The sequence below is a fragment of the Streptomyces sp. NPDC038213 genome, from assembly GCF_055600495.1.
In genome coordinates, this window is sequence record NZ_JBVJYM010000006.1 from 1 (window position 1) to 53724 (window position 53724).

Genomic DNA, 53724 nt, shown 5'->3' on the forward strand with positions numbered 1-53724 from the left:
CGGTCCGACAACCGCTCACCCGCAGGCGACTTGACCTGCCCCACCCTCGCCACACCACAACCAACGAGCACAGAACATCTAAGTCACCAGCATTGCCCTTAGGCCGCCTGCGGCCCGTCCCCCCGGGTGCGGTCAAGCGATCAGTCAAGCCGATCCGTCAGGCGACCGGTCCGGCGTGCCCTCCGGCGTCCCGTCCCGTGCCTCGCGCCGGGCCGCGAGCTCCGCCTCCACGTCGAACGGCTTCAGGTTCAGCGGCGGGCCCGGCGGGGGGCGGCGCAGCGCGGCGGCGATCTTCTCGTTCACCTCGGCGAGGATCCGGCGCGCCATGGCGTCGCTCGGCGCTCCGGCCGCCGCCTCCCGCGCGTCCTCGGCCTCCTTGCGCAGCTGGAGCGCGGGCGGGAGGACGCCCAGGCCCTCCCGGTGCAGTGTGCCCTTGACCCACCACAGCTCGTCGTAGGGCGCGGTGTCGTCGGGGAGGGGTCTGCCGAGGCCCGGCAGCTTCGCGAACTCGCCGCGCTCGGACGCCTCGCGGATCTGCCGGTCGACGAAGGATTCGAAGCTGACGCCTGGGGGTTTCCGCTCGGTCATGCCTCCAGGCTACGAAACCGGGGCCGCTTGCGCGGGGCCCGCCAGGGTCACCGGGGCGGGGCCGTCCGGCCGGACCGTGATCCCCCACGCCGTGCACTGCGGGACGGAGCGGAAGACGGGGGTGCGGGCGGGCAGGAGCAGTTCGAGCAGGGCGGTGGACTCGCGCAGCGCGAACTGCACGCCGAGGCAGGCCCGCGGGCCGATCCCGAAGGGCAGGTACGCGCCCGCGCGGCCGGGCCGCCCGCCGGGGTCCGTGAACCGCTCCGGGCGGAAGTGCTCCGGGTCCGGCCACAGCGCGGGGTCGCGGTGGGTGAGGTACGGGCAGACGAGCACGTCCGTACCGGCCCCGACGGCGTACCCGGCCAGGGTGCCGGGCTCGGGCAGGTGGCGGGGCAGCAGCCAGGCGGAGGGGTAGAGCCGCAGGGTCTCGTGGACGAGCGCCTGGATTGCCTGGCGCCGGGCGTCCGAGCCCTCCGGGCCTGCGGCCAGGGTCCGGGTGCGGGCCCCGGGGTGGCGGTCGAGGAGGAGGTGGAGCCAGGTCAGGGTGGTGGCGGTGGTCTCGTGCCCGGCGACGAGGAGGGTGACCAGCTCGTCGCGGATCAGCCGGTCGGTGTACTCGGGGCGGGTGGCACCGGCCTCGACGAGTACGTGCAGGAGCCCCGGCCCGTCCGGTCCCGCGGAGCCGGCGCGCGCCGCTTCGACGGCGCGGTGGGCGACGGCGTCGATCCGCGCCAGTTCGGCGGCGACCTCCGGAGCAGGGGCGGTCCCGTCCGCGGGGAGGGTGGGCAGGGCGGTCACCACGCGTGCCACGGAGGCGAGTTCGGCGTCGGTGTCCGGGTCGAGGGGGTGGCCGGTGAGGGAGCGCCAGATGGTGTCGAGGGCGTAGCGGCGCATCTCCCCGGCGAGGTCGAAGACCTCCCCGGTGCGCTCGTACCCGGCCCAGCGGGCGGCGGCGGTCAGCGCGGCCGCGGCGATGCGGCCCTCGTAGCGGCGCAATCCACGACCGGTGAACTGGCCTTTGAGGAGATGCCGTTGGCGCTCCCAGGCCCCGCCGGTGGCGGACAGCAGTCCGTCGCCGACGAGGAGGCGGGCGCGGTGGGAGCGTTTGACGTAGGCGTCGGGCTGGAGGGCGAGGACGTCCTGCACGGCCTCGGGGGCGGTGACGAGGACGGTGCGCTGCGGGCCGAGGTGGAACGCCGCTACCCCGCCGTGCCGTTCGCGTACCCGGGTGAGCAGTGCGACCAGTCCGGCCCCCTCCGCCCGCCAGGCGGCGACGAGTTCGGGATCCGCCTCGGGAACGGGCTGCCCGGCGGGGGCGGTTGCGGAGGCGGCGGCCGGGGCGGGGGTGGTCACGGGCTGCTCCTCGTTCGGCTGCGTACGGACCCGGCGACCGGGGCCCCGGGACTCGGGAGTCGGGCGGAACGGACTGTACGGGAGCGCGTACGGAACGTGAAAGGGCGCGCGGCGGCCCCGGACGCCCCTCAGCCGGCCTCCCCCGGGCGCCACATGGCGGTGGTCCGCAGCCGCCCGAGGTCGACGGGGCGCAGGACGGTGAACCCGAAGTGCTCGTACAGGGGCACGTTGGCGGGGTCGGCGGTGGTGAGGAACACCCCGCCGGGTGCGGGCACCGAGCCCAGCAGGTGGTCGAGCAGGAGGCGGCCGGCGCCGCGGCCCACGGCGGCGGGTACGACGCCCACGAACTCCAGGGTCCAGGCGCCCTCGGGGGCGAGGGGTTCGGTGCGGTGCAGGTAGCGCAGGGTGCGGGTGAGGGCGCGGGGGCCGCAGCGGGTGGCGGTGCGGGCGGCCCAGCGGGCCTGCACGGCGGGCCCGGGCCGGGCCCCCGGGGCGGTGAGCACCGCGGCGGCGACGGGGCGGCCCTGCGTGTCGGCGAGGAGGTGGCGGCGGGTCCCGGGGAGGGCGGCCTGCGCGTCGAGCACGGCCTCGAACCAGGCGCGGCGGGCAGGGCTGGAGCCGGAGGTGATCCAGGCGGTGGCGGGCTCGTGCGCGAAGGCGTCGGCGAGGACGTGGGCGCAGGTGCGGGCGGGCGGGTCGTCGTGGAGGGCGGCGCCGGGGCCGCCGTCGCGGTTGCTGTCAGACACGGCGGCCAGCCTCCTCGACGGGGGCGGAGGGGGCGTCGGAGGGGGAGTCGGGACTTCCCGGGGCGGTGAAGGGGGCCTCCGGGAGCAGGTGGGCCACCAGCAGTTTGAGGAAGAACAGCGGGGCGAACCAGGCCAGGGCGGCGGGCAGCGGCAGCCAGAAGAGGTTCACCAGCACGGCGGCGGTGTACGCGGCCATGGCCACGGGCCGGGCGAGGTGGACGGGCGCGAACTCCACGAGCACGGCCCCGGTCAGCAGCAGGGCGCTGTTGGCGGCGGCCCAGCGCCAGTCGCCGTCGAGGACGACGAGGCCGAGGGCGGCGAGGTGCGCGACGTGGGCGGAGACGAAGAGGAGGCGGGCGCGGCGGGCGCCGGGGGCCGGGCGGTGGTACCAGCGCTTCGCGGCGTTGGTGGCGTTGGTGAGGATGCCGCCAATCAGGTCGAGACCGGCGAGGACGACGACGGCGAGCTGCCAGGCCGACCAGGTGCGGACGGTGTCCGCGTGCACGGACCAGACGCCGGCGGCGAGCAGCACCGCACAGACGACGGCGCCGGCGCCTTCCGTGGCGGACTCGGCGGTGGTCTTGCCCGGGCCCATGAAGCGTTCCAGGCGGCCGGCGGGGCCGGGGGGTGTCGGCGGTATCCGCCAGTCGATACGGGGCGGGGTGGTCATGTCGGTCCCTTCCTGAGTACGGATCTGTGCAACCGGTCTGGTGTCGCCGCGGCGGTGCCGGCCGGCCGGGGTCCGCGGGCGGAACGGGTCGCCCGGCCGGGCCGATGAGCCGGCCCGGGTGCCCCTACACCCCCGCTGCGCGGGGCCCTCTCCCCCACCCCGCCCCTCCCCGAAAGCAGGGGCTCCGCCCCCACACCCCCGCGCCTCAAACGCCGGCGGGGCTGGAGTTGGCCGGGGTGCCAGCCCGGGACAGCGCCCCGAAACCAACCCGACCCGGGCAACCCCAGCCCCGCCGGCGTTTGAGGCGCGGGGTCCGGGGCGGAGCCCCGGGGTCGGGGTGGGCGGGGTCAGGGGGTGGGGTGCCACAGGGAGCGGAGGAGGGTCCAGACCGGGGTCGGGTCGGGCGACTCGCCCGTTTCGCGCAGAGCCCGCAGCGCCCACGCGTCCCCGGCCCGCAGCACCGCCTCCGTCGCCCCCGCCAGCAGCGACCGGTCCACGTCCACCCGGATGACCCCGACCCGCTGCCCGTCCGCGACGACCGCCTCGAACCAGCCCTGCCAGGCCCGCCCCTCCCCCCTCCGCACCGCGGTCTCGGCGAGCGCGAGGTCGTCGGGGTGGGCGGCGAGGTGGCCGGCGAGGGCGGCGGTGCCGGATTCGAGGGCGGCCCAGAAGGCGGCGGGCCCGGACGCCGGGGCCCACGGCCCCAGCACGGCGAGCAGCCGCTCCAGTACGTCGTCCAGCACCGCGGACAGCAGGTCGTCCCGCCCGTCGAAGTACTGGTAGGCGGCCGTCTTCGAGATCCCGGCCGCCTCGATGATCTTGTTGTACGAGGCGGCTTCGGGGCCGTGCGCGGCGAAGTGGGTGCGCGCGACGGCCAGGATGGCCGCACGTCGCTCGTCCGGGAGCCGGTGGAACCGGGGAAGCGGGGTCATGGACTCAAGGTACACACCATCAGGGTGTACCGCTAGTACACCCCAGCGGTATGCGGACATCGCCGGGTCGTCCGATCGGTTGACCCCGGGGTCCACCGGGGGGTGCAGCAGCCCGACCCGGGCGGCGGACCGGGGCCGGGCGCGGCCCGCGGCAGGCTGGGGGTACGGCGTCCCGCACCGTACGGGCCACGGGCCGCCGGGCCGGTCCGACGCGCCCTGGAGGATTCATGAACACGCACGCGCACACCCACGGCAGCAGGAGCCGCCGGGGCCCGGGGCCGCTGGGCACCGTCACCCTCGCCGGGCTCGCCCTGGCCGCCCTCCTGGCCGGCTGCGCCCCCGCCGGGAACGCATCCGGCTCCCCCGCCGCCGCCCCCGCCTCCGGGAGCGCGGGGCTGCCGACGGGGACGCCGACCCCGCAGGGGGCGCTGCTCGTCGCCGACTTCGGCGCGGACACGGTGACCTTCGTCGACCCCGCGGGCCGCGGGCCGGCCGCGCACCTCGGTTCGGTGCGCGTGGGCAGGGCCCCGTACGGGATCGCGCTCGGCCCGGACGGCACCGCCTGGGTGTCCACCGCGGAGGGCGTGGCGGCCGTCGACACGGGGACCCGTACCCGGACCGCCCTGATCCCGTACGCCACCGCCACCGGCCCGGTCACCGGGGGCGAGTACCGCGGCGGCGGCATGGGCATCGCGGTCTCGCCGGACGGCGCCCGGGTGTACGTCGGGGTGAACGTGCCCGGCGGGAACGGCGTGCTGGAGGTGGTCGACACCGCCGCGCGCAAGGTGGTGCGGACCGTTCCGGTGGGCCGGCGCCCCTTCGACGTGGACGTCTCCGCCGACGGCCGCAGCGTGTACGCCACCGGGCACGACTCCTTCGACGTCACCGTCGTCGGCACGGACGACTGGCGCGGCCGCCGGATCGAGGTGGCCCCGTACGGGACGGAGGGCGGGCTCGGCTCCTGGCTCAAGCCGCACTACGCGGCGGTGCGGAAGGCGGACGGCGCGCTGCTGCTGCCCTTCGAGGGCGAGCGGCTGGCGGTGGTGGACCCCGTGAGCGGCCGGGTGCGGGTGGAGCGGATGACGGCGCGCACCCACCAGCACGGGGTGGCCGCGGGGCCGGACGGCACGCTGTACGTCGTCGGTACCGGCCCCGTGGCCGGCTCGGAGGAGGGCCCGTCGCTGACGGTGCGGACCGCCGACGGCCGCGAGCGGGTGATCCCGCTGGAGGGTCCGCACGAGGACGTGGCCGTCTCCGCCGACGGCCGCACGGCGTACGTGACCGGGGGCTTCACCCGGGACGGCTACTGGGACGGGATCAGCGTCGTGGACACCGCCTCGGGGCGGGTCACGCGGGTCCCGGTGGGCGAACGCCCGCTGGGGGTCGTGGTCCTGGACCGCTGACCGGGGACGCCCCTCAGGGGTCTTCCGGCCAGGTGCGCAGGAGGGCGTCGAGGGCGGTGAGGATGCCGGTCCAGCTCTCCTGGGGGCCGGGGGCGCTGTGGTCGAAGCCGCCCGCCTCCTCCAGGCCGATGTAGCCGTTGAAGACGCTGCCGAGGAGGCGGACGGCGATGGTCCGCTGCGGTTCGGCCAGTCCGTAGCCGCGCAGGACCGCGCGGGCGAGTTCGGCGTGCCGGGGGCTGGCGCTCGCGGCGGCGGTGGCGGCGTCGAGCCGGAAGCGGGTCGCGGCGAAGCGGCCGGGGTGGCGGCGGGCGTAGTCCCGGTAGCCGTCCGCGAAGGCGGTCAGGGCCTCCCGGCCCGCCCGGCCCGCGAGGGCGGCGGCCACCTCGTCGGCCAGTTCCTCCAGGGCGAAGAGGGCGATCCGGGTCTTGAGGTCCGCGGCTCCGCGCACGTGTGCGTACAGGCTCGCCGGGGAGACCCCGAGGCGCCGCGCCAGCTCCGAGGGGGTCACCGCGTCGAAGCCGATCTCGTCGGCCAGTTCCGCCCCCGCGAGGGTCAGGCGCTGCGCGGTCAGTCCTGCTCGTGCCATGGCCGGTCGTCCTCCCGTGTTCCGGCCGTGATTATGCCCGTACGGGGCGGGGGCGGGCACGCCCGCGGCCGGCGGCCCCCCTCGGGGGGGGCCGCCGGCCGCGGGTTCACCGCCGGACCGGAGAGGGCACCGGGACCGGCACCCGGATCGCGGGCTAGAAGACGCTCACGCCGTACACGCTGAGGGCCTCGGTGACCGGCTGGTAGAAGGTCGTGCCGCCGGAGGTGCAGTTGCCGCTGCCGCCGGAGGTGAGGCCGAGGGCGGTGGTGCCGGAGAACAGTGCGCCGCCGCTGTCGCCGGGCTCGGCGCACACGTTGGTCTGGATCATGCCGTAGACCACGTCGCCGCCGCCGTAGTTGACGGTGGCGTTGAGGCCGGTGACGGTTCCGCTGCGCAGGCCGGTGGTGCTGCCGCTGCGCTGGACGGACTGTCCGACGTACGCGTTGGCGGCGCCGGTGATGTCGCGGTACGAGCCGTTGTAGAGGTAGACCCGGCCGTCGGCGGCCGAGGCGGTGGCGTGGCGGATGATGCCGTAGTCGTTGACCGGGAAGCTGGTGCCCGTACGGGAGCCGAGCAGGGTGGTCCGGGACGAGTTGGTGTACCAGGTGCTGCCGATGTTGGTGCAGTGTCCGGCGGTGAGGGCGTAGTAGGTGCTGCCGCTGCGGACGTTGAAGCCGAGCGAGCAGCGGCTGCCGCCGGTGTAGATGGCCTGGCCGCCGGCGATGAGCTTGTTCAGGGTGCCGGTGGTGCGCTTGATCTGCAGGGCGGAGGCGCGGTCGCCCGCCGCCTTCTTGATCGTGGCGAGCTCGGCGGCGGAGACCGTGGAGTCCGCGGTCAGGACCACCTTCCCGGTGGCCGTGTCGGTGTACCAGGCGGTGCCCGCCACGTCGGCGCCGAGGACGGCGTCGCTGACGGCGGAGAGCCCGGCCGCGCTGACGCGGGCGGTCTGGGTCTCGGCCGCGGACGAGTGGGGGGCGGCGAGCGCCGAGGCGGCCAGGAGCGCGGAGGTGACGGCGATCAGCCGGGCACCGCGGGACAGGCTGCCGAGGGGGTTCGGGCGCTTGGGGTTCACTGCTTCCTCCGGTGGGGGGAGTCCGTGGCCCGCTGGGTGGGCGGGCCGGGGAACGCGGTGGTCCGGCAGGCCGTACGCAGCGATTGGCCGTGAACCTGACAACCGCGACGAGAGGAATCCTCAAATGGGGGCGGCGGCGCGACAAGGACGCCTTTCGGCCGATCTACGCGCGTTCCAGTGGGACCGCCGCGGGCGCCGTCCGGAACCGGGGCGCGGCGGCCACCGCGGGGCCGCCTCCGCGGGCGCCCACGACGGGCGGGGCGGGCGGCCCGGACGGCCCTGCACGCGCTTGCGGAAATTTGCTGAGACTCTTTCAGGGGGGCCGGGGGCAGGGGAGGTTACACCCTGCATCCGGACCGCTCCGGTTACGGGCGCACAGCGGCGGCGACCCTCGGACGCGACCGGCCGGGGGCGGGCGGGCGTGGGCGGCGGGCCCGCCGCGGCCCCCGGTGGACGGCCTCCGGGAGGGGCCGGCCGCCGGGGGCCGCGGCGTGATGCCGTGAACGTTCCCCTTTGGAGGCGGAACAGGATTGTCCGGTTCCCACCCTCGCGCGGAGGCGGCCGCTGTGCGTCGGGGGCGGGCCGCCCGGCCGGCACGGAACCGGGCGCGCCTACGGCGCGTCAGAAGCTGAGCGATTTCTCCGCGCTCACGGGCGGGAAGTCCCGTCCGTACCCCGAGGGCGCGGGCGTCCCGGGACGTTCGGGAGTCCCTGGCGTCCCGGGAGTCACGGGCCTTCAGAGGCTGAGGGCGTCCTCCGCGTTGCCCACCCAGGCGGTGACCGAGTTCTTCTCGGGGTGGACGTGGAACCCCGGGGTCGCGAACTCGAGGGGGGTCTGCTCCAGGTCCGATTCGGTGTTCATGGTCATGGCGATCCGGTTCACCGTCTTGCCGGTGCCGTCCTTGGTGCCGCCCATGAGCCCGGCGTACGCCGACTCGCCCGGCGCCAGCCGCAGCGCGTCCTCGATCCCGGGGGCCGGCCCCCGCTCGGTGGCCTGGCCGTCCAGGTCCCCGAAGGTCACGACCGGGTGGCCCAGCACCCGGCAGGGCTTGCCGCTCTTGTTGGTGATCTTCAGCAGGTAGCTGCTGGTGGTGGGCTCGGCGAGGCTGGCGGTGAACTTCACGTCGAAGGTGCTGCACGGGAAGACGTCGTGGTCGGGGTCGGCCGGGGAGGTGCTGGGCGAACCGCCGCCGGGGGCCGTCGGCGAGGCTCCGGAGGAGCTTCCGCCGGAGGAGCCCCCGCCCGCGGGGGCCGACGGGGTGGCCGCACCACCGGACGCGGTGGAGGCGGAGGGGCCCGTACCCGGACCGCCGGAGCCCGCCCCCTCGTCCCCGGACGGGCCGCAGGCGGTCAGGGCGAGGACGGAGGCGGCGGCGAGGGCGGCGGAGACGGCTGCGCTGCGTACGGTGCTCATGGTGGGGTACCCCCGGGGTGTGGAGCGCGAGGTGCGCTGGGCCGGCGCCGGGCCGGGCCGGAAGACCAGCGTCCCGCGGAAGGTTCACAGCTTGGTGACGGCCGCTTCCCGAATCCACCACGGCCGGCGCCGGGCGGACGGCACGGCGCACCCGACGCCGGGCCCTGCCTGCCCCGTCCCGGGCGGGCCGCCTACGCGCTGCGGGCCGGGGGTTCGGGCGTGAAGTGGCTGCCCTCCCGGCGGATGCGGACGGCGCCGGGGCCGCCGAAGTGCGCGGGCACGAGCAGTTCGCGCTGGTCGGCGGCCCGCTCCAGGATCCGGCGGCGGCTGGCGGCGGCGCGGGCCGGGTCCTGGCAGAAGCAGCTGTTGCAGCCCGGGCGCAGGAGTTGGACCGGGCTGTGCAGCAGGTCGCCCGCGAAGACGGCGCGCTCGCCCGCCGAGTGCACGCGCAGGACGGCGGAGCCGGGGGTGTGGCCGGGGGCGGACTCCAGGCTGAGGCTGCCGTCGATGCGGTGCACGCCGTCCCAGAGCAGGGCCTGCCCGGAGCGGTGGACCGGGGCGATGCTGTCCTCGTAGATCAGCCGGTCGTCCTCGCGGACGCCGCCGCCGTAGGAGTTGGCCGGGCCGAAGTGGAAGTCGTCGGCGGCCGGGACGAGGTAGCGGGCGTTGGGGAAGGTGGGTACCCACTCCCCCTGCTCGGCGGTGGTGTTCCAGCCGACGTGGTCGGCGTGGACGTGGGTGTTGACGACGAGGTCGACGTCCTGGGGGCGGACGCCCGCCCGGTCCAGGCAGCCGAGGAAGTCGCCCTGCCAGTGGTGGAACTGCGGGGAGCCGGGCCGTTCCCGCCCGTTGCCGATGCCGGTGTCCACGAGGACGGTCAGGCCGCCGCTGCGGAGCACCCAGCTCTGCAGGGCCATGACGGCCATGTCCCCGTCCGGCTGCCAGTGGTCGGGGGCCAGCCAGTCCCCGTTCTCGCGCCAGGTCTCGGCCCCGGCCTCGGGGACGAGTTGGGAGGCGGGCACGAACGGGCCGGCCGACTCGACGATCCGGATGACCTCGACGTCCCCGACCTGGATGCGCTGCACGCTGTCGTCGCTCATGTCCCGGAGCCTAGGGAGGCGGAGGTGAGCTCCTCAATGCCCGTTGTGCTCCTGTGAATACGCGTACGTCTCACCGGGCGGCGGGGCGCGGCTATCGTGGCGGGGTGGATGTGGTGAGCGATGCGATCGCGGCCGTGCGCGTGGGGCGGCCCTCCTCGAACCGGGTGCGGGTGGCGGGGAGCTGGTGCGCGCGGCTGGAGGCGTACGGGGGCGCGGGCTTCCACGCCGTGCGGGAGGGCGGCTGCCTGCTCCTTCCCGACGGCGGCGAACCGGTACGGCTCGGGCCGGGTGACGTGGTCCTGCTGCCGCACGGGACGGGGCACGTGCTCGCCGACGTGCAGGCCGACCCGGCGGCGGCCGCGGCGCGGGCCGTGCCCTTCGAACGCTGGGCGGCGGGCGGGCTGCCGCTGCCCGGGAGCGGGGGTACGGGCGCCGGAGCGGGTACGGGCCCGGGTGCGGATGCGGGCCCGGGTGTGCGCCGGGGCGGGGGCCGGGGTGCCGGTGCCGTGGAGCTGCTCTGCGGGAAGTACCGGCTGGACCGGCGGCACGCGCATCCGCTGATGGCGGAGCTGCCGGTGGTCGTGCACCTGCCGGCGGGCGGAACCTCCGCGGCCGGACCGGGCCCGGGTACGGGGGCCGGGAGCGGGTCCGGTACGGGGTCCGGGTCCCGTACGGGCGGTGCGCCGGCCGGCGCTGCGGAGACCGCTGCTGCCGCCGCCCTGGGCTCCGTACTGGACCTGCTGGACCGGGAGGCCGACGGGCCGGGGCCCGGGGCGGCGATCGCCGTTCCGAGCCTGCTGGACCTGTTCTTCGTCTACCTGATCCGCTCCTGGATGGCCCGGGACACGGCCGGGACCTGGCCGGCCGTGCTCGGCGACCCCGTGGCGGCCGCCGCGCTGCGGGCGATGCACGCGGACCCGGCCGCGCCCTGGACCACCGGGCGGCTGGCCGCCGAGGCGGGGGTCTCCCGCCCCACCCTGGCCCGCCGCTTCACGGCACGGGCCGGGCAGCCGCCGATGGCCTACCTGACCTGGTGGCGGCTCACCCTCGCCGCCGCCCGGCTGCGCGACACCGCCGACCCCTTGGCGGCCGTCGCCGGGGGCGTGGGCTACGGCACCCCGTACGCCTTCTCCCACGCCTTCAAGCGGCAGTTCGGCACGACCCCGGGCCGCTACCGCGAACAGCACGGCACACGCCCTGCGGCGCGGGCGGTCCGGGCCCGCTAGCGCACGTCCCCCCGCCAGTCGAAGTGCCCCGGGTCCCCGTCCCTGGGCGCGTACGAGGAGCGGCCGTCGGGGCCGTAGCGGCCGATCTCCGTCATCAGCAGGGCGCCCTGCGCGCGGTCGGCGGCGTTCCAGCCGGTCACGTCCAGCAGCAGCCCGTCGAGGGGCCCGCCCACCAGCTCCACGTACTCCCTGCCCTGCTGCGGTCCGGGGTCCGCGTCCTCGTAGTCCGCCCCGTACACCCTGCCCCGCATGAACTGGTCATCCATGGGCCCAGCATGACCGGCGCCACTGACAACGCCGGTCGGCGGCGGGTGCGGCCGGGCCGGTTTTCGCCTTGTGGCCGGGAAGGAGCGGGCGCTTAATGAGTGGTCCGCCGCAAGCGGTCCGTTCTCGGGGGGATGTCCATGGAACAGACACCGGCAGCAGCGCCGACTCCGGCGCCCGAACAGCCGTCCTCGGCCCGGTCCGCGCCACCGCCACCGCCACCCGCTCCGCAGGAGCCGCCCGCGCGCCCGGCGGAGCCGCCCCGGGCGGGCGGGCCCGCCGCGGTGTTCTCGACCAGCGTGGACCTGCACGTCACCCGTCGGCTGCTGTGGGTGGGGAACGCCGTGTTCCCGCTGGCCAATGTGGCCCGGATCTACACGTTCGTGCTCCACCCGCGGCGCAAGGACGCGGCCCTGCGCTTCCTGCGCCGGGCGTCGACGGCCCTGCTGATCGGGCTGGCGGTCACGCTGCTGAACGTGATCGCCTCGGGCTTCGCCGCCCCGTCCGACGAGGAGTTCTACTCCGGATTCGTCTCGCTGACCTGGGTGGTCGTCTGGGGCTGCGTGATCGGGTTCGCGATCGAGGCGGCCACGGTGCTGTTCGCGCGGGCGCACTTCGCGATGGCGGTGGAGTCGAACGGCCAGTCGACCGCCCTGGTCACCGGCAGCCCCGAGTACCTGAACTCCCTGGTCCACAAGCTCGCGTACGCCATCGAGCACCCGGACACCGAGATCCACGTGCAGGTGCAGCGGCTGTCGATCAGCAGCCCGAGCAACTACTACTTCGGCGACGCCGTGAACATCTACGGCGGCAGCGGGCACACCGGGATGACCCGCTGATGGCCGGGGAGGAGACCGGCGACCGGGGCGGCAGCTTCTACTTCGGCGACGCGGTCGTCATCAACGGCGGCCAGGGGCACACCGGCATGGTCAAGTACGGCTCCGGGGGCGCCGGCAGCGCGGCGCCGGACCCCGTGCTGGCGGCGGCCGTCGCCCGGCTGCACGAGCTCATCGGGGAGCTGCGCGCGGAGGTGGCGGCCCCTGACGCAGCGGTGCTGGAGGAGGTGCTGGCGGACGTCACCGCCGATCCGGCCGTGCCCGTGGCGCAGCGGCGCCGGTCCCTGATGGCGGTGGCCGGGATCGCTGCGACCGCGGGGGCCGTCGGGCAGCCCGTACTGGACTCCGTACGGGCCCTGCTCGAACTCCTCGCCGTCTAGGTCGTCGCGGCGCGCGGGATGCGCCCCGGGTGCCGCGCGCCTACCAGGGCAGGTCGCGCACCTGCTGGACGCACAGCACGAAGAAGAGCAGTCCGGCCCCGGCCAGTACGGCGTTGCTGACGGGGCCGTTGCGCCACTGGGCGGGCGTCCGGGAGGAGTTGAGGAGCCACAGCAGGGTGAGCGCCAGGTAGGGCATGAAGAGCGCGCCGATCACCCCGTACGCCAGCACGAGCCCGAAGGGCTGGTCCAGGAAGAGCAGGCTCATCGGCGGGAACGTCAGCCACAGCAGGTACGCGCGGAACGGGCGCGAGGTCTCCGGGCCGGTGCCCTCGGGGACCAGGGCGGGCCGGTACTTCGCGGCGAAGTCGGCGAACATGAGGCTGACCCCGTGCCACACCCCGATCAGGGAGGTGTACGAGGTGGCGAAGAACCCGACGAGGAAGAGCCTGGCGGTGGCGGCGCCGTAGCGCTGCTCGAGGACCGCGCCGAGATCGAGCAGGCCCCGGTCCCCCTTGGCCAGGGCCGTCCCGGAGGCGTTCAGCACCTCGGCGCCGACGAACAGCATGGCCACCACGAAGACGCCCGTGGTGAGGTAGGCGATGCGGTTGTCGAGCCGCATCACCTTCATCCACTCGGGGCCGCGCCAGCCCTTGGCGTTGACCCAGTAGCCGTACGCGGCCAGGGTGATGGTTCCGCCGACCCCGCCGATGAGGCCCAGGGTGTAGACGAGCGAGCCGTCGGGCAGCACCGGGACCAGGCCGGCGAGGGCCTCGTCGAGCCGGGGCGTCACGCGGACCGCGAGGTAGACGGTGACGACGAACATCACCCCGACCAGGACCGTCATCACCTTCTCGAAGACGGCGTACCGGTTGAACCACACGAACACCAGGCCGGACAGGCCGCACAGCACGGCCCAGGACTTCAGGCCGAGCACCCCCGGGAAGAGGGCGGCGAGCGGCAGGGCGCTGGAGGACATGGCGGCCGCGCCGTAGACGAAGCCCCAGACGGCCACGTACCCGGCGAAGTAGACGGTGGTCCAGGGGCCGAGGCTGCGCCACCCGTCGAAGAGGGTGCGGCCGGTGGCGAGGTGCCAGCGGCCGGCCGCCTCGGCGAGGGAGATCTTGACCAGGCAGCCGATGACGGCCGCCCACAGCAGCGTGTACCCGAAGCGGCTGCCCGCGATGAGGGTGGCGACCAGGTCGCCCGCGCCCACGCCCGTGGCCGCGACCACGATGCCGGGGCCGACGGAGCGCCAGCGCGCCTTCCGCGGGGCGCTGCCGCCGTCCTGCGCCGTGCCGGTCTGTGCGGGGTCCGCCATCCGCGGCCGCCTTTCCGCTCGTGTCCGAAGGGGTCCGGATCACGAAAACGGAAGCGGCAGCCGCCGCGCAAGGGGCCCTTCCCGGCCGTCCCGGCCCTCACCTGTCCCGGGAGCGGTACGCGCGCATCGCCAGGGGCATGAAGACCACGGTGATGCCCGCCGCCCACACCAGGGACCACAGCACGGCCTCCCCGGACGGGGTGCCGAGCATCAGTCCCCGGAAGGCGTCGGACAGATGGGTCACCGGGTTGACGTTCACCCAGGCCTGGAGCCAGCCGGGCATGGTGTCGACCCGGGCGAAGGCGCTGCTGGTGAAGGTGATCGGGAAGATGAAGGTGAAGGCGAAGACCTGCACCTTCTCGGCGTCCCCGGCGAGCATCCCGATGAGCACCGCGGTCCAGGCCATGGCCGCGGCGAAGACGAGCAGCAGGACGGTCGCGCCGAGGAACCCGCCGATGCCGCCGGTGATCCGGAATCCGAGCGCCAGGCCCAGCGCGATCATCAGGAGCATCGCCCAGAGCTGTTTGGCCAGGTCGGCCGCGATCCGCCCGAACAGCGGGGCGGAGCGGGCGATGGGCATACTGCGCAGCCGGTCGAAGACGCCCTTGGTGAGGTCGGCGTTCAACGACATGGAGGTGTACATGCTCATGAACAGGGTGTTCTGCACGATGATGCCCGCGAGCGCGTACTGGAGGTACTCCTTGGGCGAGCCCGCCATCTGCCCGCCGAAGACGTACGTGAACAGGAACACGAACATGATCGGCGTGATGCTGTAGTCGACCAGTTCCAGCGGGTTGTGCTTGACGGAGACGAGGCTGCGCCACGCCATCGTGGCGGTCTGCTGGAGGGCGGCGAGGGGGCGGACCCGGCCGCCGCGGCCCAGCGCGGGGGTCAGCGGGTCGGCGGGTACGGAGGTCATGACACCCTCCCGGCCCCGGCGTACTCGTCCCCGCCCGGGTCGGGTCCGGAGCCGGTCGCGGCCTCCCCGCCCTCCCCGTCCCCGCTTTCGGCGGCCGGTTCCGCATGGTGCCCCGTGAGGACCATGAACACCTCGTCGAGGGAGGAGCGCCGCAGCGTGAGCTCGGCGACGCGGATGCCCACCTGGTCCAGGCGGCGCACGACGCTCGGCATCAGCTCCGGGTCGTTCACGGGAGCGGTGATCTGCTCCCCCTCGATCTTGGCCTGGGGTCCGGCCGCCTCGGCGACGAGCGCGTGCGCGGCGGCGAGGTCGTCGGGGCGGGCCGGGCGCAGCTCCAGGACCTGCCCGCCGACCTGGTTCTTCAGCTCGTCCGGGGTGCCGCCCGCGATGACGCGGCCCTTGTCGATGACGACGATGTCGTCGGCGAGCCGGTCGGCCTCGTCGAGGTACTGGGTGGTGAGCAGGACGGTCATGCCCTCGGCGACGAGCTCCCGGACCATCTCCCAGACCTCGCCGCGGCTGTGCGGGTCGAGGCCGGTGGTCGGCTCGTCGAGGAAGAGGATCTGCGGGCGGCCCACGAGGCTGGCGGCGAGGTCGAGCCGCCGCCGCATGCCGCCGGAGAAGGTCTTCACGGCCCGCCCGGCGGCATCGGCCAGCCGGAACTGCTCCAGCAGCCGGCCTGCGACGGCCCGGGCCTCCCGGCGGGGCAGGCCGAGCAGGCGGCCGATCATCACCAGGTTCTCCGTGCCGGTCAGGTTCTCGTCGACGGCGGCGTACTGGCCGGTCAGACCGATCAGGGAGCGGACCATGCCCGGCGCGCGGACCACGTCGTGCCCGCCGACCTCGGCGCGGCCGCCGTCGGGGCGCAGCAGGGTGGCGAAGATCCGCACCGCGGTGGTCTTCCCTGCGCCGTTGGGCCCGAGCAGGCCCAGGACCGTGCCGGCCGGGACCGCGAGGTCCACGCCGGTCAGGGCCCGGGTCTCCTTGAACCTCTTGGCGAGGTCTTCGGCCAGGATCGCGTACGTCATGGGATCACCTCGTTCGGCGAGGGCGGCGCTACGGCTCCCTCAACTGTGACCCATGCCACTGACAGTCCGCCTGGCGGTGACGGCTCCCGCCGGTCCCACCGGGCGCCGTCAGCCCCCCTCTGACCCGCCCGTCCCGGCCGCCCCGCCAGCCCCTTCTGAACCGTCCGGCCCGTCCGGCCCGTCCGGCCCGTCCGGCCCGTCCGGCTCGTCGTACCAGGAGAAGGCGGAGATCCGCCAGCCCTCGGGGGTGCGGACGAACTGGATGGTCTTGCTCCCGCCGCCCTCGAAGGCGACCCCGTCGAGGATCCCGGACTTGCGGTAGCCGCCGAACCGCGAGGCGATGCCGCCCGCGATCTCGGTGCGCCCGCCGGTCTCCCACTCGGCGAACTCGGTGAGCCGGTCCCCGTCGAGCAGCTGCTGCCGCGGCTCGATGAACCCGTCCACGGTGTACACGGCGAAGTCCGGCCCGGTCTTGACGATCACCCCGCCGGGCAGCATGAGCCGCCGGAGCCGTCCGAGGTCGGCGGTCCTGCCGCCGCGGGTGTCGAAGGCGCCGAAGAACTCGGCGGTCAGCGCATCAAGTTCGATCATGGACATGTCCGCGACCGTAGCAGCGCCCGCCCGGCCCGGACAGACCCTCGCGCGAGCCCGCCGGGCCCGCCGCCGGGCTCAGCCGAGCCGGAGGACCGCGCAGGTGGTGGTGCCGTGGGCGTAGAGCCTGCCGTCGTGGGCGCCCGTGACCCGGGCCTCGGCGGTGGCGGTGGTGCGGCCGACGTGGAGCGCGGTGCCCGTGCAGCGGAGGGCCGGGGTGCCGGCGAGGACCGGGCGGATCATGTGGACGCCCAGCTGGACGGTGGTGTAGGTGGTCCCGGCGGGGAGTTTCGTCATGACCGCCGACCCGAGCGCGGAGTCGAGGAGGGTGGCGAGGAACCCGCCGTGGACGGTGCCCATCGGGTTGAGGAGGTGGTCCCCGGGGTCCCCCGCGAAGACGGCCGTGCCGTCGCCGACCTCCGTGAGGCGGAAGCCCATCGTGCTCCCCATCGAGGGGGCCGGCAGCTTGCCGTCGAGCATGGCCTGGAGGATGTCCCGGCCGGTCATCCCGAGCACCTCGGGGAAGGGGTCCGGGCGGGGCTGCCAGGTGTGCGTACGGGAACGGGTGCCGTCGGATGCAGCGGGGGTGGCGTGCTCTGTCATGGCGCGAGCCTAAGGGCCCCGGGGGCGGACGGGGAGTGTCGGATCCGACGCGTTGGGGGCCGTTTCCGACACCGGGCCGAGCAGTAGGGTGCGGGGATGGAGACAGCGGTTCTGGTCCTGGACGGGGTGTTCGACTCGGGGGTGTCGGCGGTGCTCGACGTCCTGCACACCGCCAACGCGCTGCGCGGGCGGCTGCCCGCCCCGCCGCCCGCCTTCGCGGTCCGCACGGTCGGCACGCGGGCCCGGGTCCGCACCGGGCTGGGGCACCGGATCGACGCGGAGCCGGCCGCGGCGGCCGCCGGGGCGGACCTGCTGCTGGTGCCCGCCCTCATGGAGCGGCGGCCGGAGGCCCTCGTGGCGGCGGTGGCCGGTCCCGGGCTGCGGACCGCGCGGCGGCTCCTGGTGGAGGCCCGGGAGCGGGGCACGCCGGTGGCGTCCGCGTGTACGGGCACGTTCCTGCTGGCGGAGTCGGGCGTCCTGGACGGGCGCCGGGCCACCACCGGCTGGTGGCTGGCCCCGGTGTTCCGCGAGCGCTACCGGCGGGTGCGCCTGGACGAGACCCGGATGGTGACCACCTCGGACGGGGTGACCACGGCGGGCGCGGCCTTCGCGCACCTGGACCTGGCCCTGGCGGTGGTCGCGGCGCGGAGCCCCGCACTGGCCGACCTGGTGCGCCGGTACCTGGTCGTCGACGACCGGGCGGGCCAGGCGGCTTACGCCATCCCCAGCGCGCTGGCCCGCCACGACCCGCTGGTCTCGGCCTTCGAGGAGTGGGTGCGGGCCCGGCTGGGCGGGCCGCTGACCATCGCCGCGGCGGCCGGGGACCTCGGGGTCAGCGAGCGCACCCTCCAGCGGGCCGTCGCGCGCACGGTGGGGTGCACGCCGATCCGCTTCGTGCAGGACCTGCGGGTGGAGCAGGCGGAGCACCTGCTGCGGACCACGGACCTGTCCCCCGCGGCGGTGGCCCGCCGGGTCGGGTACGAGGGGCCGGGTCCGCTGCGCGCGCTGCTGCGCGCCCGCCGCGGGGCGGGGCCGCAGGGGCCCGGGCCGCGCGGTTGATACCGGCCCGGGCCGGCGGTGCTCAGTCGTCGGAGGTGTAGCGGGAGCGGGCCCAGAGGGGCAGGACGAACCAGGCGAGCAGGTACCAGGAGAGGACCCCGCCCACCAGCCAGGGGACGATCGGGTCGTGGGTGGCGACCCGCAGGATCAGGAGCAGCGCGCAGGTCAGGGTGGCCAGGAGGAGGACCAGTCCGACGAAGGTGAGCCGCGAGGCCCAGACCACGGCCTGGGGCTTGATGCGGCGGCCGGAGACGATGCGGTGGAAGGCGACGGGCCCGATGAGGGATCCGGTCGCGAGGGAGCCCGTCATGACGGTGATGATGTAGAGGGTCTTGTCGGCCTGCTCCAGCCCCTGGAAGTGCGGGGTGAACACCACGGTCAGCAGGAAGCCGAAGAGGATCTGCACTCCGGTCTGCGCCACGCGGATCTCCTGGACGAGCTCCTGCCAGCGCCGGTCGGCCCGGTCCGTCTCGCTCTCGTCGCGGCGCCGGTCCCGGCCGTCCGCTTCCCCGTCCCGTCTGCCCGTGTCCCGGTCCTGGCCCTGCCTCATCGGGCACCTCCCTCGGTGTGTCCGTCGGTCGCACATCTGATGCGTGCGCATGTACCCGGGAACGCGTGTTCCATGGCTCCCGTGCGCAGGAAAAACGCCGGGGCCCGCGGGGAGCGCGTACGCTCCCCGCGGGCCCCGGCGGGACCGGACCGGAGGGGTCAGCTGCCGACGGCGGCGTTGCCCGAGAGGACCGGGATGTTCTCGACGAGGTGCGAGAGCGGCTCGTCGCCCTTGGCCTGCGTGGAGTTCTCGGCGCACTGCTGGACCTGCGGGGCCGACAGCACCGGGATGTCCTGGATGCCGACGTTCACGAGGGCCGCGACGGACTGCACGTTGGCCTTGGCCGGGACGCCGATGCAGAGCTTGTTGGCGGTGCCCTGGACGAGGGAGGCCTGCGGGCTCAGGGCGCCCTTGGTCTCGCCGTTGCCGTAGACCTGCTGCGAGCCGTTGCCGTTGACGGTGTTGACCCCGTTGTCGTTGCCGATGGCCACGGCGGAGGTGGCGAAGGCAGCGCCCAGGCCGAGCAGGGACGCGGTGGCCGCGGCGGTGGCCATCATCTTCTTGAGCATGGTTCGTCTTTCTGTTGCACGAGATCCCGACGGGAGCCCACTGGACAACGGCCGCCGCAGCCGGTGGTTGCGTGGCGTCACTCCAACGGCGGGTACCCGGGCGCCAGTACGGCGTCCAGCATCCGGCGGCACACCGCGGCCAGTTCCACCGGGTCCGGCCGGGGCCGGGAGCGGGCGAGGGCCCCGGCGAGGCGGTCGTAGAGCAGCCCGTCGGTCCAGGACACGAGCAGGTCGGCGGCGGCGCGCGGGTGTTCGGCGCCGAGGGCCTCCAGCACGGCCGCGGCGCGCTGCCGGGCGGCGAGTCCGGCCCGGTGCAGGGCGGCGCCGAGCTCGGGGTCGCGGGCGGCCTCCAGGCTGAGCTCGTAGCGGGCCAGCTGGCGGGAGCGGCCCTCGGTGAGCCAGCGGTGGAGCAGGGCGCCGTAGGCAGCGGCGGCGAGGGCCCGGGGATCCTGCGGACCCCCGGCGGCGCCGGCGCCGCCCCTCCCGCCGGCCGCGCCCGGGAGCCGGGAGGTGTCCGACTCGGCGTCGGCCAGGTCCAGTTCGGCGAGCCGTTCGTAGCAGGCGCCGATCAGGGCGGTGCGGGTCCGGAAGTAGTACGAGGTGCTGCCCGCGGGGAGCCCGGCGGCGGAGTCCACGGCCCGGTGGGTCAGCCCGCGCAGCCCGGAGGCGGCCACGGTCGCGATGGCGGTGTCGGCGATGAGTGTTCTGCGGTCGGGGCTGGACATACCGGCACTCTACAGCTGTAGAGTGCCGGTCAGCGTCCTCTACATCCGTAGAGGGCGGGTGGGGTCGGCAGCGGGCGACGGAGGGTTTCTCTCATGGCACAGCGGCACGCGGTGGTGGCCGGGGCGGGGATCGGCGGGCTGACCGCGGCGGTGGCACTGCACCGGCGCGGCTGGCGGGTGACCGTCTGCGAGCGGGCGCCGGGGCTGAGCGCCGCCGGGGCGGGCATCGTCCTGGCACCGAACGCCCTGGCCGCCTACGAGGCCGTCGGATTCGATCCGGCGACAGCCGCCGGGCGGGGCGTACCCGCGGCGATGGGCGTGCGCAGCCACCGGGGCACCTGGCTGAGCCGGACCGGCGCCGGGGCCGTGGCCCAGCGGTTCGGCCGGCCGCCGCTGGCCGTGCTGCGCCCGGCGCTGGCGGCCGCACTGGCCGGTGAACTGCCGGACGGCGTACTGAACTTCGGGTCCGAGGTATCCAGCGTGGTGGACTACGGGGAGGCCGGGGCGCACGGGCGGGCGGTGGTGCGGACCGCCGCGGGGGACCTCGAAGCCGACGTGGTGCTCGCGGCGGACGGCCTCCACAGCCGGCTGCGCCGCAGCGCGTTCCCCGGGCACCCGGGGCTGCGCTACAGCGGGGAGACGGCCTGGCGCACGGTGCTCGACGGCCTTGAGGACCCGGACGGCACGGACGGCACGGACGGGCTCAGCGGGCCGGACGGGCCGGACCGGGCCCGGCACCGGGCCGCCGGGGAGACCTGGGGCCGCGGCGAGCGCTTCGGGGTGGTCCCGCTCGGCGCGGGGCGCGCGTACGTGTACGCCACCGCCGTCGTCCCGGAGGGCACGCGGCCCGCGGACGTCCGCGCCGAGCTCCAGCGGCGCTTCGGCCGCTGGCACGATCCGATACCGGACCTCCTCGACCGCATCGGGCTGCTCGGCCCGGCGGCCGTGCTCCAGCACGACCTGTACGAGCTGGACGGCCCGCTGCCGCGGCTGCACCGGGGCCGGACGGCCTGGCTGGGCGACGCCGCCCACGCGATGACGCCCAACCTGGGCCAGGGCGGCTGCCAGGCCGTCGAGGACGCGGTGTACCTCGCGTACGCGCTCGACGGCCCCGACGTGCCGGCGGCGCTGCGCGGCTACACCCGGGCCCGGCTCCCCCGTACGGACGCGGTCCGGGTGCGGGCCGCCCGGGCGGGGCGGGTGGCCGCGCTGCGGAATCCGGCGGCCGCCGCGCTGCGCGACCTCGCCCTGCGGACCGTCCCGGAGCGCGTCGCCCTGCGCGCGCTGGACGGCCTGTTCGGCGGGTTCCGGCTGCCGGACCCCGACGGCGTACGGGCCCCCGGCCCGGCGGCGCACCGGGCCGGCTGAGCCCGCCGGATCCGGGCACCGGGCTCGGTCAGCCGCCCTGCGGGGCGGGTACGGGGTCCACGAGGTCGGCGCCGTTGTTGCGGACGCTGTTGACGCGGGTGGAGACCGGGCGGACCTCCAGGCGGCCGTAGGCCGGGGTGTGGAGCAGGGCGCGGAGGTCGTGGACGTCCTGGTGGGCGGGGTCGAGCCAGGTGCCGAAGTCCTCCGGGGCCAGGGCCAGCGGCATCCGGGGGTGGACCCGGCCCGCCGCGTCGTCCGCCTCGGTGGTGATGACCGTGCAGGTGGCGAGCCAGGCGGCCGGGTCCCCGTCGTCCGGTACGGCCGGGTCCCGCCAGAACTCGTACAGCCCCGCCATGGCCATCACGGAGCCGTCCTCGGGGCGGATGAAGTAGGGCTGCTTGTACGCCTTCGTGCCGGGGCCGGCCGGGACGGGCTCCCATTCGTAGAACCCGTCGGCGGGCAGCAGGCACCGGCGCCTGGCGAACGCGCGCCGGTAGGCGGGCTTCTCGTGGACCGTCTCCACCCGGGCGTTGATCATGCGGGCCCCGGCGGCCGGGTCCTTGGCCCAGGAGGGCACCAGGCCCCAGCGCAGCGGGCGCAGGGTGCGCTCGATCTCCCCGGTGTCCCGGTCGGGCCGTTCGAGCACGGCCCACACGGGTTCGGTCGGGGCGACGTTCCAGCTGGGCGCGAGGGCCTCCTCGGGGTCCCAGCGGGTGGCCCCGAAGAGGCCCGCGAGGTCCTCGGGGCGCCGGGAGGATGCATAGCGGCCGCACATGCCCCCACTGTGCCAGCCCCGCCGGCTCAGCGGAGGCGGATCGCGGCGGTGTGGCCGGTGTCGGCGGGGCGGGTGTGCCGGAAGGAGACCTCGCCCCAGCGCGGGAATTCGAGGTCGGTGACGGCGAGGAGGCGGCCTCCCGGGTCGGTGAGGGAGCGGCGCACGGCCAGCCGGCAGCCGCCGGGGACCGGGACGGGGGCCGTGCCCGCGCCGTCCGGCGCGGTGCGCGTGACCGTGATCGTCTCGGTGACCCGGGCCTGGACGCCCGCGCGCGCGAGCCAGTGGTAGAGCAGGCTCAGGTCGGCGTTGTTGTCCGTGTGCAACCGGTCGAGGTAGCGGCGCAGTTCGGGGACGGAGGCCACGACGGCCGGGGCGAAGTAGGTGACCGCCTCCTGGACGACGGCGCCGGAGGCGTCGAGGGAGGTGTGGTGGTGCACGAGGGTGGGCAGGCCCGGCGAGAGCCCGAGCGGCCCGGCGAGGGCGCGCGGGGGCTCGGACCGCTGGAGGCGGGACCGGGCGGCGGCGGCGTCCTGCGGGGCGGGCGCCCCGGGGAAGGGCGGTACGGGCCCGCAGGCCGCGGCGGGCTCGGCGGGGAGGACGGCCACGGCGTGCGTGCCGCGCCGGTCGGTGACGACGATCCCCTCGTCGCGCAGCAGTTGCAGGGCGGATCTGACGGTCTGCCGGTGGACTCCGAACCGGGCGGCGAGCCCGCGCTCGGAGGGCAGGCGGCCGCCGGGTGCGATGGTGCGGCGGCGGATCTCGCGGCGCAGTTCCGCGGCGATCCGCAGGTAGCTCGGGGTCGCGGCGGCGGCTGTGGTGGCGCCGGTGTGGTCAGAGGACACGGCACTCTCCGGTGACGGATGGTGAGCGGCTGTGCGGGGAGTGCAACCAATCTAGCATTGGTCTATACCTCTTGGGGAATGCGGTACGGCCCATCTGACCGAAAGAGAGCAGCCGCCCGGTACCGCGCGCACCCGATTACCGGACGGTTCCGGCGAGTTGTACCCCGTACCCGCACGGTCGTACCCGGGACGCTGGCCGGAAATCGTCGGCGCTCACTCCGTGGCGGAGGGGGTGCGGGGGCGCCCGGAGCGGTCCCGGCCGCCGCAGCGGGGCCGAAACCCGCTCCCCGTGCAGGTTCCCGGAGTTCGCGGTCGGCGCAGCCCGTCAGCTGACCGCGAATCCGCCTCTGACCTGGGCGCGCGGCGCCCTCCTCCTGTGTTTCAGTGGGCCGATGGACATCCTGATACTGGGCGGTACGGCATGGCTGGGCCGCGAGATCGCGCGGCAGGCGGTGGCACGGGGTCACCGGGTGACCTGTCTGGCCCGCGGGGAGAGCGGGCCGCCCGCCGCGGGCGTGGAAATGATCGCCGCCGACCGGCGGGACCCGCACGCGTACGACGCGGTGGCGGACCGGGACTGGGACGCGGTGCTGGAGGTCTCCTGGCAGCCCGGGTTCGTCCGCGGGGCGCTGGCGGCCCTGGGCGGGCGGGCGCGCCACTGGACGTACGTCTCCTCGGTGAGCGCGTACGCCTCGCAGGCCCGGCCCGGTGACGACGAGTCGGCGGACCTGCTGCCGGCGGTGGAGGGCGCGGAGGCCGAGCGGGCGGAGTACGGCGGGGCCAAGGTCGCCTGCGAGCAGGCCTGTGGGGAGGCGGTGGGCGGACGGCTGCTGACCGCCCGGGCGGGGCTGATCGGCGGGCCCGGGGACGCCTCGGGGCGCTCCGGCTACTGGGTCGGCCGTGCGGCCCGCGACCCGCGGGGGCCGCTGCTGGTCCCCGACTCCCCCGGGGTCCCGACCCAGGTGGTCGACGTGCGCGACCTGGCCTCCTGGCTGCTGGACTGCGCGGAGCGGGGGGCCACGGGGACCTACAACGCGGTCGGGCCCGTCGTGCCGTTCGGGGACTGGGTCGCGCTGTCGCGGGAGGTGGCGGGGCACAGCGGGCCGGTGGTGAAGGCCTCTGAGGAGTGGCTGCTGGCCCGCGGGGTGGGCCAGTTCATGGGCGAGGAGTCCCTGGCCATGTGGATGGCGGACCCGGAGTGGGCCGGTTTCAGCGCCCGCAGCGGGGCCGCGGCGGCCGCCGCCGGGCTGCGCCACCGCAGCCACGCCGGGCTGCTGGCGGACACCCTGGAGTGGGAGCGGGCCGAGGGGCTGGACCGGCCCCGGCGCGCGGGCCTGAGCCCGGCCCGCGAGCAGGAGCTGCTGGCGGAGCTGGGCGGGCAGGAGGGCTGAGGCGGGGGGCCGGGCCGGCGGTCCCGGCCGGACCGGGCACGGCTCAGCCGCGCCGGGGCGGGGCCGCCGGCACCGGCGCGCCGTGCGGCGGCCGGGGCTCGCCCCGGCCGCGGCCGTCAGCCGTCGAGCAGGGCGGCCAGGCCGGTGTAGCCCTCGTCGTGGAGGCGCTGGCCCGAGACGGGGTAGTAGCTCTTGTCCACGCAGACGCCGAGCCCCTCGACCATGCGGTTCATGAAGTTGAACAGCGCGCAGACCATCACGGCGTCGTGCAGGGCGCGTTCGTCCCAGCCGGCCGCGAAGACGGCCGCCGCGTCGGACTCGGCGAGCCGGGAGGGGCTGCGGGTGAGGATGCCGACGTAGCGCAGGACCGGCTTGAGCTTCTCGTCCACGGGGGCCGCGTCGAGGTCGGTGAGGGCGGCGGACAGGAGGCCCTCGGGGACGCCGAAGGCCTCGGCGGTCGCGGTGTGGATGCCGTGGCAGTAGCCGCAGTCGTTGAGCCCGGAGACGTACGCCGCGATCAGCTCGCGTTCGGCGACCGTCAGGGGCGAGTCCTCGCGCATGACCAGCTCGTGGAAGCCGAGCAGGGGGCGCGCGGTCTGCGGATAGGTCTTGAAGACCTGGAAGAGCGCCGCGTCGGGCGGCAGGGACTTCAGGTACGACATGGTGGCTGGACCTTCCCTACGTCCCGGCGATGCGGTCGATTTCGTCGCGGCGCAGCCAGCAGGCCGCGAGGTGGGCGGTGGTGGCGGGGCCCGCCTCGCCGATGGCGCTGCGGGCGAGCAGGTCCAGGGTCCGCGCCCAGGCCCGGCGCAGGGCGGCGGGGGTGCCCGCGGTGCCCCCGGCGGGGGCGAGAGCGGTGCGGGCCGTGCGCCAGCGGTGCAGGCCGGTCTCGACGAGGGCGTCGAAGTCGAAGGGGTCGGCCTCGTGCCGGACCCGGTCGACGGTCAGGAGCACCTGCGCGGGGTCGTCCGCGAGGGTGGCCAGGCCGAGGCCGGCGAGGAGGCGGGGGGCTTCCAGGCCGAGGAGGATCACGCCGGTCTCGGTCGCGGCCGGCTCGTCGGTGGCGCTCAGGGCGAAGCGGGAGTCGTACTCCTCCCCGTACTCCTCCTCGTGCGACTCACCGTCCCGCTGCCGGCCGGGCGCCGTCCGCAGGGTGTCAGACACGGACCATCTCCCGGTCGTCGGTACGGGCGGCGGCTGCGGTGCCCCCGGCGAGGAGGGCGGCGACGGCGGTGGCCACGCGGGCGGTGGCCACGCGGTGCCCGTCGATGTTGCGGGCGGCGGGGCCGAGGACCATGCCGGCCGCGGCGCCCACGGCGAAGACCCGCGGGGCGTTGCGGTACGACAGGGTGCCCGCGTCGAGGTCGGGCCAGCCGTCGCGGGCGTCGGGAACCCCGGCGGGCAGGAGCTGCTCGCCGTTGGAGACGGTCGTGCCGAGGGCCAGTACGGCGTGGTCGGCGACGACCGGCGGCGCGTCGGCGAGGTGGACCGCGACGCGTCCGGCGCGTCCGGGGCGGATGCCCGTGACGGCGCGGCCGCGGTGCACGGTGAGCCGGCCCTCCGCCTCGGCCTGCTGGAACAGCGGGCGGAACTCGAACATGACGGAGGCGCGGCGCTGTCCGCGCATGACGGTGAGCCGGTCCTCCCAGTGCGTGCCGTCGAAGCGGGCGCGGCCCTCGGCGCGGAAGAAGGAGGCGTTCACGTCGGCGCACTGGTAGCGCTCCTCGGGGGCGCGCACGATCCAGTGGGCCTCCTTGCCCGCGGTGAGGGCGTTGTGCACGAGGTGGGCGGCGCTGAGCCCGGCGCCGACGACGGCGATGCGGCCGGCGTCCGCGGGTACGGGCTGGTCCCAGTAGCCGACGCCGTGCGGGACGGCGCCGCCCTCCCACCAGTCGGCGGGCGCGGGGCGGCGCTCCTCGCCCAGGCAGAGCACGGCGGCGCGGGCGGTGACGGCGAAGTCCCCGCCGCGCACGGTCACGGTGTCGGCGCCGGGGCGGACGGAGGTGACGGGGGCCCGCCAGGTGCGCCGGTCCACGTGGTGGAGGTGGGCGACGTGGCGGCAGTACGCCTCGAAGACGTCGACGGGGACCACGGAGCGGTGCCCGGACTGCGCCATGCGGACCTCGCGGCGCTCGACGGGCGTCAGCCGGCTCCAGTGCAGCCGGGCGAAGTCGAGGAGCTCGCAGTCCTTGTAGCCCTCGACCCCGGGGTGGTGCTCGTACGGGGAGCGCAGGACGCGCTGGCCGAGGGTGTCGACGCGGTCGAAGAAGCGCCCGCAGGGGCGGCCGTCGCGGTCGAGGACGGCGACGTCGCGGACGCCGAGGTGCCAGAGCGCGGAGGCCGCGGCCAGGCCGGCGGGGCCGGCGCCGACGACGACCACGTCGGCGCGGGCCGGCGGTCGGGGGTCCCGGCCGGCACCTGCTGCCGTCCCCGCGGCCGGACGGGCACCCGTGCCCCGGCCGAGGCCGGGGCCGAGGGGCCAGTCGCGGCCGCGCGGCGAGTCGAGCAGGTGGGGCGGGGGAAAGAACCTGATCACCCGATGACCGTCACCGGGACGATGACCTCGATGACGGGGCGCTGCGGCATGCCCTCGGCGACCAGCCGCTCGACGGTGGTGGCGGTGAGCTCGGGGGTGTCGGTGAGGACGGGGCTGTACCGGGAGTACGCGTAGGTCGGCTTGCGGCCCGTGGTCTCCAGCGAGTACATCTTCACCACGGCCTCGCCGGGGCGGACTTCGCCGTCGAAGAAGGTCAGCCGGCGCTGGTCCGGGGTGATGAAGGACTTCGAGAACTGGCGCGACATGACCAGGGTGTCGGCGTCGTTGACGAAGACGGAGTCCTCGTCGGTCGCGGCCTGCATGGCGACCCAGGTGCGGTCGGTCAGGTTCGTCTCGGACTTGATGACCTGCCAGCGGCCGGGCTCCGGGAGGTTCACACGGACCGAGACGTCGTGGTCGACGGTGTCGATGGCTCCTGAAATCATCAGGACGCGGCGGCGCATGTCGGCAACGCCCGCCATCTGGATGTCACGGGCGCGCACGCGCGAAGAGACATCTATTCCGGATAAATCCAGCGGCGGCATTCGCACTCCCTGAATTCTGGGCAGACGGGCACGGCAGTGCCGGGTGCAGCCGAGATTTCCACAGGGCCCGCGACCCTGTCAAGCACACTTGTACGAGCGGGCGTTGGGGACAGCACGCCCGCCGCACACAACTCCTGAACTGCTCTCCTGGGCTGTCTCCAGGTCCTCTTGAGCCCGTCTCCGGGTGCCCTACGCCGCCCTGCCCTCCCCCAGGTCGATTCCCGGCACGTCGTCGACGGATCCGACGAACGCGATGTCGAAGGTCTCGAAGTCGCGGATGTGCACCTTGACGATCAGGTGCTCCCTCACCAGGACGAAGAAGTCCCGCGGCCGGTCGGTGTCCCCGAAGGTCTCGTACGTCTGGAAGGCCGTCCGGTCGGCGATGGCGAAGAGCACCTTGTGCACGGCGTTCCGGTCGATCTGGCCGACGCCCTCGGACCAGGCCTCGACCAGCTCCCAGCCCGTCCCCAGGCGCAGCCGGGGCACCCGGCCGGTGCGCTCGGACCCGCGGTCCGCCGTCCGGGCGCCCGCGGCCGGCGGCGCCGCCGTCGGCGCGGACCCGGCGCCCGCCTCCGGCTCCGCGCCGGCGGCCCGGCGGCGGGGCGTGCGGTGCGGACGCGCGGTCCCGAAGCCGGTGTCCAGGGGCTTGCCGAGCATGGTGGCGGCGATCCGCAGCCGGCTCCAGGCGGCGGGGCTGGGGCGCTGGCGCAGCAGGGCGCGCAGCACGCGGTCGGCGCTCCAGCCGTCGCCCGCGGCGAGGTACTCGCCCGCCTCCTCGAAGAGGAACTCGCCTTCCTCGTCTGTCAGTCCGTCCGGTGCGTGGGCGAGGGCCCCGATGCGCGCCTCCCGGTCGCTGACGGGCTCCGCCAGCAGCTCCCGCCCGTCCCCCTCCCCTCCTTCGTCCTCTCCCCCGGTGTCCGGCCCGGTCTCCGGCCCGGTCCCGGGGGCGGCTCCCGCGGTGGCGGCGGGCCCCGAGCGGCAGTGGATCGTGACGCTCCCGTCGGACTGCGCCACCAGGGTCTCGAAGAACAGCCGGGTGCCGTCGTCGAGGTGCTCGGCGTCCAGCACCTCGATGTCGCAGGGCCCGTTCTGCGCCAGCCAGGCCCGGCTGACCTCGCGGAAGCTGCGCACCACCAGCTCGGCGTGGAGCGCGCGGACCCGCTCGCGGGCGTGGACGAGGTCGATGCGGCCGCCCTCGACGCGGACCTCCTCGGCGCCGATCCCGGCGCAGGCGGGGTGGTCGGGGGCGATCAGCTTCAGCCCGAGCAGGGCGGGCCGGGGCCAGGACCCGGGGGAACCGGTGTCGATCAGGGCCCGCGCCGGTCCGAATCCGACGGCCGCGGGCTTGGCGCGTACAGCGAATTTACGCATCCCTACTCCTGAACTCCTCAATGCGACAACGCGAATGGAACGGACTCCCGAACAGCCCGCCGGAATTCCTTTCCGGCGCTCGGGCACTTAGCAAAGTAGGTACGAGTCAAGGGGGTCACATCTTCCAAATTGCTCTCGTCGCAGGGCTGTTGGCGCCGTACACACCACTTCACCAAGTCCGCATTGCCATCGGGCCTGGTCGGGTGCGTGGGCGGCCGCGCAGGGGGCGTCCGGGTGTTCAAGTGGGTGTTCAACCACCCTTGCGGCCCGCGGGGCCGGCGCGGGGGGCCGTACGGGGACTCGCACCGGGGCCCTCGGCGGGTGGGGGCGGTGCGGGGCGCGCCGCCGGGCCGGCCGGGTGGCGCAGGACTCCGCCCAGGGGGTGTTTCGCGCCAGTTTGACCGCCGGAACGGCAGGGTGCGGCGGCGCTCCGCCCGGAAGGTCTGCGGAGAAACGCGCGCGCGGGGGCGGATTCCGGCCTCCGGCGCGCGGCGGGCCCGCCCCGCCCCGCAAGATCGCCGATCTTCACGGGGGCGCAACTCGGTGCGTGCGCGTCCGGATAGGCCGTACGGCTTAGCCAGGTGCTTGGCCGGGTCCGCGGGCCGGTGGTACTCCTGCGGCCCGTACCGATCCCGCCTGCCCTTCGCCGGAGGAACAGCCATGCCCCAGATAACCCGCCGCCGCGCCCTGCTGGGCGCGGCAGGCACCGTGACCGCCCTGTCGGCGGCCGGAGTGACGCACGCCCTGGCCGCCAGCAGCCGCCCGGAGGAGCTGCGGGCCGAACCGGCCGCCGGATCCGGCGGGTTCGACGAGGTGTACCGCGGCCGCCGCATCCAGGGGGAGCCCGCCGCGGGCGCGGCCGGGCACTCCGGTGCGCACCGGGCTGCGGGGCACGCCGCCCCGGAGGGCTGGTCGGTCCGCATCGACGGGCGGGAGCTGCACCTGATGCGCAACGCCGACGGGACCTGGGTGAGCGTGGTCAACCACTACGAGACCTTCGGGGACCCGCTGGAGGCGGCGCGCGCGGCCGTCGTCAGCCTCCAGGGCGCCCAGCTGGCCCCGCTTCCGGCGGGGGCGGCCCGATGAGGATCCGCAAGGACCTGGCGCGGCTGACCCGCCCGGAGCGGCGGCGGTTCGTGAACGCCCTGCTGGTGCTCAAGCGCGAGGGGGTCTACGACCGCTTCGTCACCACCCACAACACCTTCCTGCTGGGCGATACGGACACCGGCGAGCGGGTGGGGCACCGGTCCCCGTCCTTCCTGCCGTGGCACCGCCGGTTCCTGATCGAGTTCGAGCAGGCCCTCCAGCGGGTGGACCGGCGGGTGACCCTGCCGTACTGGGACTGGACCCGCGACCGCACCCCGGCCTCCTCCCTGTGGTCCCCCGACTTCCTCGGCGGGACCGGGCGGGAGCTGGACGGGCAGGTGACGGACGGCCCGTTCGCGTACGCGCGGGGCAACTGGGAGGTGTCCGTGCGCATCGACGACTACCCCTTCCTGCGGCGGGCGCTCGGGGTCTCCGAGCGGGCGAAGCAGCTGCCGTCGAAGGAGGAGCTGGAGTCGGTGCTGGCCATCCCGGAGTACGACGCCGAACCCTGGAACAGCACCTGCCCGTCGGGGTTCCGCAACCACCTGGAGGGCTGGCGCGGGGCCAACATCCACAACCGCGTGCACGTGTGGGTCGGCGGCCAGATGGCGACCGGGGTCTCCCCCAACGACCCGGTGTTCTGGCTGCACCACGCCTTCGTGGACAAGCTGTGGGCGCAGTGGCAGCGCCGGCACCCGGCATCCGGGTACCTGCCCGCCGCGGCGACGGCGAACGTGGTCGACGCGCACGGCCCGATGCGGCCGTGGAACGACGTGACCCCGGCGGACCTGCTGGACCACCGGCCCTTCTACCGCTTCGACACCGACTTCCTGCCGCCGTTCCCGCGGCGGGACGCGGCCTGAGCCCCGCCGGCCGCGGCCGGCGGGGTACGACGGGGCTGACGTACCGTCACAGCACCTCGGTGCGGGCCCTGTCCAGGATGGCCGCGGTGTCCACGCCGGTGGGCAGGGTGCCGAAGGCGTTCCCGTGCCCGCCGCCCAGCCGGGAGGCGCAGAAGGCGTCGGCCACGGCGGCGGGCGCGTGCCGCTGGAGCAGGGAGCCCTGCAGGACGAGGGCCAGGGTCTCGGTCAACTGCCGTGCCCTGTACTCGGTTTCGGCCGGGTCGGACAGCTGCTTGCGCAGTCCGGCCACGGCCGCGTCGAGGTGCCGGTCGGCCCCGGCGGCCAGGGAGACCTCCGCGAAGTAGGCCTCCACCGCCTCCGGCTGACGGGCCATCGCCCGCAGCGCGTCCAGGGCGGCCACGTTCCCGGAGCCCTCCCAGATCGAGGACAGGGGCGCCTCGCGGTACAGGCGCGGCATCCCGGAGTCCTCGATGTAGCCGTTGCCGCCGAGGCATTCGAGGGCTTCGGCGGCGTGCGCGGGGGCCCGCTTGCACACCCAGTACTTGGTGGCGGCCAGCGCGAGCCGGCGCAGCAGCGCCTCGCCGCGGTCCCCGGCTGCGGCCCGGTCGGTGGCCCCGGCCAGGCGCAGGGCGACGGCGGTGGCGGCCTCGGACTCCAGGGCCAGGTCCGCGAGCACGTTGCGCATGAGCGGCTGGTCCGCGAGGGCCTTCCCGAACGCCCGCCGGTGCGTGGCGTGGTGGAGGGCCCGTACGGTGCCCAGGCGCATTCCGGAGGCCCCGCCGAGCACGCAGTCCAGGCGGGTCATGTTGACCATCTCGATGATGGTCGCGACCCCGCGGCCCTCCTCGCCGACGAGCCAGCCGACGGCCTCGTCGTACTCGATCTCGGCGGAGGCGTTGGAGCGGTTGCCGAGCTTGTCCTTGAGCCGCTGGAGGTGGAGGCGGTTGCGGCTGCCGTCGGGCAGGACCCTCGGCAGCATGAAGCAGGACAGTCCGCCGGGGGCCTGGGCGAGGGTGAGGAAGAGGTCGGACATCGGGGCGGAGGTGAACCACTTGTGCCCGGTGAGCCGGTACGTGCCGTCGGCGGCCGGGACCGCGGCGGTGGTGTTGGCGCGGACGTCCGAGCCGCCCTGTTTCTCGGTCATCGACATGCCCGCGATCAGGCCCTGCTTGGTGCCGGGCTCGCGCAGCCCGTAGTCGTACGTGCGGGAGGCCAGCAGCGGTTCCAGGCGGCCGGCGAGCGCGGGCGCGGCGCGCAGGGCGGGCACGGCGGCGTAGGTCATGGACACCGGGCAGGAGTGCCCGGCCTCGACCTGGCCCCAGACGTAGAACTTCGCGGCGCGGGCGGTGTGGGCGCCGGGCCGGTCCTCCCGCCAGGGTGCGGCGTGCAGCCCGTTCTCGACGGCCGTGCGCATCAGGCGGTGCCAGTGCGGGTGGAACTCGACCTCGTCGATGCGGTGGCCGTAGCGGTCGTGGGTGCGCAGGACGGGCGGGTTCTCGTTGGCGAGGCGGCCCCATTCGGCGGCCTCCTCGGAACCGGCCAGGACGCCGAGCGCGCGCAGCTCGGGCAGGGCCCAGGCGGCGCCCTCCCGGGCCACGGCCTCCAGCAGGGCCGGGTCGGCCGCGGCGTCGTGCCCGTGGTGGGGCGGTACCTGGTTGGTGACCTCATGCGTCCGGTGCATCGGGTACTCCGAGGGCTCGCAGGGTGAAGGCGGTCAGGGCGGGGACGAGTTCCCCGGGGGCGGCGTCCCCGTCGGCGAGCGGCCCGACGAGGGCCTCCGCGATGGCTCCGACGAGGGCGGCCGCGGTCAGTTCGGGTGCCTGCGACGGGAGTTCGCCGCAGGCGACCCCGGCCGCGATCCGCTCGGCGAACACGTCGCGGAAGGCGCGGCGGAAGACGAGCCGCTCGGTGTCCACGGCGGGGTCCGCGGGCTCGGCGAGCAGGGCGAAGGCCCGGCGCGGGGCCTGGAGGGCGCGGACGGCGAACACCTCGACGGCGCGGGCCGCCGCTGCGGCCGCGGTGCCGGGGCGGGCGGCCGCCTCCGCCACGGCCTCCACCTCGCGGGCCGCGAGGGTCCGGAAGAGGGCCGCGGCCAGTTCGGACTTGCCGGAGAACGACTGGTAGACGCTGCCGGTGGAGATCCCGGCCTCGGCCGCGATGGCGGCGACCGAGCAGCCGGCGTACCCCTCGCGGGACAGGAGGCGGACGGCGGCCTCGAGGACCGTGCCGCGACGGGCGTCGAGACGGGCCTGGACGGCGGGGGGTCGGCGGTAGGGCACGGAAGGATTGAAGCACCGATTCAGTGCTTCAGCCAGACCTGGGGGGGTGGTTGGGGCCGGTGGCGGCCGGGGGCGCGCAGGGCCGGAGTGGGCCCGGGGCAGCGGGCCGGACCGGGGGCCGGGCGGGCGGGCGGGTCACAGTGCGGGGCCCCTGTTTGTGGCGGCGGACCCCATAGGCAGGGGCCGGGCGCGGACCTAGCGTCCCGGGGGCCGCCCGTCCGCGGTCGCGGCCTCCCCCACCTCCCCCCACGCCCCCACACCTCTCTTACGGAGTGCCCATGACAGTCCAGAAGGACCCGCGAACCCGGCGCGTGCTGGGAGTCCTGCGATCGGCACCGTCCGCGCGTACCGCGCGCGCCGCGGCCGCGCCCGCGGCCCCGACGACCGCAGTGGCCCCGCGCGCCCTCACCCGGCCGCCCCGCCCGCCGCGCAGGCGCGGGCTGCGCCGGGCGGCCGCCGTGGCCCTGCTCGCCGCCGCGGTCCAGCTGCTGCCGGCCGCGGGCGCGCCCGCCGTCGCCGGGCCGGACTCCCCCGGCCGTACGGCCGCCGCCGCGGCGGCCGCGGCACCGGCCCCCGTGGACGGGGAGCTCGGCCGCCTCGACATCCGGGGCGTGTACAGCGCGGGCGTGTCCTCCGGCGGATACATGGCCACGCAGCTGCACGTGGCCTACTCGGGGACCTTCGGCGGGTCCGGGGTCTTCGCCTCCGGCCCGTACGGCTGCGCGCGCGGGGACCTGTACACGGCCCTGTACGCCTGTATGGACACCGCCCAGGACCTGCGGCTCGACGCCCTGGAGGCCACCGCCCGCGACTGGTCGGCGCGCGGGCTGGTCGACCCGGTGGCCGGGCTCGACGGGGATCCGGTGTACGTGTTCAGCGGCTCCGGGGACACGACCGTCAGACGGCCCGTGGCCGATGCGCTCGCCGCCTTCTACGGGCGGTTCGGCGCCCGGGTGCGGTACGACCGCGGTACGGCGGCCGGGCACGCCTGGATCAGCCCGCTGGGCCCCGGCTCCTGTACGGCCACCCAGCACCCCTGGATCAACGACTGCGGTTTCGACGCCCCGCGCGACCTGCTCGGGCACCTGCTCGGCCCGGTCGCCGGACCGGCCGCCGCCCCGGCGGGCACACTGGTCCGCTTCGACCAGAACCGGTACGCGCCCGGCGGGCAGGCCGGCCCGCTCTCGATGGACGGGAAGGGGTACGCGTACGTGCCCCGGTCCTGCGCGCAGGGCGCCCCCTGCCGGCTCCTCGTCGCCCTGCACGGCTGCAAGCAGGGCGTCTCGTACCAGGGCTTCGGCACCCGCTTCATCGAGCTGGCGCACCTCAACGAGTACGCCGACACCAACGGCCTGGTGGTCCTGTACCCGCAGGCGGTGCCGACCGCGACCGCCGACAACCCCAACGGCTGCTGGAACTGGTGGGGCTACCTCGGGGACGCCGACCACGCCCGGCACGGCGGCCGCCAGATCGAGACGGTCATGAACATGGTCCGGGCCCTGGGAGGCGGCACGGGCGGCGGACCCGTGCCGGACCGGGTGGTCCTGCCGAGCGAGGACGCCCGCGACGGGTACGTGAAGGCCGCCGCCGACGGTTCCGGCGCGGCCGTGGGCCCGTACGAGGACCTGTACGGGCTGGCCCTGGGCCGCGGCACGGACGGCCGGCACAACCGGACCGTGCTGTCCTTCGACACCTCGGCGCTCCCGGCGGGCCGGCAGGCCGTCCGCGCGTACGTGACGCTGACCCGCAGCGGGGGCTCGGGGGACCCGTGGTCCGGCCCCGCCGGGAACCGGCTGCTGCTCGACGTGGCGGCCGGCTGCCTCGGCGGATGCGCGCTGGAGGCCTCCGACTGGGGCGCGGCGGCAGCCGCTCCCGGCGCCGCCGCGGTCGCGGCCTTCGCCTCGGGGGCGCAGGCCTCGGGCGACCTGTCGGCCGCGGGGCTGGCCGCGCTGAACCACGGGGGCACCGTGCAGGTCCGGCTGCGGTTCGAGCAGCCGCAGACGGCGACCGCGTACCTGTTCGTGAACCGGGACGCGCCGGCCACGCTGACGGTGGAGTACCGCTAGCGGGCCGGCGGCGGGCCGGGCGGGGTGGGACGGCCTGGGGCGGGCGGGAGTGCCGGGGGCCGGTCCGGCTGCGGGGTCAGCGGCCGCCGCCGCGGCCTCCGCGGCCGCCGGTCCCGCCGTTCCCCCCGCCGCCGCCCTTGCCGTTCTTGCCGCCGCTGCCGTTTCCGCCCCCGCTGCCGGAGCGGCCGCCTCCGCCGCCCCAGCCGCCGCGGCCGCCACCGGCACCCCCGCGGCCGGACCGGCCCTGCGGGCGGCGGCGCGGTACGGCTTCCGGGGCCGCCTCGGGCGAGGAGAAGCCGCCCGCCACCACGGGCCGCACCGGTGCCGGCGTGCCGCCGGGCCCGTCCTGCGCGGGCAGTCCGCCCGGGGCCGCACCGGCGGCCGGGCGGGTGGTCGCCGCCTGGCGGGCGGCGCTCGCCAGCACGGAGGCGTTCGGGATGAGGGGGGCGCAGCCCTGGCACATCTCGGCGAGGGTCCACACCTGGCCGACGGCCGGGTTGTGCACCAGCACGAGCAGGACCGAGCCGGTGCAGTCGGTGCGCACGGCCTCGTGCAGCGCGCACTGGGCGGCCCGGCAGGCGCATGCGGCGTTGGGGCGTACGACGGCCAGGCGGGCGTGGGCGCGGGCGTGCTCGGCCGCGAAGCGGCGCATGGCCGCGGTGTCGCGCGAGCGCGGGGGCATGCGGCAGGCCTGGGTGCTGCACGTGACGGAGACGCTGTGATCGGTGTGCCCGGTCAGCCGGACCGTCCACGTCCGCCCGGGCACGCGGGAGCCGGGGATGAGGGTCAAGGGAGCCGTCCGTTTCGCTGCTGCGTCGAGGTGTGCTGATGTGCTGGGAGGTGGTGGCGGGTCTTCACGGGTGCCGGGTGCTGAGAGCGGATAGGGGCTGGCGGATGTGGCTGGCTGGTGGTCGTGAGCGGCGGGTGCCGGTGTGCGGCCGCCGCGCTCGCGGGCGGGTCTGGCAGGGCGGCGGATGCCGCGCGGGCTGCCGGCCGGCGCCGTGCTCGACCGGCTCTTCCGGGCGGGTCCGGGCGCCGTGGGCGCCGACTGCCGACGGTCCGCCCGACTACCGGTCAAGCCGCCTTTTTCGCACGTCACAGCCGTGGCTGTCAACGGCCCGCGCCCACCGGGGGCCCGTTTCCCGGCGGATCGGCCCCGCCCGCGCGGGCCGCGGAAGGCTGCCGGGAGGCCGCGGGGCGGGCGCGCCGTTTCACCCGCTCCGTTCGCCACTATGTCAAGTCGCCCGTGTCCTGGGAAGGTTGCGCGCCCACAATGGCCCGATGACCCCTGCCGCCGTGACGGACCCCGCGCCGGCGCGCGCCGCGCAGACGGATGTCGACACGGGGACGGAGAGGGAGACGGATATGCAGATCGGCATCGCGCTGCCGCAGTACGGGACCCATGCCCGGCCCGAGGTGATCGCCGGCTTCGCGCGCGAGGCGGAGGCGGCCGGGTTCGGCTCGCTGTGGGTCGGGGACCGGGCGCTGGCGCCGGTCGCCCCGGCGGACCTGTATCCGGGGCACACGCCGGAGGATCCGTACCCCGAGGGGTACCGGACCTTCCTCGACCCGCTGACCGTCCTGACGGTGGCCGCCGCGGCCACCACCCGCATCCGGCTGGGGACCAGCACCCTGACCGCGCCCTGGTACCCGCCGCTGCTGCTGGCCCGGTCGCTGACCTCCCTCGACCAGGTGAGCGGCGGCCGGCTGGACGCCGGGCTCGGGATCGGCTGGATGCGCGACGAGTACCGCGCGGTGAACGCCGAGTTCGGGCGGCGGGGGGTGCGGCTGGACGAGCTGCTCGACGTACTGGACGGGTACTGGGGCGGGGGCGGGGGGTCCGGGGAGGTGTTCGCCCATGAGGGGGAGCACTGGTCGATCCCGCCGTCGTACGTGGGCCTGCGGCCGGTGCAGTCCGGCGGGCCGCCGGTACTGCTGGGCGGCTTCGGGGCGGCCGCGATGCGGAGGATCGGGCGGCGGGCGGCCGGATGGGCGGGCGTGGTCCTGCCGCCGGAGGCGGAGGGCCCCCTGTGGGCGCTGGCGCGGCGGTCCGCGGAGGAGGCCGGGCGGGATCCGGACGGGCTGCGGCGGTACGTGCGGTACAACGCGAAGCCGGGGGAAGCGGTGGAGGCGGTGGCGCGGGTGGTGGCGGGCGTGCGGGAGGGTGGGGCGGAGTGCTGCTTCCTGGACTTCCAGCAGGGGGTGGCGGAGCCGGTGGAGGCGTTGGCGCAGGGCCTGAAGGTCTTGGAACTGGTACGGGCGGGGTGAGTCCCTTCCCGAACTGGGGCCCGCCCCAGACCCCGCGCCTCAAACGCCGGCGAGGCTGGATTTCGCCGGCGCCGATCGAGCCTCCACGTGGCCGCACGAAGCAGTCGACGGGAGCGAAGACCAAGCCCGCGCGGCGATTGGGCGCACCGGGCGCGGAGCGCACGGAGACGGGGTTCGGGGCGGAGCCCGGGGACGGGGTCAGTGGCGCGGGGCCAGTTCCGCCATGGCGTTCCAGCCCCGGCCCGGGACCTCCACGTTGATGATCTCGGGGGTGGCGGCGATGGCGCCCGCCATGGCCTCCAGGCCGGCCGCGAAGTGGTCCGAGGCCACGTGGACCGCCCCCGCCTCAGCATCGGCGAAGGCTTCGAGCAGCGTGTAGTGGTGCGGGTCCTCGACACTGCGGGACCAGTCGAAGAAGAGGTTGCCCGGTTCCTCGCGGGTGGCCCGGGTGAAGGGGCCGACGAGGTCGAGCCAGCCCTCGCTGTGCTCGGGGCGGACCTGGAAGCGTACGGCGATGAAGATCATGGGTGCAGGGTCCCGGACCGGACCGCCCGCCGCACGCGGCGCGCCCCCGGATTCCGGCAGAGCCGGAAAACCAGCCCACTGTCCGGGTGCGGGTCGGGTCCGGCGATGCCAGTGCTAGAGGCGGCCCGCCGCGGCGCGGGTGACGGCCTCGCAGATCTCGGCCTGCCGGGTGCGGAAGCCGGCGGTGGGGAGGGACACCGACAGCGCGTGGACGGCGTCCCCCGCAGGCCCTTCCGGGTCGCCGGGGAGGGCGACGGCGAGGCACGTGTACGCCGGGTCGGCTTCGCCGATCGAGACGGCGTACCCGAGGGCCCGGACCCGCGCCAGCTCCGCTTCCATGCGCTCGGCACCGGTGATGGTGCGCTCGGTGAGCCGGGCCATGCCGTGGTCGGAGAGGTAGCGGCGGCGGGCGGCCCGCGGGAGGGCGGCCAGCAGGGCCTTGCCGTGCGCGGTGGCGTGGGCGCGGGCGTCCTGGCCCGGGGTGAAGGGGTTCGCGGTGTCGGTGACGGGGGCGGTGGTGTCGACGACCGTGACGAGCCCGGCCCGGTAGACGGTGTGGTACGCCTCGGCTCCGGTGGCGCGGCGCAGCCGGGACAGCAGTTCGGCGGTACCCGGGGCGGTGCCCGCGTGCCGGTGGAACCCGCGGTGCAGGGCGGGGACACGGGGTCCGGGCGCGTAGCCGCGGGCCGTGCGGACGAGGAGGCCGCGGGCGGTGAGGGCGCTCAGGAGGTGGTACACGGTGGAGGGCGAGCAGTCCGCGGCGCGGGCGAGCGCCCTGGCCCCGACCGGCCCCGGCGCGTCGGCCACGGCGTCGAGCACGGCGAGGGCCCGCTCGACGGACTGGGGCCCGGAGGAGGCCCTGGTGGGCGGCGGGCCGGAGAGCGGTCCGGCAGGCGGTGGTCCGGTAGGCGGCATGGGGCGGATATCCCGGTGGCTGGCGAGGGAGGCGGACACGGGCGGGGACGCGGCGGAGGAGGCGCGCGAAGGCGTGCGGAGGGCCTTCGAGCGTACCCGGGGCCCGCCCCGGCCCCGGCCCTGGCCCCAGGCCGGGCTGGGCCGGGAAAGGCGGGGCTGCCAGGCGAAGCGGGCCGGGCGGGTCAGGCGGGTCGGGCCGCGCGAGGCGGGCGGGTCGGGCCGCGCGAGGCAGGCTGGCCAGGCAGGCCGGGCAGGGCACGGCTGCCGGGCCGGGCGGACCCGGGCTTAAGAGTCTGTCGGGCCGTGCCAGATCGTGGTGATGTTGCAGAACTCGCGGATGCCGTGGCCGGAGAGTTCGCGGCCGTAGCCGGAGCGCTTGGTGCCGCCGAAGGGGAGGGCGGGGTGGGAGGCGGTCATGCCGTTGAAGAAGACGCCGCCCGCCTCCAGGTCGCGGGCGAAGCGGGCGGTCTCGGCCCCGTCGCGGGTCCAGACGTTGGAACTCAGGCCGAACGGCGTGTGGTTGGCGCGCTCCACGGCCGCGTCGAGGCTGTCGACGCGGTAGAGGGTGGCCACCGGGCCGAAGGCCTCCTCCTGGTCGATGCGCATCTCGGGGGTGAGGGCGGCCAGGACGGTCGGCTCGTAGAACCAGCCCTGCGGGAAGGCCCCCGGCCGCCGGCCCCCGCACAGCACCACGGCGCCCTTGTCCACCGCGTCGTCGACGAGCTCCTCCAGGTCGGCGCGGCCCTGTTCGGTGGCGAGGGGGCCGACGTCCGTGCCCTCGGCCATCGGGTCGCCGACCTTCAGCGCGGCCATGCCCGCGGTGAAGTGGCCGGCGAACTCGTCGTACACGTCGGCGTGGACGATGAACCGCTTGGCGGCGATGCAGGACTGGCCGTTGTTCTGCACCCGGGCGGTGACGGCGGTGCGGGCGGCCCGCTCGACGTCCGCGGAGGGCATGACGACGAAGGGGTCGCTGCCGCCGAGTTCCAGCACGGTCTTCTTGACCTCGTCCCCGGCCGCGGCGGCCACCGCGCGGCCCGCTGGTTCGCTGCCGGTGAGGGTGGCGGCGGCCACCCGGCGGTCGCGCAGGACCGCCTCGACGGCCCCGGACCCGATCAGGAGGGTCTGGAAGCAGCCCCGGGGGAAGCCGGCCCGGTGGAAGAGGTCGCCCAGGTAGAGCGCGGTCTGGGGGACGTTCGACGCGTGTTTGAGCAGGCCGGTGTTGCCGGCCATGAGCGCGGGTGCGGCGAAGCGCACCACCTGCCAGAGCGGGAAGTTCCACGGCATGACGGCGAGGACGACGCCCAGCGGCCGGTAGCGCGTGAGGACCGCGGAGGCCCCGGAGTCGGCCGCGTCGGCGGCGGACGGCTGCTCGTCGGCGAGGAGGGATTCGGCGTGTACGGCGTACCAGCGCATGGACTTGACGCACTTGGCGGCCTCGGCTCGGGCCGCCGCGAGGGGTTTGCCCATCTCGGTGGTCATGGTGCGCGCGATCTCTTCGAGGTCGTCCTCCAGCAGGCCGGCGGCGCGCTGGAGGAGGGCGGCCCGCTCGGCGAAGGACGTGGTGCGGTAGGTCCGGTACGCGGCCTCGGCCTCGGCGAGGCGGTCCTCGACCTCCTGCGGGCCGTGCGCCTCGTAGGTGCGCAGGGTCTCGCCGGTGGTCGGGTTCACGGTGGCGATGGCCATGGGAGGGTCCTCCGCGGGTGGGCCGGGCAGGGGCCGGGGCCCGCCCGGCGGCCGGTCGCCGACCGGTCGGGCCACCCTTCGACCCTGCGGCCGCCGCGCCCGCTCCGCAAGGCGGGGGTACGGGCGCGGGCGGGGGCCCGGGCCTGCGGGGAGGGGTTGCGGCGGCGGGCTCCCCGCCGTGCGGACGCGCAGAGGAGCCGCCGGTCACGCGCCCGCGAGCAGGAGGCCTCCCATGGCGAGCATCGTGGCGGCGACCAGGCCGTCGAGGACCCGCCAGGCCGCGGGGCGGGACAGCAGGCCGGTGAGCAGCCGGGCCCCGAAGCCGAGGGCGGTGAACCAGGTCAGGCTGGCGGCTGCGGCGCCCGCGCCGAAGGCCCAGCGCAGGTCGCCGCGGTCGGAGGCCAGGGAGCCCACGAGGAGGACGGTGTCGAGGTAGACGTGGGGGTTGAGCCAGGTCATGGCCAGGCAGGTGAGGACGGCGGCGCGGGCGGAGCCGGCGGCCGGACCGTCGGCACTGAGGCCGCCGCCGGGGCCGGGGCGCAGCACCCGGCGGGCGGCGAGCAGTCCGTACCCGATGAGGAAGGCGCCGCCCGCGATGCCGACGGCGGTGAGTGCGGCGGGCCAGGCGGTGACGGCGGCGCCGACCCCCGCGACGCCGAGGGCGATGAGCGCGGCGTCGGAGACCGCGCAGATGGCGACCACGGCGAGGACGGCGTGGCGGCGGGCGCCCTGGCGGAGCACGAAGGCGTTCTGGGCGCCGATGGCGACGATGAGGGTGAGTCCGGTGCCGAATCCGGCGAGGGCCGCCGCGGGGATGCCGTTGTTCATGCTCTCGACCGTACTGACCTGCATCTCATCAGTACAGCTAAGGATTCTTAGGGGTCATTAGCTACGCTTACGTTCATGATGGACGAGCTGCCGCTGGACCAGGTCCGCACCCTGCTGGCCGTGGTGGACGAGGGCACTTTCGACGCCGCGGCCGCGGCCCTGCACGTGACGCCGTCCGCGGTGAGCCAGCGGGTCAAGGCGCTGGAGCAGCGCACGGGCCGGGTGCTGCTGATGCGGACGAAGCCGGTCCGCCCGACGGATTCCGGACAGGTCGTGGTCCGGTTCGCGCGGCAGCTGGCGCGGTTGGAGCGGGACGCCCGTACGGAGCTGGGGCTGGACGGTGCGCAGGGGCCGGTGCGGCTGCCGATCGCGGTCAACGCGGACTCCCTGGCGACCTGGTTCCTGCCCGCGCTCGGCGGGGTCCCGCAGGAGCCGCCGGTCTGCTTCGAGCTGCACCGCGAGGACGAGGCGCACACCACCTCGCTGCTGCGGGAGGGCCGGGTCCTGGCGGCGGTCACCTCCTCACCGGACCCGGTGGCGGGGTGTTCCGTACGGCGGCTCGGCCGGGCCCGGTACCTGCCGGCGGCGCGTCCCGAGTTCGCCGCGCGGTACCTGGGCGGCCCGCTCTCCGACTGCCTGCCGCACGCGCCGGTGGTGGTCTTCGACCGGCGGGACGAGCTGCAGGACGCGTTCGTCCGGGAGCTGACCGGGGGCGGGCGAGGCGCGAGCCCCGTGCGGCACCTGATCCCCGCCTCGCAGAGTTTCGCGGAGGCGGTGGCCGCCGGGCTGGGCTGGGGCCTGGTCCCCGAGCCGCAGGCCCGGCCGCTGATCGCCGCGGGGGAGCTGGTCTGCCTGGATCCCGAACGGCCCGTGGACGTAGCGCTGTTCTGGCAGCAGTGGAAGCTGGACTCCCCCGCCCTGTCCGCGGTGGCCCGGGCGGTCGCGGCCGCGGCGGCGCAGGCCCTGCACACCCCTTGAGCCGCCGCCGGTCCGCACCGCCGCAGGCCGGCCCGCAGGCCGGCCCGCAGTGGCCGGAAACCGCCCCCGCGCCGGGGGCCGAAACCCCTGCCGCTTCCCTGGTTCCAAGATCACTGACAGGATGTCACCGACCGCCTGCGGACCGTGCCGGGCCCGGGGGGCCGGGCTCCGCTGCCCGTCCGCCCCCCACCCCTTTCTGCGTCCGCCCCAGGAGGCCGTATGGACCGCGAGCAGCCGCTGATACTCGACCCGCAGGGCGCCGACCGGCTCGCCGAGCACGCGGCGCTGCGCGAGCGCGGCGCGCTCACCCGGGTCGACGTCCTCGGCGTGGAAGCCTGGTCCGTCAGCGAACCCGCCCTGCTCAAGAGCCTGTTGACGGATCCCCGGGTGTCGAAGGACGCCAAGCGGCACTGGCCGCTCTTCCCCGACCGGATCGTGGGCGTCTGGCCGCTGGAGTCCTGGGTCGGCGTCTCCAACATGTTCACCGCGCACGGCGCCGAGCACCAGCGGCTGCGCCGCCTGGTCGCCCCCGCCTTCGCCGTCCGCCGCATCAACGCCCTCGGCCCGCACATCGAGGAGGTCACCGACGGCCTCCTGGCGCAGCTGGCGGAGCAGCCGCGCGGGGCGGTCGTCGACCTGCGCGAGGCACTCGCCTTCCCGCTGCCGATCCGGGTGCTCGGCAAGCTGATGGGCCTCCCGGAGGAGGTCCAGCGGGCCTTCCGGTCGCTGGTGGACGCGGTCTTCGACACCACCCTGAGCGCCGAGCAGGCCACGGCGAACATGCAGAACCTGTACACCGTCCTCACCGACCTGGTGAAGGACAAGCGCGCCGAGCCCGCCGACGACCTGACCTCGCTGCTCGTCTCCGCCCGCGACACCGAGGGCGACGGCAGCGCCCTCACCGAGCAGGAGCTCCTCGACAGCCTCCTCCTGGTGATCAGCGCCGGGTACGAGACCACGGTCAACCTCCTCGACCAGGCCGTCACCGCCCTCCTCGACCACCCCGCGCAGCTCGCCCTGCTGCGCTCCGGCGAGGCCGGCTGGGACCAGGCCGTCGAGGAGACCCTGCGCTTCCAGGCGCCCATCGCCCACGTGCCGATGCGCTTCGCGATCGAGGACATCCCCGTGTCGGACGCGCTCACCATCCGGGCCGGGGAGGCGATCATCGCGTCGTACGGGGCGGTGGGCCGCCACCCGGCCCTGCACGGCCCCACCGCGGACACCTTCGACCTCACCCGCGCGAGCAAGGAGCACGTGGCCTTCGGCTACGGCGCCCACTACTGCCTCGGTGCCGCACTGGCCCGCCTGGAGGCCGGGATCGCCCTGCCGCGGCTCTTCGACCGCTTCCCCGGCATCGCCCTCGCCGTCCCCGCGGCGGAACTGCGCCCCCTGCCGTCGATGATCGCCAACGGGCACGAGACCCTGCCGGTCCTCCTGCACGGCTGAGCCGCGGGTGCGGGCCCCGCCCGGGGCCCGCACCCCGCCCCCCTCCCCTCCGCCTGCGCGACACCTGACATGCATGAAGCCGCCGGATCGGGTTCATACATCTCACGTGGCTGAGGACCTGGAGCAACTGATCAACGCCATCGCGGCGGCCGTGCAGAGCGGCGACGAACCGCGGGTGGGCGCACTGCTGGGGCGCTTCTCCCAAGTGGCCGACGTACCGGCCCTGATGCGCCTGCGGCGCCGGTTGTACGAACAGCCCTGAGGCCTGTCCCTAGGGCCGGGCGGGCCAGGCCGCGAGGAAGGAGCCGACGGCCTTGCCGAAGCGCTCGGGGTCGTCGACCCAGGGGTAGTGGCCCGCGCCGGGCTGTACGGCGTACTCCGCCGCGCCCGCGGGGAAGAGGGCGGCGATCTCCGCCACCGACTCCGGCGGGCTGTTCAGGTCGAACTCCCCGGCCAGCACGAACACCGGGGACCGGTACGCGGCCAGGCCCGCGCGCGCCGCGGGCGGGTCGAAGGCCCCTTCGGCGGCGAAGTACCGCACGGCGTCCGGATTGGCGGGCGGCCGGGCGGCGGGATGGCGCTGCGCCTCCTCGTCCCAGCGGCCCCAGAAGAAGGGGGCGAGGGCCGCGAAGTCCGCGCTGCGGCCCTCGGTGAGCGCCTCCAGGGCCGCGTAGGCCTCCGGGAACCAGGGCTCGTCGCGCCGCTGCCGGGCCAGCGCCCGCCGCGCCTCCCCCTCGACCTCGACGCCGACCGCGGCGGCGCTCGGGGTGACCAGCACCAGCCGGTGGACGGCGCCGGGGTGGCGCAGGGCGTACTGCACGGCGACGTTCGTCCCCGCGGAGTGCCCGAGCACGTCCGTCCGGGCGAGGCCGAGGTGCCCGCGCAGGGCGGCGACGTCCTCGACGAGCCGGTCGCAGCGGTAGCTGGCCACGTCCCCGGGTATCGCGGACCCGCCCGTTCCGCGCGGGTCGAGGAGGATCAGCCGACGCCCGTCGGACAGGCCGCCGAGGTCTCCGAGGTAGCCGGAGTCGGTGGGGCCGCCGGGGATGCACAGGACGGGATCGCCGCTGCCGGTCTCGCGGTAGGCGAGGCGGGTTCCGTCGTACGAATGGAAGAAGGGCACGGTCCCCAGCATCTGCGCCCGGGGGCGGAGCGGCAACCGGATGGATCACCGGCGCCGTCCGTGACCGGCTGCGCGACGTTCGCAATCGTTCATGTCTTTGACGAACACGTTTTCGTAACGGCTACAACCATCCGGCACTCTTGCGTGTCATGTGAAGGGGAGTGCGCGGGGCCGCACTCGCTTCGGACCAAGGGGATGGGAAGCCTCACCATGAATCACCGGATATCCCGGCGCGCCCGCATCGTGTCGGCGGGCGTCGCGGCCGGGGTGCTCGTACCGTTCGCGACGGCCGCCGCGCCCGCGGCCGCCGCGGCGCCGACGGTCATCTGCACCTCGGCCAAGGCCGGTCTCGCCGCGAAGCTGCAGCGCGACATCACGGCCGCGATGGCGAACCGCAAGGGGGCCATCTCGGTCGGCCTGCACGACCGGAAGACCAAGACGACCTGCCACTACCGCACGGGCTCGGCGTACGACTCGGCGAGCGTGGTGAAGGTGACGGTCCTCGCGGCCCTGCTGTGGGACGCGAAGAAGACGAACCGCTACCTGACGCAGCGCGAGACCGAGCTCGCGACCGCGATGATCACGAAGTCGGACAACAACTCCACCTCGGCGCTCTGGCGCCAGCTGGGGATGACCAAGATCAAGGGCTTCCTGGCCGCGGCCGGGATGAAGCACACCGTGCCGGGCGCGAACGGCTACTGGGGCCTGACCCAGATCACCGTGCCCGACGAGCAGCAGTTGCTGTCGCTCATCACCGCGAAGAACACGGTGCTCAGCGACAACGCGCGCGCGTACATCCTCAAGCTCATGAACAAGGTCGTGGCCTCGCAGCGCTGGGGCACCCCGGCCGGAGCCCCTTCCACGGTCAAGGTGCACGTCAAGAACGGCTGGCTGCCGCGCGCCACGAACGGCTGGCGGGTCCACAGCGTCGGCGCCTTCCAGGGCGGCGGCCAGGACTACTACATCTCGGTGCTGACCCACGGGAACAGCTCCATGGAGTACGGCGTGGCGAGCATCCAGGCCGTCTCCAAGGTCATCCACAAGGCCCTGGTGCCGACCACGGTGGCCCCGCAGCGCTACACGCCGACGACGAAGCCGTCCGAGGTCATCCCGCCGGTGCCGCAGCAGTAGCGGCCCGGCGTCCGCGGGGCGCCCGCGGCGCACGGGGTACCGCACACACCAGGGGCGCCCGGTCCGGTACCGATCAGGTCTCGACCGGGCGCCCCCGCGTTTCCGTGGCGCGGCGGGGCAGTTGTGCCGGGTGTGGAAGAACCGGGGTTCGCCGCTCTCGACGGCGCGTACTGGCAGCACCCGCACCGGGAGGACTGCGCGCGCTGCGCGCTGCTCCGCGAGGCGGCCGAGGCCGGTCCGGAGGAGGGCTGCGGGGCGGTCCGGGCCCTGGAGCTGCTGCGCGGGGCGCTGGCCTCCGACGAGGGCCGGCGGGTGCGGACCGTCATGCTGCTGTGCTCGGTGACGACGGTCGTGGCGGCCACGGCGAGCGTGGTCCTGCCCGGCTGAGTCCCCGGCTCCCCGCCCCGGCCGGGTGGGAAGCCGCGAAGCGGCCCCCGGCGGCCCGCCGCCTGTGCCACGCTGGCCGCAGGCGAGCGGCACTGGGGGCGACGGTGGAGCACACGCAGGCGGGGCGGGGCCGGGGGCACGGACAGGACGGGGGGCCGGAGGACGGCTCCGGTCGCGGGGGCCACGGGTCCGGCGGGCCGCAGGCAGCGGGTCCCGGGCCGGGGCCCGACGGCGGCCCGGCGGGGCCGGGCACTCCCCCGGAGCCGTACCCGGACCCCTTCGGGAACGCGCTGCCCGGGCGGATCGCCCGCAGCCGGCAGTACGAGCCCGACGACGAGCCGCGCCAGCGGCAGGACTTCCTGGCGGGCACGGCCCTGGCGGCCGGGGCGGCGCTGGTGGTGCCGGGCGGCGGGGACGCGGTTCCGGGGCTGCGGCCGATGCTCGCGCTGCTCGTCCACGAGGACGGCCGTACGTACGGCCCGGCCCCGCAGCTGCGCGAGGCCTTCGCCCTGCTCGACGAGGCGGGTCCGGCGGAGGCGAGCGCCCGGCTGTCCATCGGTACGGCCTGGTCGGCGCTGGGCGGGCTGGATCCGCTGGTCAAGCTCACCCTGGAGTTCGAGGGTCTGGGCGGGCACGCCCGTACGGCGCAGCTGGTGCTCCCGGCCCGCCCGTACTCCTCCGTCTGGCACTCCGTCGCGGAGGGCGGGCTGCTCGGGATCACCTCCGCGGAGCGGCTCCAGCCCGCGGCCTCGCGGCCGGGGGCGACCTTCGCGGACGCGCTGGGCTGCTGCCTGCTGGTGGCGGTGGGCAGCTCGCCCGTGCTCGACCACCTCCTGACGGTGTACGACTGGCCGCGCGGCTGAGCCTGCGCGGCTGGTCCTGCCGGGCCTGCGGCGGCCGGTTCCCGCGGCCTGCGGGAGCAGCCGGGCGCGCTACGGGAGCAGCCGGGGCGCGCCCGGGGCGGGCGGGGTGGGCAGCGGGGTGCCGTCCCGCGCGAGGAGGGACATGAGCACGAGCGCGTCCGTCCAACCCAGCGGGGTGACGGCGGAGGGGATGCCGCCGGCGGTGACGGTCTCGGGGAACTCCCCGAGGGAGTTGCGGGTGGCCAGCACCCAGTCGAGGATCCGCCCGCCGCGCTCCTGCTGTCCGAGCCCGAGCCGGGCCAGCGCCAGGAAGGTCGTACTGGCCGTCCAGGCGGTGTTGTTCCAGCCCTGACCGGGGTCGTTGCCGGGCCGCAGGCCGCCGCCGGGCACCCGCAGGGCCTCCTCGGTGGAGTCCAGGGCGGCGGGCAGGCCGGGCGGGGCGGTGTTGAAGGGCGGGGCCATGAAGGCGGCCGCGCTGTCGCGGCCGTGCAGCCCGTCGGGCGTGCGCGCGTAGCCGACGGGGGCGAAGTGCGCGGCGATGCCCGCCGAGAGCCGGGCGGCCGCGGCGGCCCAGCGGTCGCGGTCCGCTGTCCGGCCCAGCTCCTCGGCCAGGGCGGCGGCGGCGTGCAGTCCGGAGAGCAGCGGCGCGGCCGTGCCGATGGTGGCGTCCTGCGGGACGAGCTCCCAGTAGTCGGGGGAGGCCGGCGGCAGGCCGCGGGGGTCGAGGGAGCCGGCCGCGCGGTCGGCGGCCCGGGCGACCGCGGGGTAGAGGGAGCGCAGCTGCCCGGCGGTCGCGGGGGTGCGGGGGGCGGCCCGGTGCCACTGCCACACGGCCCAGGGCACCCAGCCGTTGGCGTCGAGCTGCCAGGGCCGGCCGTCCGGGGGGCCCGATCCGTCGAGGCGGGTGCGGGCCTCCCAGGTGCCGTCGGGGCGCTGGGTGGCGGCGGTGTGCCGCAGGATCCGCAGGGCCTCCTCGTGGTGCCCGGTGCGGGCGAAGGCGGCCGCGGCGAAGCTGGAGTCGCGGGGCCAGTTGTACTGCCAGGGCGGGGACCAGCCGGCCGCGAAGGCGCCGTTGGGGCGCAGCAGGGCGCGCATCGACAGCAGGGCGCGCCCGGCGGCGGCGCGGGCCTCTCGGGAGGCGCCGCCGGGTACGGTTCCGGCGTCGAGCCAGGCGCGGGTCTCGGCGATCTGCCGCAGGGCCCCGGGGTCCCCGGCGGGGACGACGACGGACTCCGAGGCGCCCTCCGGCAGGTAGCGCCAGCGGCCGGAGGGCAGTTGCAGGACGTGGCTGCGCTCGACGTACCCGGCTCCGACGGCGAACTGCGGGAGTACGGCCTCGGTGGCGGTGCGGTTGGAGAGGAGTCCGGCGGTGCGGGCGGCGGCGGCCGCGGCGGGTACGTAGCAGGGTGTGCTCTCCCCGCAGCGGGCGGCGCCCTCGGGGTTGACGTGGAAGGCCAGTGCGGCGGGCGAGGCGCGCCAGCCGCCCCAGTGGGCCTGGTCGTAGTTCCAGGCGGTGGGGGCGCCGGGTGGGCTGCTGCGGGTGCCGTGCCAGGCCACGGGTCCGTCGCCGTCGGCGAAGGCCTGGGCGTACAGGTAGTAGGTGGTGCCGGGGGTGAGCCGGGCGTCGAGGGGGAACTCGACCCAGCCCGCGCCGGCGCCGCCGAGGCGGCCCAGGTCGGCGGTGGCGGTGGCGACGGCGGATTCGGCGCGGGCGCGGCGGGTGCGGACCTGGACGGTGACGCGGCCGGTGGCGGCCCCGCTGCTGAGGTAGAGGCCCACCCGCGAGAGCCGGGGGCCGCGGGCGGTGAACTCCTGCGCGGCGGCGTTGTTGCCGGCCCTGATGCTGAACAGCGCGGTCTCGTGGCGCGGCTGGCCGTCGCGGGCGGGGGCCGCGGGCCGTTCGCGCTCGCGGTCCCGCTGGGGCGCCGGTCCGCCGAGCACGGACACGACGGCCAGGGCCGACAGGACGGCGTAGGTGGCGGGCACGGTGGCACCGGGTCGGGTCCACCGCGGCGCGTCACCGCGAAGAGGGCGCATCCACGGACCCTGCCCGCGGTACGGCCGTTTGCGCGCGGACCGGTGTGATGGTCATTCCGATGCCGCGGCGGGTTCACCCGGCCGGGGGTACGGGGGCGGGCCGGGAGCGGCGTGGGCCCCGTCCCGGATGCGCCCGGACGGGGCCCGGTCCGCCGCACCGGGGCGGGGGGACGCCCTGGTGCGGCGGACGGCTGGGGCTGTTCCACCGGCCGGGCGGTCACGCCCGGCCTCCCGGCCGGTCAGCCGGTCAGCCGGTCAGCCGGTCAGCCGGTCAGCCGGTCAGCCGGTCAGCCGGTCAGCCGGTCAGCCGGTCAGCGGAAGGTGACCGAGGCCTCGCCCGCCGCCGTGGCGACGGAGCCCGGACACAGGAAGCTGCCCGAGGTCTTGACCGCGGTGAAGGGCCGGTTGGCGTACTTGCGGGTGGTGCCGTCGCGGTCCCAGACGATTCCGGTGGCCTTGTAGCGGCAGGAGACGAAGCTCTGGCTGCCGCTGATGTCGATGGTCTCCGTGCGGGCGGTGCCCGCGGTGTCGTCGAAGACGAACGACGGGTTGTTGTTGAGGGTGGCGGTGATGCTGCCGGAGCAGGACAGGTTGCCGCCGGGCCTGTTGACCGTGGCGCGGTCGACGGTGAGGGTGCTGGGGGCGTTCGCGCTGGTGGTCGCGTTGGTCCAGGTACAGGTACTGCCGGCGACGACGATGACGCCGTCGGCCTTGCGGTCGGCGGCGGGGCCGGAGGCCAGGGCGGTGGCCGTGGCCGTGCCTCCGAGGAGGGTCGCCGCCATGACGAGCGCGGTCGTACCGAGCTTCGCTGTGTACCTCATATCGCTCTCCTGACACGTCCTTGTGGGGGTCTGACGAGGGCCCGGGGAGGCCTCGCGGAGTGCGCGGGGAGCGTGACACAAGGACCTTGTATTGTCATGCACGCGCCATGAGACCGCCCCTCGGATGGCCTGAACCCCGCGCCGCCGCGACGGCCCCGGCGGCGCCGGAAGGCCCGGACAGCGGGTCCGGCGCCGCCCGGCGCTCGGCCGCGGCACTACGGGCCGCTGTGGCGCGAAACGGCCCGGGGGCGCGCGCAAAGGAGGCGGGGAGGTACGGGTGAAGGGGACCGGGGCCGTGCGCCGCCTTCGATGCCACCCCCGTGAGCCTCGAAGGCGGTGCGCGGCGCCGGTCCCCCGCGTTCCCCCCGAATGAAACGATGCGTTTCGTTTCGATCTGGATCCTGCCGCCCGTCACGCCCTCTTGTCAATACGACTCGTTTCGTTTCGGCATTGGGTAGCATCGGCCGATGAACCCGCCCCCCGCACCGCCGCCGCAGACCCCGCCCCGGGCGGCGGCCCCGCCCGCCGCACCTGATCCGGCCCGGCGCAGCGGGCGCACCGCCCGCGCGATCACGAGGGCCGCGCTGGACCTCTGCCGGGAGGCCGGGTACGCCCGGGTCACCGTGGACGCCATCGCGGCGCGCGCCGGGGCGAGCAAGGCGACGGTCTACCGCTGGTGGGCCTCGAAGGGCGCGGTGCTCCTCGACGCCCTCCTCGAGGAGGCCGCGGACCCGGCCACCTTCCCGGACACCGGAGACGTCACCGCCGACCTGCGCGCACAGCTGCACGCCGCGGCGGCCGGGGTCGCCGGCCCCGGCCTGTGGCCGCACTACACCGCCCTGATCGGCGAGGCCCAGCACCGGCCCGAACTGGCCCGGGCCGTGCACGAGCGGTTCACCGGCCCCCTGGAGGAGGCCGCCGCGCAGCGGCTGCGCTCCGCCCAGGCCCAGGGCGAACTGGACCCGGCCCTCGATCCCCGCCTGCTGGTCGACCTGGTGTACGGCGCCCTGCACTACCGCCTGCTCCTGGCCCGCGCCCCGGCGGACCCCGCGTACGTCGACGCCCTCCTGGCCACCGCGATGCGCGCCTGGAAGGCCGCGGGGCCGCACCGGCACGACGGCCCCGACTCCGGGGGCGGCGAACCCGGAACCCTTTCCACAAAGCTGGCGCAGCGGCCCGCAGAATAGCCCCTCTCCGACCTCTCAACCGATCCCGGAGCCCCCCGCACCCCCTCCCCCATGGGGGGATATGGCTATACACAAGAACGGCCGTCAGAAGGCCACAAGCGCCCTTCCGCCCCGACCGGCCCCCTGGGCTCGCCCACGAAGCGGATCTACGATCGGCGGCGAGCGGAAGGGGGACCGGATGGACCGGGACATGCGCACGATCGAGGACGTACTCGCCCTGCTGGACGGGCTGTTCGCACCGGAGGACGACCGGTGGACGAGCAGGGGGGCCGCCTGGTGGGACGGGTTCTACACGGACCGCACCCGCGGGGTGCCCTTCTTCGTGGACAAGCCCGACGAAAGCCTCGCGGCCCACCTCGACCGCGGGACGCTCCGTCCGGGCCGGGCCCTCGACCTGGGGTGCGGTCCGGGCCGCAATGCGCTGTACCTGGCGGCGCGCGGATTCGAGGTCGACGCCGTGGACCTCTCCCCCGCGGCCGTCGCCTGGGCCGGGGAGCGGGCGCGCGAGGCGGGGGCGGCGGTGCGCTTCCACTGCGGGGACGCCTTCGCCCTGGCCGGGACCGCGCTGAGCGGCCCGTACGACCTGGTCTACGACTCGGGGTGCTTCCACCACCTGCCGCCCCACCGCCGCATCAGCTACCTCGCCCTGGTGGACCGGCTGCTGGCCCCCGGCGGGCACCTGGGCCTCACCTGCTTCGCCGCCGGGGCGATGGGCTCCGAGCTGGACGACGCCGCCTTCTACCGCGGTTCGGGGCTGCGCGGCGGGCTCGCGTACGCCGACGGCGACCTGCGCCGGATCTTCGGCGGGCTCACCGCGGTCGAGCTGCGGCGGATGGCGGACGAGCCGGCGGAGTCCGCGCGCTTCGGCGAGCCGTTCCTGTGGACCGCCCTGTTCCGGCGGGACGGGGACGGGACGGTCCAGCACGTCTGACCGTCACCTGACTGCTGACTGACTGGCTACCGACCGACTGCTGACCGGCACCCAATCAAACAGAACCGCTCACCAATCCCCGCAGTTGGGCGGAGAATCCGGGTGTTATGTTGTTGATTTCTTCTTCGACACGACCGGGAGGACCCGTGGCCGAGCAGGCGGCGCACCTGGCCCATCAGCGGCGGACGCTCATCCTGGAGGCGGTGCGGCGCGACGGGGCGGTGCGGGTGGCCGACCTGGTGGAGCAGCTGGGGGTCTCGGACATGACGGTCCGCCGGGACCTGGACGCCCTCGCCCGCCGCGGTGCGGTGGAGAAGGTGTACGGCGGGGCGGTGGCCGCGCGGGCGGGGACCAGCGGGGAGGAGCCCGGTTTCGCCGCGAAGTCCGGGCGCGAAGCGGCGGCCAAGGCGGCCATCGCCCGGGCCGCGGCGGACCTGGTCGAACCGGGCAGCGTGGTCGCGGTGTCCGGCGGCACCACGGCCCATGCGGTCGCGGCGCTGCTGCTGAACGTGCCGCGGCTGACACTGCTCACCAACTCCCTGCCGGTGGCGGACCTGGTACGGTCCGCCGCCGCCCGGGAGCCGGAGGCCGGGGGGCCGGCGCTGCTGCTCACCGGGGGCTCCCCCACCCCCTCGGCGGCGCTCGTCGGCCCGCTGGCGGACCTGGTGATCGGCTCCCTGCACGTGGACCTGCTGGTCCTGGGGGCGCACGGGGTCGCGGAGGGCGCCGGGCTGACCACGCCGAACCTGGCCGAGGCGCAGACGAACCGGGCGCTGGTGGCCGCGGCGCGGCGGGTGGCGGTGGTGGCCGACCACACGAAGTGGGGGGTGGTGGCGCTGAGCGGGTTCGCGGACCTGGACCGGGTGGACTGGTTCGTGACGGACGCGGGGCTGCCGGCCGGGGCGCGGGCCGTGCTCGCGGACGCGGTCGGGGAGCTGGTGGTGGCCGAGGCGGACCCGGCGGGCGGGGCGCCCCGGGGCTGACTCCGGGGGCGGGCGGCCCGGTCCGGCGCCGGGCCCGGTACGGGCGGCGGGTACGGGGCCGGGTACGGGCGGCGCGGCTCTTCCGGAGGCACCGGACGCACCGGGCGCGCCCGCACCGGCCCGCACCGGCTACTGCGGTGCGGGGCCCGTGGAGGCGCGGATGACCAGTTCCGGGTCGAAGAGGAGTTCGCCCGTGGGTACCTCGCGGTGGCCGACCAGGGCCAGGACGCTGCGGCCGACCTCCAGTGCGAGGCGGTCCGAGGGCTGGCGCACGGTGGTCAGCGGCGGGTCGGTGAACTCGGTGATCACCGTGCCGTCGTAGCCGACCACCGAGACGTCGCCGGGTACGGAGCGGCCCTGGCGGCGGATCCCGCGGACCGCCCCGAGGGCCATGTAGTCGCTGGCCGCGACGACGGCGGTGGCGCCGAGGGCCAGCAGCGGGGCCACGGCCCCCTGCCCGCCCTCCACGGAGTAGGACTGGCGGACCACCCAGCGCTCGGCGTCCGCGATGCCCCGGCGGGCCATCGCGTCGAGGAACCCGCGGACCCGGCGGTCGGCGGGC

Annotated in this window: 56 protein-coding genes (1 of these 56 only partly in view); 20 read left to right on the forward strand and 36 right to left on the reverse strand. The window is 75.8% G+C overall.

From position 1 onward, the window contains the following. Positions 1-144 precede the first annotated feature (144 nt). From ACZ7JZ_RS11535 to ACZ7JZ_RS11555, 5 genes are all read right to left on the reverse strand, one after another. Positions 145-588 carry a DnaJ family domain-containing protein gene (locus ACZ7JZ_RS11535; protein WP_470936431.1) on the reverse strand — a complete coding sequence of 148 codons (444 nt, stop codon included), beginning with the start codon at positions 586-588 and terminating at the stop codon, positions 145-147. 9 nt (positions 589-597) lie between these two features. Further along, the gene (locus ACZ7JZ_RS11540) at positions 598-1941 is read right to left on the reverse strand and encodes a cytochrome P450 (protein ID WP_470936434.1); all 1344 of its coding nucleotides are present in this window, start codon (positions 1939-1941) and stop codon (positions 598-600) included. A 128-nt stretch (positions 1942-2069) separates the two neighbouring features. Then, positions 2070-2687: a GNAT family N-acetyltransferase gene (locus tag ACZ7JZ_RS11545; RefSeq protein ID WP_470936437.1), complete on the reverse strand. Its 618-nt coding sequence runs from the start codon at positions 2685-2687 to the stop codon at positions 2070-2072. Beyond that, positions 2680-3357 (reverse strand): hypothetical protein, encoded by a 678-nt coding sequence (locus ACZ7JZ_RS11550; RefSeq protein WP_470936440.1) that lies wholly within the window; start codon positions 3355-3357, stop codon positions 2680-2682. Before ACZ7JZ_RS11550 ends, ACZ7JZ_RS11545 begins: the two co-directional genes overlap by 8 nt. 347 nt (positions 3358-3704) lie before the next feature. Next, positions 3705-4289: a TetR/AcrR family transcriptional regulator gene (locus ACZ7JZ_RS11555; protein WP_470936443.1), complete on the reverse strand. Its 585-nt coding sequence runs from the start codon at positions 4287-4289 to the stop codon at positions 3705-3707. Between the two features lie 227 nt (positions 4290-4516). On the opposite strand from ACZ7JZ_RS11555, the gene ACZ7JZ_RS11560 reads away from it, so the two are divergent. Then, on the forward strand, positions 4517-5692 hold the full coding sequence (locus tag ACZ7JZ_RS11560; RefSeq protein ID WP_470936445.1) for a YncE family protein: 1176 nt from the start codon (positions 4517-4519) through the stop codon (positions 5690-5692). Positions 5693-5705: 13 nt separating this feature from the next. On the opposite strand, the gene ACZ7JZ_RS11565 is transcribed toward ACZ7JZ_RS11560, so the two are convergent. From ACZ7JZ_RS11565 to ACZ7JZ_RS11580, 4 genes are all read right to left on the reverse strand, one after another. Next, a complete protein-coding gene (locus ACZ7JZ_RS11565) occupies positions 5706-6278 on the reverse strand; it encodes a TetR/AcrR family transcriptional regulator (RefSeq protein ID WP_470936448.1) in 573 nt (190 codons plus the stop codon). A gap of 154 nt (positions 6279-6432) precedes the next feature. Then, positions 6433-7350 carry a S1 family peptidase gene (locus tag ACZ7JZ_RS11570; RefSeq protein ID WP_470936451.1) on the reverse strand — a complete coding sequence of 306 codons (918 nt, stop codon included), beginning with the start codon at positions 7348-7350 and terminating at the stop codon, positions 6433-6435. Positions 7351-8085: 735 nt separating this feature from the next. Further along, on the reverse strand, positions 8086-8763 hold the full coding sequence (locus tag ACZ7JZ_RS11575; protein ID WP_470936454.1) for a DUF4232 domain-containing protein: 678 nt from the start codon (positions 8761-8763) through the stop codon (positions 8086-8088). Positions 8764-8954: 191 nt separating this feature from the next. Beyond that, entirely contained in the window at positions 8955-9863 is a 909-nt protein-coding gene (locus ACZ7JZ_RS11580; protein WP_470936457.1) for an MBL fold metallo-hydrolase, read from the reverse strand. Positions 9864-9967: 104 nt separating this feature from the next. On the opposite strand from ACZ7JZ_RS11580, the gene ACZ7JZ_RS11585 reads away from it, so the two are divergent. Beyond that, entirely contained in the window at positions 9968-11089 is a 1122-nt protein-coding gene (locus ACZ7JZ_RS11585; RefSeq protein ID WP_470936460.1) for an AraC family transcriptional regulator, read from the forward strand. Here the strand turns inward: ACZ7JZ_RS11585 and ACZ7JZ_RS11590 are convergent. Further along, on the reverse strand, positions 11086-11355 hold the full coding sequence (locus ACZ7JZ_RS11590; RefSeq protein WP_470936463.1) for a hypothetical protein: 270 nt from the start codon (positions 11353-11355) through the stop codon (positions 11086-11088). The genes ACZ7JZ_RS11585 and ACZ7JZ_RS11590 overlap by 4 nt on opposite strands. A gap of 282 nt (positions 11356-11637) precedes the next feature. On the opposite strand from ACZ7JZ_RS11590, the gene ACZ7JZ_RS11595 reads away from it, so the two are divergent. Then, positions 11638-12192 carry a DUF6232 family protein gene (locus tag ACZ7JZ_RS11595; RefSeq protein WP_470936466.1) on the forward strand — a complete coding sequence of 185 codons (555 nt, stop codon included), beginning with the start codon at positions 11638-11640 and terminating at the stop codon, positions 12190-12192. After that, positions 12192-12569: a hypothetical protein gene (locus ACZ7JZ_RS11600; protein ID WP_470936469.1), complete on the forward strand. Its 378-nt coding sequence runs from the start codon at positions 12192-12194 to the stop codon at positions 12567-12569. Before ACZ7JZ_RS11595 ends, ACZ7JZ_RS11600 begins: the two co-directional genes overlap by 1 nt. 40 nt (positions 12570-12609) lie before the next feature. Here ACZ7JZ_RS11600 and ACZ7JZ_RS11605 read toward each other — a convergent pair whose 3' ends face one another. The 5 genes from ACZ7JZ_RS11605 to ACZ7JZ_RS11625 all read right to left on the reverse strand — a co-directional run bounded on the left by ACZ7JZ_RS11605 (position 12610) and on the right by ACZ7JZ_RS11625 (position 17028). Beyond that, on the reverse strand, positions 12610-13887 hold the full coding sequence (locus ACZ7JZ_RS11605; protein ID WP_470936472.1) for an Nramp family divalent metal transporter: 1278 nt from the start codon (positions 13885-13887) through the stop codon (positions 12610-12612). A 97-nt stretch (positions 13888-13984) separates the two neighbouring features. Continuing rightward, the gene (locus ACZ7JZ_RS11610) at positions 13985-14806 is read right to left on the reverse strand and encodes an ABC transporter permease (RefSeq protein ID WP_470936475.1); all 822 of its coding nucleotides are present in this window, start codon (positions 14804-14806) and stop codon (positions 13985-13987) included. Further along, complete coding sequence (locus ACZ7JZ_RS11615; RefSeq protein ID WP_470936478.1) at positions 14803-15834, reverse strand: ATP-binding cassette domain-containing protein; 1032 nt, start codon at positions 15832-15834, stop codon at positions 14803-14805. The genes ACZ7JZ_RS11610 and ACZ7JZ_RS11615 overlap by 4 nt, the downstream gene beginning before the upstream one ends. A 108-nt stretch (positions 15835-15942) precedes the next feature. Next, positions 15943-16431, reverse strand: a complete 489-nt coding sequence (locus ACZ7JZ_RS11620; RefSeq protein ID WP_470936481.1) for a DUF4440 domain-containing protein — start codon at positions 16429-16431, stop codon at positions 15943-15945. Between the two features lie 72 nt (positions 16432-16503). Beyond that, positions 16504-17028, reverse strand: coding sequence for a PaaI family thioesterase (locus tag ACZ7JZ_RS11625; RefSeq protein WP_470936484.1), 525 nt, complete (start codon positions 17026-17028; stop codon positions 16504-16506). Between the two features lie 96 nt (positions 17029-17124). On the opposite strand from ACZ7JZ_RS11625, the gene ACZ7JZ_RS11630 reads away from it, so the two are divergent. Next, entirely contained in the window at positions 17125-18087 is a 963-nt protein-coding gene (locus ACZ7JZ_RS11630; RefSeq protein WP_470936487.1) for a GlxA family transcriptional regulator, read from the forward strand. Between the two features lie 22 nt (positions 18088-18109). Here ACZ7JZ_RS11630 and ACZ7JZ_RS11635 read toward each other — a convergent pair whose 3' ends face one another. From ACZ7JZ_RS11635 to ACZ7JZ_RS11645, 3 genes are all read right to left on the reverse strand, one after another. Then, entirely contained in the window at positions 18110-18637 is a 528-nt protein-coding gene (locus ACZ7JZ_RS11635) for a DUF6328 family protein (RefSeq protein WP_470936490.1), read from the reverse strand. Positions 18638-18795: 158 nt separating this feature from the next. Beyond that, positions 18796-19206, reverse strand: coding sequence for a rodlin (locus tag ACZ7JZ_RS11640; RefSeq protein WP_470936493.1), 411 nt, complete (start codon positions 19204-19206; stop codon positions 18796-18798). 77 nt (positions 19207-19283) lie between these two features. Continuing rightward, positions 19284-19931, reverse strand: a complete 648-nt coding sequence (locus tag ACZ7JZ_RS11645) for a TetR/AcrR family transcriptional regulator (RefSeq protein ID WP_470936496.1) — start codon at positions 19929-19931, stop codon at positions 19284-19286. Positions 19932-20024: 93 nt separating this feature from the next. Between ACZ7JZ_RS11645 and ACZ7JZ_RS11650 the strand changes: the two genes are divergently transcribed. After that, complete coding sequence (locus tag ACZ7JZ_RS11650) at positions 20025-21299, forward strand: FAD-dependent monooxygenase (protein ID WP_470936499.1); 1275 nt, start codon at positions 20025-20027, stop codon at positions 21297-21299. 28 nt (positions 21300-21327) lie between these two features. On the opposite strand, the gene ACZ7JZ_RS11655 is transcribed toward ACZ7JZ_RS11650, so the two are convergent. After that, positions 21328-22074 carry an SOS response-associated peptidase gene (locus ACZ7JZ_RS11655; protein WP_470936502.1) on the reverse strand — a complete coding sequence of 249 codons (747 nt, stop codon included), beginning with the start codon at positions 22072-22074 and terminating at the stop codon, positions 21328-21330. A 26-nt stretch (positions 22075-22100) separates the two neighbouring features. Next, on the reverse strand, positions 22101-22916 hold the full coding sequence (locus tag ACZ7JZ_RS11660; RefSeq protein ID WP_470936505.1) for a GntR family transcriptional regulator: 816 nt from the start codon (positions 22914-22916) through the stop codon (positions 22101-22103). A 392-nt stretch (positions 22917-23308) separates the two neighbouring features. Between ACZ7JZ_RS11660 and ACZ7JZ_RS11665 the strand changes: the two genes are divergently transcribed. Continuing rightward, on the forward strand, positions 23309-24307 hold the full coding sequence (locus tag ACZ7JZ_RS11665) for an NAD-dependent epimerase/dehydratase family protein (RefSeq protein ID WP_470936508.1): 999 nt from the start codon (positions 23309-23311) through the stop codon (positions 24305-24307). 116 nt (positions 24308-24423) lie between these two features. Here ACZ7JZ_RS11665 and ACZ7JZ_RS11670 read toward each other — a convergent pair whose 3' ends face one another. The 5 genes from ACZ7JZ_RS11670 to ACZ7JZ_RS11690 all read right to left on the reverse strand — a co-directional run bounded on the left by ACZ7JZ_RS11670 (position 24424) and on the right by ACZ7JZ_RS11690 (position 28759). Next, complete coding sequence (locus ACZ7JZ_RS11670) at positions 24424-24969, reverse strand: carboxymuconolactone decarboxylase family protein (RefSeq protein WP_470936511.1); 546 nt, start codon at positions 24967-24969, stop codon at positions 24424-24426. 16 nt (positions 24970-24985) lie between these two features. After that, on the reverse strand, positions 24986-25471 hold the full coding sequence (locus ACZ7JZ_RS11675; RefSeq protein WP_470936514.1) for a DUF6187 family protein: 486 nt from the start codon (positions 25469-25471) through the stop codon (positions 24986-24988). Further along, a complete protein-coding gene (locus ACZ7JZ_RS11680) occupies positions 25464-26843 on the reverse strand; it encodes an FAD-dependent oxidoreductase (protein ID WP_470936517.1) in 1380 nt (459 codons plus the stop codon). Before ACZ7JZ_RS11680 ends, ACZ7JZ_RS11675 begins: the two co-directional genes overlap by 8 nt. After that, positions 26840-27346, reverse strand: a complete 507-nt coding sequence (locus tag ACZ7JZ_RS11685) for a DUF6423 family protein (RefSeq protein ID WP_470936520.1) — start codon at positions 27344-27346, stop codon at positions 26840-26842. Before ACZ7JZ_RS11685 ends, ACZ7JZ_RS11680 begins: the two co-directional genes overlap by 4 nt. 231 nt (positions 27347-27577) lie before the next feature. Then, positions 27578-28759 carry a DUF6235 family protein gene (locus ACZ7JZ_RS11690; RefSeq protein WP_470936523.1) on the reverse strand — a complete coding sequence of 394 codons (1182 nt, stop codon included), beginning with the start codon at positions 28757-28759 and terminating at the stop codon, positions 27578-27580. Between the two features lie 660 nt (positions 28760-29419). Here ACZ7JZ_RS11690 and melC1 point away from each other — a divergent pair. Together melC1 and melC2 are read left to right on the forward strand one after the other, a co-directional pair. After that, a complete protein-coding gene (gene melC1 / locus ACZ7JZ_RS11695; RefSeq protein WP_470936526.1) occupies positions 29420-29845 on the forward strand; it encodes an apotyrosinase chaperone MelC1 in 426 nt (141 codons plus the stop codon). Next, positions 29842-30708: a tyrosinase MelC2 gene (gene melC2 / locus ACZ7JZ_RS11700; RefSeq protein WP_470936529.1), complete on the forward strand. Its 867-nt coding sequence runs from the start codon at positions 29842-29844 to the stop codon at positions 30706-30708. The genes melC1 and melC2 overlap by 4 nt, the downstream gene beginning before the upstream one ends. Before the next feature lie 46 nt (positions 30709-30754). Here the strand turns inward: melC2 and ACZ7JZ_RS11705 are convergent, their stop codons facing one another. Both ACZ7JZ_RS11705 and ACZ7JZ_RS11710 read right to left on the reverse strand, forming a co-directional pair. Continuing rightward, a complete protein-coding gene (locus ACZ7JZ_RS11705; RefSeq protein WP_470936532.1) occupies positions 30755-32389 on the reverse strand; it encodes an isovaleryl-CoA dehydrogenase in 1635 nt (544 codons plus the stop codon). Next, complete coding sequence (locus tag ACZ7JZ_RS11710) at positions 32373-32987, reverse strand: TetR/AcrR family transcriptional regulator (protein ID WP_470936535.1); 615 nt, start codon at positions 32985-32987, stop codon at positions 32373-32375. The genes ACZ7JZ_RS11705 and ACZ7JZ_RS11710 overlap by 17 nt, the downstream gene beginning before the upstream one ends. Positions 32988-33265: 278 nt before the next feature. On the opposite strand from ACZ7JZ_RS11710, the gene ACZ7JZ_RS11715 reads away from it, so the two are divergent. Beyond that, entirely contained in the window at positions 33266-35053 is a 1788-nt protein-coding gene (locus ACZ7JZ_RS11715) for an extracellular catalytic domain type 2 short-chain-length polyhydroxyalkanoate depolymerase (protein WP_470936538.1), read from the forward strand. 76 nt (positions 35054-35129) lie between these two features. Here ACZ7JZ_RS11715 and ACZ7JZ_RS11720 read toward each other — a convergent pair whose 3' ends face one another. After that, entirely contained in the window at positions 35130-35843 is a 714-nt protein-coding gene (locus ACZ7JZ_RS11720) for a hypothetical protein (RefSeq protein WP_470936541.1), read from the reverse strand. 491 nt (positions 35844-36334) lie between these two features. Between ACZ7JZ_RS11720 and ACZ7JZ_RS11725 the strand changes: the two genes are divergently transcribed. After that, positions 36335-37321: a TIGR03619 family F420-dependent LLM class oxidoreductase gene (locus tag ACZ7JZ_RS11725; protein ID WP_470936544.1), complete on the forward strand. Its 987-nt coding sequence runs from the start codon at positions 36335-36337 to the stop codon at positions 37319-37321. A 198-nt stretch (positions 37322-37519) separates the two neighbouring features. On the opposite strand, the gene ACZ7JZ_RS11730 is transcribed toward ACZ7JZ_RS11725, so the two are convergent. From ACZ7JZ_RS11730 to ACZ7JZ_RS11745, 4 genes are all read right to left on the reverse strand, one after another. Further along, entirely contained in the window at positions 37520-37846 is a 327-nt protein-coding gene (locus ACZ7JZ_RS11730; RefSeq protein ID WP_470936547.1) for a putative quinol monooxygenase, read from the reverse strand. 114 nt (positions 37847-37960) lie between these two features. Next, complete coding sequence (locus tag ACZ7JZ_RS11735) at positions 37961-38761, reverse strand: IclR family transcriptional regulator (protein WP_470936550.1); 801 nt, start codon at positions 38759-38761, stop codon at positions 37961-37963. A gap of 285 nt (positions 38762-39046) precedes the next feature. Then, the gene (locus ACZ7JZ_RS11740; RefSeq protein ID WP_470936553.1) at positions 39047-40447 is read right to left on the reverse strand and encodes an NADP-dependent succinic semialdehyde dehydrogenase; all 1401 of its coding nucleotides are present in this window, start codon (positions 40445-40447) and stop codon (positions 39047-39049) included. 204 nt (positions 40448-40651) lie between these two features. Then, the gene (locus ACZ7JZ_RS11745; protein WP_470937395.1) at positions 40652-41275 is read right to left on the reverse strand and encodes a LysE/ArgO family amino acid transporter; all 624 of its coding nucleotides are present in this window, start codon (positions 41273-41275) and stop codon (positions 40652-40654) included. Positions 41276-41353: 78 nt separating this feature from the next. Here ACZ7JZ_RS11745 and ACZ7JZ_RS11750 point away from each other — a divergent pair, with 78 nt between their 5' ends. From ACZ7JZ_RS11750 to ACZ7JZ_RS11760, 3 genes are all read left to right on the forward strand, one after another. After that, entirely contained in the window at positions 41354-42253 is a 900-nt protein-coding gene (locus tag ACZ7JZ_RS11750) for a LysR family transcriptional regulator ArgP (protein WP_470937398.1), read from the forward strand. Between the two features lie 219 nt (positions 42254-42472). After that, entirely contained in the window at positions 42473-43699 is a 1227-nt protein-coding gene (locus ACZ7JZ_RS11755) for a cytochrome P450 family protein (RefSeq protein ID WP_470936556.1), read from the forward strand. A 106-nt stretch (positions 43700-43805) separates the two neighbouring features. Beyond that, positions 43806-43961, forward strand: a complete 156-nt coding sequence (locus tag ACZ7JZ_RS11760) for a hypothetical protein (RefSeq protein WP_470936559.1) — start codon at positions 43806-43808, stop codon at positions 43959-43961. A gap of 9 nt (positions 43962-43970) precedes the next feature. Here the strand turns inward: ACZ7JZ_RS11760 and ACZ7JZ_RS11765 are convergent, their stop codons facing one another. Next, a complete protein-coding gene (locus ACZ7JZ_RS11765) occupies positions 43971-44822 on the reverse strand; it encodes an alpha/beta fold hydrolase (protein ID WP_470936562.1) in 852 nt (283 codons plus the stop codon). Positions 44823-45032: 210 nt separating this feature from the next. Here ACZ7JZ_RS11765 and ACZ7JZ_RS11770 point away from each other — a divergent pair, with 210 nt between their 5' ends. The 3 genes from ACZ7JZ_RS11770 to ACZ7JZ_RS11780 all read left to right on the forward strand — a co-directional run bounded on the left by ACZ7JZ_RS11770 (position 45033) and on the right by ACZ7JZ_RS11780 (position 47203). Beyond that, positions 45033-45953, forward strand: coding sequence for a serine hydrolase (locus ACZ7JZ_RS11770; protein WP_470936565.1), 921 nt, complete (start codon positions 45033-45035; stop codon positions 45951-45953). 132 nt (positions 45954-46085) lie between these two features. Then, positions 46086-46340 (forward strand): hypothetical protein, encoded by a 255-nt coding sequence (locus tag ACZ7JZ_RS11775; RefSeq protein WP_470936568.1) that lies wholly within the window; start codon positions 46086-46088, stop codon positions 46338-46340. Between the two features lie 104 nt (positions 46341-46444). Beyond that, positions 46445-47203: a hypothetical protein gene (locus tag ACZ7JZ_RS11780; protein ID WP_470936571.1), complete on the forward strand. Its 759-nt coding sequence runs from the start codon at positions 46445-46447 to the stop codon at positions 47201-47203. A gap of 69 nt (positions 47204-47272) precedes the next feature. Here ACZ7JZ_RS11780 and ACZ7JZ_RS11785 read toward each other — a convergent pair whose 3' ends face one another. Together ACZ7JZ_RS11785 and ACZ7JZ_RS11790 are read right to left on the reverse strand one after the other, a co-directional pair. After that, positions 47273-49189, reverse strand: coding sequence for a choice-of-anchor R domain-containing protein (locus ACZ7JZ_RS11785; RefSeq protein ID WP_470936573.1), 1917 nt, complete (start codon positions 49187-49189; stop codon positions 47273-47275). A 362-nt stretch (positions 49190-49551) separates the two neighbouring features. Then, positions 49552-50061, reverse strand: a complete 510-nt coding sequence (locus ACZ7JZ_RS11790) for a hypothetical protein (protein WP_470936576.1) — start codon at positions 50059-50061, stop codon at positions 49552-49554. A 467-nt stretch (positions 50062-50528) separates the two neighbouring features. Here ACZ7JZ_RS11790 and ACZ7JZ_RS11795 point away from each other — a divergent pair, with 467 nt between their 5' ends. The 3 genes from ACZ7JZ_RS11795 (at position 50529) to ACZ7JZ_RS11805 (ending at position 53162) form a co-directional block, all read left to right on the forward strand. Continuing rightward, on the forward strand, positions 50529-51248 hold the full coding sequence (locus ACZ7JZ_RS11795; RefSeq protein WP_470936579.1) for a TetR/AcrR family transcriptional regulator: 720 nt from the start codon (positions 50529-50531) through the stop codon (positions 51246-51248). Between the two features lie 178 nt (positions 51249-51426). Beyond that, positions 51427-52179 (forward strand): class I SAM-dependent methyltransferase, encoded by a 753-nt coding sequence (locus tag ACZ7JZ_RS11800; RefSeq protein WP_470936581.1) that lies wholly within the window; start codon positions 51427-51429, stop codon positions 52177-52179. A 146-nt stretch (positions 52180-52325) separates the two neighbouring features. After that, a complete protein-coding gene (locus ACZ7JZ_RS11805; RefSeq protein WP_470936584.1) occupies positions 52326-53162 on the forward strand; it encodes a DeoR/GlpR family DNA-binding transcription regulator in 837 nt (278 codons plus the stop codon). 129 nt (positions 53163-53291) lie between these two features. On the opposite strand, the gene ACZ7JZ_RS11810 is transcribed toward ACZ7JZ_RS11805, so the two are convergent. Then, positions 53292-53724, reverse strand: partial view of a LacI family DNA-binding transcriptional regulator gene (locus ACZ7JZ_RS11810; RefSeq protein WP_470936587.1) — the final stretch only. 563 nt of this gene lie beyond the right edge of the window; the window shows 433 of its 996 coding nt (coding positions 564-996); its start codon lies off the right edge, out of view — the gene reads right to left on this strand; the stop codon is at positions 53292-53294.

Excerpts from the sequence above, each read along its gene's own strand:
- ACZ7JZ_RS11800 (WP_470936581.1), top strand. The coding sequence starts at position 51,427 with ATGGACCGGGACATGCGCACGATCGAGGACGTACTCGCCCTGCTGGAC.
- ACZ7JZ_RS11770 (WP_470936565.1), top strand. The coding sequence starts at position 45,033 with ATGAATCACCGGATATCCCGGCGCGCCCGCATCGTGTCGGCGGGCGTC.
- ACZ7JZ_RS11550 (WP_470936440.1), bottom strand. The coding sequence starts at position 3,357 with ATGACCACCCCGCCCCGTATCGACTGGCGGATACCGCCGACACCCCCC.
- ACZ7JZ_RS11535 (WP_470936431.1), bottom strand. The coding sequence starts at position 588 with ATGACCGAGCGGAAACCCCCAGGCGTCAGCTTCGAATCCTTCGTCGAC.
- ACZ7JZ_RS11610 (WP_470936475.1), bottom strand. The coding sequence starts at position 14,806 with ATGACCTCCGTACCCGCCGACCCGCTGACCCCCGCGCTGGGCCGCGGC.
- ACZ7JZ_RS11725 (WP_470936544.1), top strand. The coding sequence starts at position 36,335 with ATGACCCCTGCCGCCGTGACGGACCCCGCGCCGGCGCGCGCCGCGCAG.
- ACZ7JZ_RS11715 (WP_470936538.1), top strand. The coding sequence starts at position 33,266 with ATGACAGTCCAGAAGGACCCGCGAACCCGGCGCGTGCTGGGAGTCCTG.
- ACZ7JZ_RS11640 (WP_470936493.1), bottom strand. The coding sequence starts at position 19,206 with ATGCTCAAGAAGATGATGGCCACCGCCGCGGCCACCGCGTCCCTGCTC.
- ACZ7JZ_RS11590 (WP_470936463.1), bottom strand. The coding sequence starts at position 11,355 with ATGGATGACCAGTTCATGCGGGGCAGGGTGTACGGGGCGGACTACGAG.
- ACZ7JZ_RS11625 (WP_470936484.1), bottom strand. The coding sequence starts at position 17,028 with ATGACAGAGCACGCCACCCCCGCTGCATCCGACGGCACCCGTTCCCGT.
- ACZ7JZ_RS11705 (WP_470936532.1), bottom strand. The coding sequence starts at position 32,389 with ATGCACCGGACGCATGAGGTCACCAACCAGGTACCGCCCCACCACGGG.
- melC1 (WP_470936526.1), top strand. The coding sequence starts at position 29,420 with ATGCCCCAGATAACCCGCCGCCGCGCCCTGCTGGGCGCGGCAGGCACC.
- ACZ7JZ_RS11690 (WP_470936523.1), bottom strand. The coding sequence starts at position 28,759 with ATGCGTAAATTCGCTGTACGCGCCAAGCCCGCGGCCGTCGGATTCGGA.
- ACZ7JZ_RS11670 (WP_470936511.1), bottom strand. The coding sequence starts at position 24,969 with ATGTCGTACCTGAAGTCCCTGCCGCCCGACGCGGCGCTCTTCCAGGTC.
- ACZ7JZ_RS11665 (WP_470936508.1), top strand. The coding sequence starts at position 23,309 with ATGGACATCCTGATACTGGGCGGTACGGCATGGCTGGGCCGCGAGATC.
- ACZ7JZ_RS11795 (WP_470936579.1), top strand. The coding sequence starts at position 50,529 with ATGAACCCGCCCCCCGCACCGCCGCCGCAGACCCCGCCCCGGGCGGCG.
- ACZ7JZ_RS11620 (WP_470936481.1), bottom strand. The coding sequence starts at position 16,431 with ATGTCCATGATCGAACTTGATGCGCTGACCGCCGAGTTCTTCGGCGCC.
- ACZ7JZ_RS11555 (WP_470936443.1), bottom strand. The coding sequence starts at position 4,289 with ATGACCCCGCTTCCCCGGTTCCACCGGCTCCCGGACGAGCGACGTGCG.
- ACZ7JZ_RS11650 (WP_470936499.1), top strand. The coding sequence starts at position 20,025 with ATGGCACAGCGGCACGCGGTGGTGGCCGGGGCGGGGATCGGCGGGCTG.
- ACZ7JZ_RS11740 (WP_470936553.1), bottom strand. The coding sequence starts at position 40,447 with ATGGCCATCGCCACCGTGAACCCGACCACCGGCGAGACCCTGCGCACC.
- ACZ7JZ_RS11565 (WP_470936448.1), bottom strand. The coding sequence starts at position 6,278 with ATGGCACGAGCAGGACTGACCGCGCAGCGCCTGACCCTCGCGGGGGCG.
- ACZ7JZ_RS11580 (WP_470936457.1), bottom strand. The coding sequence starts at position 9,863 with ATGAGCGACGACAGCGTGCAGCGCATCCAGGTCGGGGACGTCGAGGTC.
- ACZ7JZ_RS11635 (WP_470936490.1), bottom strand. The coding sequence starts at position 18,637 with ATGAGGCAGGGCCAGGACCGGGACACGGGCAGACGGGACGGGGAAGCG.
- ACZ7JZ_RS11790 (WP_470936576.1), bottom strand. The coding sequence starts at position 50,061 with ATGAGGTACACAGCGAAGCTCGGTACGACCGCGCTCGTCATGGCGGCG.
- ACZ7JZ_RS11605 (WP_470936472.1), bottom strand. The coding sequence starts at position 13,887 with ATGGCGGACCCCGCACAGACCGGCACGGCGCAGGACGGCGGCAGCGCC.
- ACZ7JZ_RS11560 (WP_470936445.1), top strand. The coding sequence starts at position 4,517 with ATGAACACGCACGCGCACACCCACGGCAGCAGGAGCCGCCGGGGCCCG.
- ACZ7JZ_RS11755 (WP_470936556.1), top strand. The coding sequence starts at position 42,473 with ATGGACCGCGAGCAGCCGCTGATACTCGACCCGCAGGGCGCCGACCGG.
- ACZ7JZ_RS11735 (WP_470936550.1), bottom strand. The coding sequence starts at position 38,761 with ATGCCGCCTACCGGACCACCGCCTGCCGGACCGCTCTCCGGCCCGCCG.
- ACZ7JZ_RS11745 (WP_470937395.1), bottom strand. The coding sequence starts at position 41,275 with ATGAACAACGGCATCCCCGCGGCGGCCCTCGCCGGATTCGGCACCGGA.
- melC2 (WP_470936529.1), top strand. The coding sequence starts at position 29,842 with ATGAGGATCCGCAAGGACCTGGCGCGGCTGACCCGCCCGGAGCGGCGG.
- ACZ7JZ_RS11730 (WP_470936547.1), bottom strand. The coding sequence starts at position 37,846 with ATGATCTTCATCGCCGTACGCTTCCAGGTCCGCCCCGAGCACAGCGAG.
- ACZ7JZ_RS11645 (WP_470936496.1), bottom strand. The coding sequence starts at position 19,931 with ATGTCCAGCCCCGACCGCAGAACACTCATCGCCGACACCGCCATCGCG.
- ACZ7JZ_RS11630 (WP_470936487.1), top strand. The coding sequence starts at position 17,125 with ATGGAGACAGCGGTTCTGGTCCTGGACGGGGTGTTCGACTCGGGGGTG.
- ACZ7JZ_RS11615 (WP_470936478.1), bottom strand. The coding sequence starts at position 15,834 with ATGACGTACGCGATCCTGGCCGAAGACCTCGCCAAGAGGTTCAAGGAG.
- ACZ7JZ_RS11655 (WP_470936502.1), bottom strand. The coding sequence starts at position 22,074 with ATGTGCGGCCGCTATGCATCCTCCCGGCGCCCCGAGGACCTCGCGGGC.
- ACZ7JZ_RS11575 (WP_470936454.1), bottom strand. The coding sequence starts at position 8,763 with ATGAGCACCGTACGCAGCGCAGCCGTCTCCGCCGCCCTCGCCGCCGCC.
- ACZ7JZ_RS11750 (WP_470937398.1), top strand. The coding sequence starts at position 41,354 with ATGGACGAGCTGCCGCTGGACCAGGTCCGCACCCTGCTGGCCGTGGTG.
- ACZ7JZ_RS11600 (WP_470936469.1), top strand. The coding sequence starts at position 12,192 with ATGGCCGGGGAGGAGACCGGCGACCGGGGCGGCAGCTTCTACTTCGGC.